Here is a 51,833-nt window from a genome sequence, read left to right on the forward strand (position 1 = left end):
AGTTTCCCCTCATACAGCGTTCCATCAAGAGAATGTTAGAATGATTGGTTCAAGATTACAATGACTACGAAGTTTATTGACCTTTTTAAGCGCATTATCATTGCTGATGATGTAGGAATAAAATTCGATGGTTTCGGGCGAAGTCGCATGTATCAACTTGTGGACGTCTCTGTGGACAATCCTCAGGTTATTGAAATTATCGTTTCCTCCTAGGTGTTTAGGAATTACGTGGTGACAGTGGAAATCTAAGATGTCCAGCTTGTCCTTCGTTACCTCGCATTTGAGCTGTGTCATTGAGGCCCTTGAAATTCTGTTATCGTTGAGCTCTGCGCTTTCAAATGGATTGTACATTCTTGCCAACCTGATGATTTCGGCATCCGTATGGCTACTCAATTTCTTGGTGGAGCGAGTCCTACCATGTTGAGTATAATCGCAAATGTCTTGGCTAAAGTTCATTACCTTTTGGTGTTGAATATAACTAATAGGGTAAATGATAACATTGTGAATTTTCCAGGTGCGAGATTTTGAGTTCCCGTAAAACCTTCTGTAGAGAGGTGAAATTTCATCATTATTCGGCGTTTGGTATTTTCCAATTTGCCTGAACTTATGATACATGTGCTTCTTTACAGAGAAAGCGAGGTTTGCGAAATCAAGATTTGAGCAGGTTGCACAACTATAATACTCGTGCCATCCCAGAATCATACTATTGAGTTTGGTGATATGTGCAGATTCGATGTTTTTGGAGATTAAGTTAACTTGGTTCTTAATTTCCATTTTCATTCTCACAAGTGCTTTGTCACAGATATGCGACTTGGCAACATATCCTCCAAAGGTTTTACCCTTCTTAATAGCTTTGATCTTGACTCCCAAGAAATCCGAGTAATTCTTTCTCAAGTTAATTATCTTGGATTTTTCTTCGCTTATATCTAACTTTAATCTGACTTTTAACCAATCTTGGACTGCAATGAAAGTCCTTTTAGCTGTATTGTAGTCTTTGCAGAGTATTTTGAAGTCGTCTGCATATCTCACGATGAATATCTGTTTCAAATTGGACTTTTTCTGTTGGTTGTATCGACTATGATAGTTGATGTAAGTCCTAGTGGTTTGAAATGATTCCCATTGTGAAGATATCCACCAATCAAATTCATTAAGAACAATATTCGAAAGCAGGGGTGACAAGATTCCTCCTTGCGGAGTTCCTTTGCACGGGATTCCTTCTCCTTGAATAGGAGCTTTTAGCATAGCTTTTATTATACTCAGAAGTTTCCTGTCTTGTATGCCAAGGGCATACATCTGTTTAATCAGCTTGTTGTGATTAACATTATCGAAGAACCCTTTGATATCAACGTCGACTGTGTAATAGAATTTCCCTATGTTGATTAATGACATCATCCGAGATATCGCATGTTTGGTGCTTCGATTGGGACGGAAACCATAGCTATGGGGATGAAATCTCGCTTCACAAATAGGCTCGAGTACTTGTTTAATGCACTGTTGAGCTAGTCTGTTAATCATAGTTGGAATGCCCAAAGGTCTTGTCTTGCCATTTGCTTTTGGAATGAAAACTCTTCTGACTGTGTCTGGCTTAAATTGTGTCAACTTTAGCTTAACAGCCTTAATGTAAGAGTCTAAGTCACTGTCCTTTATTTCTTTGATTGTTACCTTGTCTACACCAGCAGTGTTGCTTCCAGTATTGGTTTTTATCGTCCTGTAGGCGAGACGGATGTTCCCGTCACTTACAATGATATCCATTAGGTTCCGAAACGAGATGTTCTGGCTCGATTTTGAGTATAAGTCGTCAAGCACATTGGTCATCTCATAGTAGTCATTGTAACGATATTTATTCATTGCTCTACTGGGACAACTCCTTGTACGGAATTGCTTTCCCTGTCATACCCGAAAAGCAGAGCGAATTTTGAATCAATCAAATAAACATTTCTTGACTTGTGCCTATCCCTCCACAGCTTGTTATCACTGCTTCATCGGTACTGTGGCACTACTCTCACCAGAATAAAGTAGCTTATTTACCTTTGCAGGTTTTCGTCTACAACTGCCCTTGGCTATAAGTTTTATCCATTTGAAGGATGCAGTTTCTGGCTTTCCACGTTCCAAAGAATCCTGTTAACATGATACTTAGGTGCTTCCTTTGAGCCTGTTAGCTTGATATCGTCATATGCTCGATATAGAGACTTTCATAACGCAAAGTTTTACTCATCTCCACTAACGTACCATAAATTGGTACTATTTTATCATCACAGATAAAATAACCACCTGTAGACCCGTACATTCAGAAGTTCGTCAGTGTATATACACATCCTCACCATATACCACAACCACCCGGTTACTCAAAATTGCAGTTCTTAATTCCTGCAATTTTCACCGACTTCACCCCGCTTTAAACAGTTCGATCTATAGCCGATGTTCCTGCTTAGGGGAGTATTAGCGTAAGGGTTTCAGCGCAGCATGAAGGCTTTCATTCCCCTCAAGGATTCTTCAGTTTTCTACTAAACCTTCCCAACTAATATTTCTATTAGAATTTCGGGTTAACGTGTCGCACTGGCATAGTGATCAGAAACTTTTTCCGGATTTACGTATCGCTTATTTCCAACCAATGTACTTATAGGTGCAGGTAATAGAGCAGAAAATTCACTGACTTCTTCCAACTTACGGAGAATCGTAGGGAAAGTAGCTGCTTCATTTTCTGTAACATACTGTGAATCAGATCTCGGGTAACTTACAATCCCACGTTCGTATAGTCCTTGAACAATGTCGCCCACATCTTGAGGTGAGTAACGGTGTCTTTTATTCACCAAAGTTTGTAGTGAAGAAAGATTATGTAACAAGGGAGGTTTAAACTGCTTCTGTTCTTTTATCACATTTCGAATTTCGGCAGGCTTTCCCTGACAGGCTTGAATCAAGTCTAAAGATAGTTTCTCTACAGGTAAATTAAATAAGGAATCCTTATACCACTGACCTCGGTAGAAATTCCCATTCATCTCAAAATCCGCGAAAACTTGCCAGAATGGTTTTGAAACGAAGTTGTCAATTCCAAGCTCCCTTTCTACGATTAGGGAAAGTAAAGGGGTTTGTACACGGCCGGTGGAAAAACTTCCGTCCGCTTTGACACCATTACTTTGGAGCATTAAAGAATATAATCGGGACGTATTCATCCCTACTAGCCAATCGGCACATTGTCTGCTGTAAGCCTCATAATAAAGATTCCTCTTTGTAGCCTCAGGGAGTAAGTTTTGAAAGGCTTGCTCAACTGCGCTTTTGGTAAGGGAAGAAGTCCATAAACGTTTTACGGGCTTCTTATTCCCTGCTTGCCGTAAAATAAGTCGTCCCAGGAGTTCCCCCTCTCTAGCTGGATCGGTTGCTAAAATGACTTCGGTTACCTTTGGATCATTTACAAACCTTTTAATAGTACTGTAAAGCCCAGACTTGGCACGGTCTATTTTATACTTAAAGTTCGAAGGAACAATTGGTAGATCTTGAATGTTCCATTTCTTATATTTTGGATCATATTCATCGGGCTCAGCTAAAGAAATTAAGTGTCCAGAAGCCCAAACAAGAAATCCTCCTTTAGGAAAGGTTGCGCCTGGTAATAGTTCAATGTATCCGCGAGCTTTTTTATGAGGAAAAGGTTTTGCCAGTTCTTCGGCTTGAATCTTCTTCTCCGCAAGGACGACTTTCATGTTCATACCTCCTCTTTTAAAAAATAACAAATGCAAAAAAAGCACAACTATCCCGTTAAAATGGGAAAGAGTGCTTCTCTTTTTTGTGTTTATGGTGTTTAATACTATTATAGCAAAAATCTGATACTATGTCACAGTTTGGTTATCGTATTGAGTTGAGAGATCTACGTACCAGAGAAATAGAAATAAGTGAAAGATAATATACATAGACCATTCCATCCTACTGATATCTAACATTAGTCTTAAAGTCCATTCTCAGTTTCAAGTGTATCAACTAATGCATTGAGTAATCTGATTTCAGCGACAGGATAATCCTGAATTTTCCCCACTCGATTGCCCTCGTTATCTTTATAGGCAATTTTTATATATCGTACTCCATCTTCATTATACTCTGTGACCCAAATTTGCAACCCGTTCTCAGCTTCTCCTGTATGTATCCATTGATCCGTGTTCATGTATTTCAACTCTCCTTTATTTTTATTATATGTTCATTGATTTAACCTTTCTAAATAATTCTGTCTACCTCTCCATTACCATAGGAATTCAATCCTTCTAAATTGCACGCCAAGATCAAAGCTGCAACTTCTTTTTTTACTGTTGGTTCATAATCGAAACCAACATATAATTCATCATTATTCACAACCTTAATTTTCACAATATCTACGCCAATAAGTTATACTCCTCTTCTGTAATGATGCTGAAGTCAAAGTAAAATTGCAGTCGTTCTTTTCAATTTTATTTGGAGCTTGGCTCCATATTTGAAGTAATAAATCAATTTGTTTATCATCTATTATCATGATAGGAGTTCCATTTTGGTTGTATTCAGCTGAGCGCGATTCAAATACCCCACGAGTCATTTCCTTGCGTACCCCATTTTCAAACAGTTCATAATAACAACCATTCTCCCAGTAGAAGACAACCCCGGACAAGCTTATGGGGTATTTAATTGATTGATTCATGTATATTTCTCCTTTTTCGTCATCCCATATTATAGTTTACAGAGCTGTCTGTAGCCAATTTTAAGTTTAGCATTTCATCTTAATGATTTCACAAGACTCACCATTACGTGATTTTTATCTTTTCTCAACTTAAAATCTAAATAAGATCAAAACCCATCCATACGGATTTGTATCTCAAATACTATAACTCCTCGTTAAGCCTCTCATAGTCAATAGAATCTAAAAGGAAGACAATTAAGTCTTTTTGAGCATTAGGTGATTCTTTCATTTTATTTGCATACCGTACAGCTGGGATAACATGCTTACGTATATGTGAGTTAAGATCTGCGCCATAGAAAGTAAACTCAGCCTGCCCCTTTAGTCTATCAGCAAACAATTTCCCATAGGTACCGGTATCTACTTCTAAGAGAGAAAGTAATATAGCTTGAATATTGCTTTCCTTACTAAGGTAATAAAACATGTGTGGCTTTATTTTGAAAAGCCTGCGTAAATATTCACGTATTTCACTATGCTGTATAAGACTCCGATTATTGTAGCCCTCAAACGTAAGCGTGATGGAGCTACGTGCTTTTGATTTTTTTTTCTCCGCTCGTTCAATAATATTAAGATGCCTTTGGATCTGGCCAAGTTTGAGCTCTTCTCTCTTTACGGAAATGGTTATTTTCGTTTTTTCTGATTTATCGATTTCGTTTTCATTTCTTGTCTTTGTACAAGAGGATATAATTTGTTCAATGAATTCTGTTCTATTCATAAAAAACACCTTTCTATTTTAAAGATAAAAAATGCTCTATAAATCTTGGTTCATTTGGTTTAACCCTATTTCAGTTATTAGTATTATTAGTTGGATCATCCCACGGTCACTAAAAAAGGATGAATGGTAGTTACCATCATCCTCCATAAGGGTCAATGGGGTAAAAAAAAGAATAACAAGCTCTATCAAAGTCAGAGCCCGCCCGTCGAAGAGCTGAACGCTTGAATATATATGTAACTTTTTATGCCGATAATGAATGTTAGGTTACCCGGTCCCTTTGTATGTACAATAATGTAAGGGAGTCCGCTTGGAAGTACACTCCACATCTTATGGGTGTATAATTTTAAATCCGCTTTTCGCCAACCTAATACTATGATCTCAGCTATGTTTTAAAATCGGTCCATTGCTTTCCCGAACGAGTTAAGACTAGCGAGGAACATGTTAAACCCTCTTACTTTTGTAATTTGAAATTAGCCAGAATCCGTTAAAACTCACTCCCATTCAGTAATGACCATCAGACCAACGATGATTTTCATAACCATTATCATCTATCATAAACGAATAGGTTTTTTTCGAGAAATAAAACAACTATATTCTGAGAGAAACTATTTATCTTTCATTCAAGTTCGGAAATAGACGGAGCAAACTACGGGTGTAATGCTGAAGGTTTCGTATATAGTTGAGAGCGGACTCACCTTCTTTGGAGATCATGAGTACTCCAAGATCAGTGAGACGATAAATATAATGATGCCTTCGTATGGAGTTCCATCTTCCCTCAACCCAGCCATTACTATGGTCTTCCATTTCATGAGCAAGATCATACATGTATCCTTCTCCACACTGCCAGCTATAACGTTTAGCCATTAATTCGTAAATGTTTACTACTGTCCCTGGTTTATGTTCAGGATCATTCAAGATCGAAAGAAACAAAAAACGGGCCAGATGGCGCACACTGATGAGACGATTGAAATGTTTCAATACACCTTCATCCCAAATGGGTTGCTCTTTGCTCCCAGAACCAGTGATAATATATTCGAAGTAATCAGCAGCTCCCTTCAAACGTCGCAATAAATTCAAGTATGTATTAGTAAAGTCTTCATGTTTTTTTGTTCCAGACTCAGTAACAGCCATGATACGTTTCATCCCTCTAGTCTCGATACAAGATATCCATCCTATTGAAGCCATATCTTGGACAGCTTGATAGATATAGGACTTAGATTTTAGATTGACTGATTCAGTTATAACTGAGTCAAATAATTCTCTTATATATTTCGGACCATTTTGTAGTTCACGAAAAACAATTAAATAAATAACATCTTTCGCACTAAGGCCGATTTTAGCGGGTATCAAGGGAGTCAATGATTTTTGCAAGACAACCCCTCCTAACTTAATTAAATCCTTCTTTTAAACACTTTTAATGCTGAAACAATTGTATTTTAGCAAATGGTCGTCATTCAAGGTTATGCTACAAAAGTTCTATCATAAGTAGTAGGCATTTAAGGAGTTATTTAATCTTTTAATTTTAGCATAGACCACTCTTTAAGGACATATTATCCTACTTCTCCTTATAACTCTACGCAGAATTTCTAAATACAGGCAATCGGATGGATTTTATCTTGGTATCTAGATATCACACAAAATGTATTTTGATTGTCCGTAGAGTGAGGTGTTTTAAAATATGCATATATGGAAACTATCATGTTTAAACGCCTCGCCTTGCAAAAACTAGAAGAGGAACAAGTAGACGTTGTCGTCCGCTTGTTCCTCTTCTAGTTTTGATTCAGATTCAAAAGACCTTAATACCTTTAAAGTTTTATTGTAGATTCGAATGATTACTTGAATTCACTATTTATCTCAGACAAATCGGCAACGATTTTATCTATGTCGATACCATTGGTGAATGCAAGAATATGTCCAATCGGATCATTAATTGGAAATGGAGTACATTCACGACCTTTGTATCGAACCAGCTCCCATTGCTTTGAATCGAAAATACCATGTGGGATTTCTTCTCCGTCACCAAGCCACATTCTAGCTCGATAATCAACTATCATCCTATTCGGCAATTTGATCCATAGATGTGGCTGAATTGTACTCTTCGTCCGAATACTTGTTATGTCTCCAATCATGACAGAATGAGGTATAAAGGCTAAACCGAGTAGGAAGCTTATGACTCGCGTCATCCCATCACATTCTAGGTGACAATGATCCAATTGATTTAGCGCAGTTCTCAATTTTTCGTATTTTTCCATCTTCGCTCTCTTTCTTGTTCAATATCTTGCGATATTATACGTATTACAACAAAGCTCCCGTTCTCTAGAGCTTCTGCATCTACTTCATAGACTGCTTTACCCATTGATATTACCATTCATAGCTCCTTCTTAGTCTGCTGATGACTTAAAAGAAGATTCCCAGCAGTACTTTCAATTTTAGTGCTATATATTTATATAGAATGTTCCTCAACTCAGATTATATTTCTCTATTGATGTTTTCAATTTAGCCTGCATACTCTTAAATAACAAGCGTAGTTGATGTTCAAAATCATCAAAGAAGATTTGGTCAGGAATGTGACTCTGAGATAATTCTTTAATTTTTAGATAATCATTCATGACTATATAAATTCCTTTTTGTTCTTCGGTCAATTTTTTTAGAACGAAGGACAAATTAATACAATCAATTAGTGATTTAATTTCTCTTACTGCAGGCTTAATACTTTGTTTTGTTACCTTTTCTCCTCGATAAGTCTTCGCGAATTCTTGGTTTTCTGTAATTAGTTCCACTATATCCGATTCTTCCATGGCATTTAATTTTTCAATATCCGTCCATTCTTCTGACCAATGAGTCCCTGCACACTGTCTTTCTCCTTCTTCGTCATACCATAATTCCCAATATTTATATCGTTGATTGATTTTAAGCATTACAACTCACCTTCCAATTAATTATAAGCTTCGATTTAAGTAATGTCTTCTAACCACTATTAATTCAAACTAATTTTCTATACTTTTTTTCAAAATAAATAAATCTGTTCACTGTTTGTATAATCATACTTCTTTACCTTTAAGGTGCTTAATTCAGTCTCTTCTGCTGTATTATTGTGGGATGTTTCCTCTATAGGTTTAATAGCCGGTACAAAATCAACAAATAAATCATTAAAGTAAGACTCTATTATCTTAAGAAAAGTTTTATCTGAAGGATAAACTGGAGAGTCATAATTCTCTTTGAGAAATGATGATTCTATTTGCAGACATTTGAAGATATAAAGCTCATACGCACGAGCGAAAATTTCAGTTGGTTGAGAATAGTATTCTCGATTGTATTTTGTCGTTCCAGTCCATACTTCTATAAAAGGGTGTTCCTTTGGTAGGAGTGACACTCTCTCTTCGGTTAGTTTTTCATAAAGTTCAATGACACGAAGAAAATCTAAACCCTCACTCAGCATGCTGTTTCTATCCATCGTGCTATCTATCTGGTGTCCAAGCTCATGAATGTAGGAACTCGGATGTTCAATATCAATAATCGTTGCACGATAAAACGCGTAATGAAGCCCAGCTGCACGATGCTGTCCAAGCTTTCTTATCCTAAAGCTGTAGTCATTTGCTATCGGAATATATATCTTATTTTTTAAAACATTAAATTCTAGCTCCAATGTGTTAAATCGTGTTAAGTCAACTTCATTATCAAGTTCCACTTTACCGTAATGAGTTAAAAAATCATTATTCTCCATAACAGATTTCACTTTTACACTAACATGTTTTTTATTTTGAAATGCCTTGGCGTATGTGGACTGTTCCTCCAGAAGTCGTTCCGTCTTATGTCTAGCGATGGCCATACTCCGAATGAAACGTGGTATTATGATTTCCTTCCCTTGCTTTGTACATAAAATATGAGGAATACCTTCATTTTTCTGAAGAGAAAAATCTTCATAAGAATAATAATTATCTACCAGAGAGGATTCACAACCAATGAAAGGTAGCTTATTCTTATAAATTTCCTGCTTTACCATCCCAGCAAACCGATCGTCTTCAGGAAGAATAGTCATATTCATCGTAATGGATCGTTGAGAATAGTAATCAGCTATTTTGTAGCGAATGTAATCCTCTTGATTTTCTGAAAACTGGATCAAAGTATTTTTCGAGATAGTCTTCGTTAACATCTTTAAGCAATCTGCAAACAAAAAGTGTCCTATTTCTTTGGAATTTCTCTTTAAACCCCAGTGCCTCATATGGTATGTGGGCTTAAGCTGACGGTTTAGGAAAGTATATGCTGCATCCATTTTCCCCTCATAGCTTATGGTTATTTTTGCAGGTTGAAACCTTTCCACAACATTGTCCTTATCTTTCAATTTTGCACCAATACATAGCAGGTTTAGAATTGATTTTTCTGTTTCCGATTCAAACTTTGTTAATAACTCTATTTTTAATTTATGAGGGCCAAAGGATATTTCTTCAATAAACTCAAGTTTTTCTTGAATATTTAAGCCAAAAAAAATACCTTTAACCTTTCTTTGTACGGCTGAATCAAACTTATTCATTTGTTCATTGATATTCTGTCCATGTGTTACAGAAAATTTTACATCAGCTATTAGGTGAGATAGACCATAATAATCAAATTGTTGTTTTAATATCTCATCTTTTTTTAATGTATGAATTCGCTCCATTAGTACATCCCCTATGCATCGTTATAGTAAAAATGACTAAAATCCAGCATCTATGACCATATGCAAAAAGGGATAACAAAAAACACACCTCAAAATGAACTATACCGTTAAGGTATTCCGATCAAAATGATCAGGAAGTTCACTTTGGAAGTGTGTTTTAAATGAGATCTCCAGTGCCGCATGGCTTAGAGTTAGAATTTTAGTCAAGTAATGCTTACATAATAGCATTTTTTGTTGAGGATGTGAATTGTCCATTACCCCTTTGTTTAAATCGTTCTGCTAAAGTAGAAAATTCTTGCCAATCCTCTTCTAAGATTTTGTTTCGCAAAAGTAAATCTTGATTCATTTCCTTCAGGCAGCTGTTCTCTCTGTCCTTCTCTTCCAACGATGCATGTAGATCTCGAAAGAGGGAATGAATCGTACTTAAATCCTGTACATAATCAATTACTGCTTTCAATCTCTCCGGAGATAACACATGTTCCAAGTGATATACTGTCGATAATTCACTCGGACTTTGGATGCTTGATTCCGTATAAAACTGCGGATTTCCTATTTCATGTCCTCCAGGTATAGAAGAGTTCTTCTTTTTACGGGCTTCAATGATCTCATTCTTTAACTTTTTTCGGAGAAAACTATTCCATCTAAAGCTACATGCTCCGCTAGTACGACTTACTAATCGATCCGATGCCTCAGTAAAACCCTTTAACTGTGTTGAACCCCTACTGATATGTTGCAAAATTATATCCGCCAGGATCATGTCTTCAGTATCACTCCATATAGGCTCTCGTTTCCTACTTCCGTTATCACTCACATTTTCCGTCTCCTTTCGATGACTTATACATTTTCTGATAATATCATTCTTACCAACTCAATCTATCTATATACCACACATATTACTCGTCTTTTTTGGGGGATTCAGGAGACTCTTGATCGTAAAAATGATTGTATTAGCCAATACATCACCTTCCCTAAGAAAGCGCCATAATTTTTCTACTGTCGTTATCCATACCTTAATTTTTGAAATTTTCCTACAACCATTTGAAAAATCACAAGGTTTACAAGCCCACCTCTGGCTGTAGCCTGCAGGTCGATCCTGGATAAAATGACAACCGTGGAGATTGTACTGAGAAAGATTGAAGCAGGAAGCTTGTTTTACGCCGAGCTTCCCTTTACCTGGTACACCGATTAGTAGATCAAATTCATTTAAAGAATTTTGACAAAGAAAAATCATGCTCAATGAGTTAGACTTTGAGTGAGGCACTATTGGAAACTTCCCTTTCTACTATTCACTTTTAACAAAATGATAATAAGCCCCGATGAAATAACTCATCATCGGGGCTGAACATGCATGCTGCTATGGCCTTCTTCTCTTTATTGTTGGGGCTTCACTTTGAAGCCAAGCGTGATAATTTCATGCGGCTTTACAGCCTGATGTAACTCATCAGAAGAATCCATTAGTATGCCTTCTCCTTGTTCTTCGAGGATATTACTTTTATAAAAATCGTACTGCTGCGGCCCGGGCTTGATAGTTAATTCGGCTATACTATGACTCATATTGTACCAGCGTAACAGCACATCCCCCGATAGCTCATTCATTTTCATAGAGGAAAAAGAGAGCTCCGCGCTTTTCCAACCAAACGGCGCATAATCTGGAGCAACTGTACCTGCATGAATCCCCGTTTGTTTTACAATCCAAGGAATTTGGTATTGATAGGCTTCTGTATATGCGCCGGACTGAATACCGTCGCCATCATGTGGAATGATCTCCAGACGGGCGGTAAACTCACCTGGGCATTGCGCTTCTGGCGTCGGGAACCATCCCCAATCACCCAGCTCGCCAACTGAGCGAAGCAGCGTTACTGCAATCGTGTTACGTCCATCACGCAGCATTTCATATTCATTCAACCCGAGATTGGCTACGGTCAGACCAGCCTGTTCCCCGCTTACATCCACAAACGCCTGCTGATGCTGTGTGTTGCTTGGGTTTTCCCACTCAGGTGCGGGTTCATTGTCCCGGATTGCAATTTCAAACATGGAGTCCACCCGATGCTCAGCAGAATCTATATCTGTCGGAAACAGAGCGCGAAGTCGGTGATCCTTGGCCTGGTTGTTGAAGGTGGTTTCCATGGAAACACCCCTGCTGTTCCGAGATAAAGAAATGACAGTCCGTATCGTCAGCGGAACGGTCTGTCGGGAGCGCTGAGCCTGGCGGTACGGATAATAAACCAGCTCTCGCTGCTCCTACTCCAGCGTTTCATCCGCAGAGGCCGGTATTTCCCAATGATGGATAATCTCCATGGATGCCAGATAAGGTGTATCTTCAAGCACGCGAATGTCAGCGATCAAATCTTTGGTGGTCAGCGCCTGCTCTCCCTCGGGCTGCCTGAACATATACTCGTTGCCGATATCACCAACATTTTCATATACGCCAAGGTCTTTGTAGCTGCGGCCTGTATGCTTATCCGTCAGGGTAAAAGAGCCGTTATCCGCAATTTCGACGTGAAGCAGATCATTTTCCATACTTCGACTGCCATGAAAAAGCGAAGAGGAGTCCGTCTCAACATTGCTTCTCAGCCAAGCATAGGTTTTTAAGCCTAGCAGGGGCACACGTTCAACCTCAAAGGTAAGGCGAACCCGACGAGACATGTAAGGCTGGCGGAATCGGTCATCCGGCAGATCATAACCGAACTGTAGCCCGAGGTCCTCCACCTTGCATGCCACCGGATACCCTTCACAGTCCACCAGTACGCGCCCGGAAAGATCCACTTTCTTCGCTCGATGGGCGGCCTCCTCAAGCGTGTATCCTTCACGGAAGTACAGACGCACCACTTCCAGTTCTGCCGACACTATACCACTGCGTTCCCAGCCTGACGTATTAAAAATCACGAATGGCAACGCATCTTCTCCAAAGCGACTGAAGCCCGTCGTATCCACTGCTTGCGCAATGACCTCTATGCTTTCATCCACAATGCTCTCGGCTACATGACGGCTCTTATCAAACCGGCTCACCATCTCACGGTGCACCTCGTCCACACTACAGCCGCAAATACTGTCATGCGGATGGTTCTGCATCAGTGTTTTCCAGGCATAGGTGAACAAATGATGAGGATAAGCCTGCCCTAACAGATGCGCGAAGGTCGCAATCGGCTCAGCCACTTTTTCCAGCATCACTTGTCCCAACTGGTTCATCTGTTTCAAATACACCCTGGCAGAAGCCGTATTCACCAGCGTTCCCCAGCCGTCCGTGCGCTGACTGCGAAACTCTCCCTTCACAGACGAGAGTTGCCTTTGGGAAGCCTGTTTCAGAGAGGTCAGATAATCGTTGAAATTGGAATGAACAAACTCGATATCCGGATAAAGCTTCTGTGCCGTACGGATCGCTTCTGGTAAATCAAGCTGTAAAGGCTGATGATCGCATCCGTTCATGAATAGCAGCTCGCCAGTTGAAGCATATTTTTGCGCATCATCCAGTTTACGCTTCCAATAAACCTTGGCTTCCGCCTCATCTACCGGCACCTCATTGCCGTTGGAATACCAGTTGGCGAATAAAATACCCAGTACCTCCGATCCGTCTGGCCCCGTCCATAACAGTTCCGAAAAGGAGGACTCGTAGCCGCTATCCGACACTGTATTGTTAAACCCTGTCGGCTTTACGCCCCTTCCGAAGAAAACATTCGTAATCCCCGACTGTAGCATTAACTGCGGAGTCTGCCCAACCAGACCAAACGTATCGGGTAAGTATCCGATCTTGGACGGATTGCCGTAACGTTCGGCATCGCGGTGTCCGATCTGCATATTCCGTACATTGGCTTCGCCGCTGGTCAGAAAAGCATCCTGCAAAATGTACCAGGGTCCGATAAAAATACGACCATTGCGAATATGCTGCTCCAGCCGTTCCTTATGCTCGGGGCGAACCTGTAGATAATCCTCCAGAATGATCGTCTGCCCGTCCAGGTAGAAACTTCTATAATCCGGGTCCTGCTCCAGTTTGTCCAACAGAGAATCCATCAGGCTAATCAGGCGCATATGGTGCTTCTCATAAGGCAAATACCACTCCCGATCCCAGTGGGTATGAGAAATAATATGTGCTGTCGTCTTGCTGTCTGTGTATGTGCCCGCTTCCCTGCTTCCGGCTTGATTGTTGATTGGTTCATCCCTGTGCTCGCTCATCGTATATCTCCCCACCGTATGTCATGACCTGACATTTGTTCACTGCATCACTTTAATATTCACGTCCTCGGGACGATATACCGCAAGCAACCGTCCTTCGCGATCCACAGCAAACAGGACAGAACGGCTCCTTGGCAGCAGAAAAGCGTAGGATATTCCAGTCTCCTTATCCCGAATACGCACCGGGGTATCCCTGGAAAACTCCGATACGAAAATATACAGGCCCCCGTTCTCGAAGTTGAGTTTACGTCCGTATAGTCCCGGCTGATCGCCACCGTCTATCCACTCCAGCTCTCGCTCCACCCCGGCGGCAGTGAGGGCGTAGCGATATAGCTCAGCAATCGGCTCATCCCTGCCATTCAACTCCAGTGGAAGCGGACTCCAGATCAAGAGCCCCTTGCCAAGCCGCAGGTTCACGACTTCATCACCCATCGCTCCAGCCGCTTCCAGTGACAGTTGTTCCTCCTTAGCCACCTCAGCGATTCGTCGCTGACCGAATGAGACAGGGAAGGTTTGACCCTCCAGACTCAGCACTTCCTCCCGTTGGACATTGCCCAGCGTACGCTGCCCAATAATATCATCGACCCGGTCGCTCACTTTCCAGTAAGGATCAAGGCCCAACGGTCCAGTGACTAGTAAAGTCACACCGAAGGATCGCACCATTTCCAGAAGATGTTCCAGCGATGTACTGTCGAAATTGTGCGCACTAGGGATCATAATCAGTTTCGGTAACTGCCGCTTGAGCGAGTCCAGATGATACTCGGAGACAGAACGAAACGGCTGCTTGAGATCATAGGACATCACCCGGGTAAGCCGCGTTGTGGCACCAAAAGCAAGTGATCGGTTGGAAAAATCATTGGAATACGGAAACACGACAACCGTTTCCTCCAGCTCCCGGTCCGTAAACAGATCACGAATATCATTCATAAAACACCCAAAATCGTAAGACACCTCTGCCTCCGGCTTCTCGGTCCCATCCGCACGTAGCGCCCCGATGTGCGATTCATTGGCATTATCCATGTAAAAATTCGTATTCCAGATCCAGTGAATCGCACCCGCTCCACCAGTCGAAAAGGCATACGCATACTTGCGCTCCAGCATGTCGCGCAGCTCCGCCTCTGAACGCTTGGCTCGACCATCCGGCGTTTCGACATACATAATTCCGGTTTCCTGCACGAGATTCGGTTTGTCTGGTGTTTTGGCAAAAATACCGTCCCACACCAAATGATCATTCAGCCACCATGAATGCACCGTCGTATAATCCACCACCGCCTCATAAAAAAACGGAGATGGCCGCTGCGCGCCCAGTGCCTCGTCCTGACCTACAGTTACCAAATGCCCGGGACAAAGCTCCCGGATTGTAGTCGCCAATTGCTCGGCCCACAGATTGTGCATATCCATCGAAAACAGGCAGTAGTCCAGCCATTTGGCCCCCTTTTTGGCCTGATGCATATCCTGAACACCGAAGTTGATCTCCTCCGGCTCAGGAATCGTGGCAGAAGCAAAACGGTGAAGCTGCTGTGGCGTCATGTTCCACGCTTCCTGCAAAGCCTCAATACTGCCGTGCCGTTGCTTCAACCACGTGCTGAACGCCTCCTGTTCCCATGAGTCCCTCGCAGAACGCGGACCATCCGCGAAAATGCGCGACGGATCAAACATGGAAGGCTCGTTAATCAGATCCCAATCCACATGGGTTGTAGCCGTGTGACGGCTGACAATACTGCGAATGAACCGCTTTTGTGCTTCCACGCTTTGCGGATCGAGATAAGGGTTAACCCCTTCCCATGTTTCCGGTGTAAAAGAAAAGAACGTGAACGTCACCTGCAATCCATGCCTTTTGGCTGTCAGCAAAAAAGCATCAATCGCGCGAAGCGCCTCTTCCGAGGCGTGCCCGTCTATCTGCATCATATTGCGATAAGCCGTCCATACCCCTGTACGAATCCAGTTGATACCCGCTTTGGCCATCTGGGCCATATCCCGGTCCCATACGGCTGCATTGGGCAAAAACAGAAATTTCCGTGCTACATCTGAGGTCATATAGGTCATGCCGACAACAGGCAACGGGCGCCCATCCTTTATAAAATAATCCCGGCTGCGCGTCATGTTCTGTCCTTCGGCCAGCAGCCCGGCATCCTGCCCCCAAAACCCCTGCCTCAACATGCGCACTTCTCCATCCGGTGATTCGGCCCGGCAAATAACTCGATACAACCCGCTTTGGATGGAAAAGGTAAGGGGAATACGTACAAAGCCTTGCTCCCTGCTAACCTCAATCTGCAAACGCTGGCTCCATACCTGCTGGCCGCCGTCATCCAACACTTGTTCCACCGTCAGGTCAAAACTCCATACTTCCTGATCCCTGTGCGTGGCTTTGTCTCGTTGCAACCTTTGGGTTTGAAGCGTCAGTATAGCGCGTTCTCCAGGCTCATAGGCCGCATAGTTCGGCTTGAGAGATAGCTCCGTCGTCCCCTTGGCGCAGAAATTCGCCCATTGGGCAAGCAACCGTTCACCATCCTTTTCCCAAAAGGTATCCGTCAATGGCAAATGAGCAAACATCCAGCGTGCGCTGGCAAACAGACCTCGGGCATGCTCCCATAGCACCACCGGGGCGGCAATGTCCCGTCCGTCCTTACTTACTCCCTTGAGCAAAGGATAAATTCGCGTATTTATCGGCCCGGCAGAGCCCATCTGGTGCGGCAGATCGCTGCTTTTGGTCGTATGTGGAACGAGATTCCACGTATCCGCCACCTGGAACAGAGACTCCTGACCACACAGCACAGGAATATCCTCTGATGCGACCAGGGAAGCCACCTTCGACGCGTCCACTCTCAGCACCTCATGAATATGCAGTTCCTGATGATACGCAGTCTGCTCAGTCTCAATTACCCAGTCTCCATACTCATCAGCAGGATCGCGGACCGGATGCTTAAAGGGTGCTCCCCCGACGTTAAGCAGCCCCCCTCCCCTGTGGAGAAATGCCACGATTTCGGTCCAGGCGGACTTGGGGAAGTACGGTGCATGCAGATTGACAAAGCAGCCGTTGTCCATATGCTTTAGCGTTTCAGCCAGTTCATCGGCTCGTACGACCACCACGTCTGCAACTCCCTGAAATGCCCCGTCTGGCAACAGGCTCCCTATAGCGGGAAAGCCTTGCTCACTGAAAACAACGATGGATGGGTTTACTATGGATTCATTCATAACAAGCCATCCTTCATGGCCTTATACACAAGCTGGGCAAACAGACTGTTGGACCAGGCGAACCATTTTCTCGTAAAAACCGTGGGATCATCGGCATGAAAGCCTTCATGCATATATCCGGTGTCCCCATCTGTCGCTTCCAGCATCCGGATCATTTCCAGCCTCTCTTCTGCGGTCTGGGCCGTTAATCCTTGCATAGACAGGGCCATATGCCAGATGTAACCCGGTAGGGTGTGCGGACTTCCGATGCCTTTGGCCGCCTTGCCTTCAAAGTAAAACGGATTCTCCTGGCTTAAAGCGAAGCGTCTCGTATTTTGATAGATAGGATCGTCCGCCGTCGTATAGCCCAAATACGGAATGGACATTAATCCCGGCGTACCTGCGTCATCCATCAGGCAGTAGTTGCCAAATCCGTCCGTTTCATAAGCATATATAGGCCCGAATACCGGGTGGCGGTAAATGCCGTACAAGTGAATACCGTGCTCCACCTCAGCCTCCAGCTCCTTCAGCTCGTTCAGGAAGTCCATATCACGGAATACCCACTCCGCAAACTCCTGCATCTGCCGCAAAGCAACCACCGCAAACATATTGCCGGGTATATTGTAGTGGAAATCGCAAGCATCATCACTGGAACGGAAGCCCGACCAAATCATCCCCGTATAATTTACAGGCATACCGAGTCCCTGATTGCGCAAGGAATCGGTGGAAATGCCGTTATTACGCGTAAACCGATACGCAGATTGCTCTTGGTGACGCTGCTCCGTTTTGAACACATCCACCATTTTACGCAGAGCCGTCTTGAATTTTGAATCAAAAATATCGGTAAGCTCCGTTTCCTTCCAGTACATATAAGCCAGCCGAATGACAAAGCAAAGCGAGTCGATCTCAAATTTTCGTTCCCACACCCATGGCGACATTTCCGTCTCATCAGCCGCATTCCAGTGCCAGTCATTCGCCGTCTCATTGAACGCATTCGCATACGGGTCTATGAGGACATAATGAATATGGCGCTTGATCAGACCACCAATGATACGCTGTAAATCAGCATCCTCCCTGGCTAACGGCACATAATGAATAACCTGCTCTACGGAATCCCGCAACCAAAGAGCCGGAATATCACCTGTAATGAGAAACGTTGTCCCATCATCCATTAGTTTGGTCGTCGTCTCCAGCGAATTCGGAAAACAGTTTTTAAACAGCTTCAGCAGCTTCGGCCTGTGAGCCAGTGCTTGCTCCGCTTCCTTGAGTACATCCTGAACAGCCTGCGGCATGTCAAGGTCGGGCATCGGTATTTTGGGAAGCCTGAATTGTTCCAATAGCTTTTTCGCTCCTTTGCAAACGTATCGTTTTAATTTCATAAGGTATAAAAGACAACGTGAGACAGCTACCTTCCAGCTCAAGCGGCTGCACGGGTTCCTCCAGCGCATTCGACACGTAGGCTGCGTTGAACGTGTAAGGCCAGGTCAGCTTGATCGTTTCCCGTCCCCCAGAAGATTCGTACAAACGAAGAACCGTCCCCAGCCCATCTTCGGCCGGCTTGATCGTATCCAGCACAACGTGACGGCTATCAAAGTTAATGAACGATCCGCTGCTCGGCAGCACTCCGGTGCTGTGCTTTTGCTGTTGCACAACAGGCATATCATGGTTCAGCTCAGCCGCATGACGCAAGGTATGGGCGCTGCGCCAGTCTGCCACATGCGGATATAGCGAATACGTAAAATCGTGCTCGCCCAGATCGGCATCTTTATCCGGCCATTTGGGTGCACGCAGCAGAGACAGACGGATGGTGCTGTCTTGAATGTCGTAGCCATATTTGCAATCATTGAGCAGACTCACGCCATAGCCGTGCTCGGAAACATCCGCAAATCGGTGTCCACACACTTCATACTGCGCCTGCTCCCAGCTTGTATTCCGATGGGTCGGCCGCTCCAAAGCACCGAAAGGAATTTCATAGGTCGCCTTGTCCGTAACCACATCTACAGGAAAGCCTACCTTTAGCAGCTTGTGCGCTTCATTCCAGCTCACATGCGTCTTGAAATCAATTCGCCGCTCATGATGATAAAAGATCATATCCTGCGTCATTTCAGATTGATGGATTCGCCATCGAAAGCGCAGCACATCCTTCGTTTTTCCCTGGAGCACTAAGCGTTTTTCAAGCAACTCGGCTTCTCCTGCTACCTGTTCCTCATAGCGGTCATCCAAATCCCATGCATCCCACAGCGTCGGACGATCATGGAATAAATGAAAACGATTTGCCCGTTCCCCCGGCTTCACAATTTCACGGTTTGCCGCTTTATCCAGCAGACGAATGATTTCGCCCTGCTCATTAAATTGCACCTTATACAATGCCGTCTCCCAGCGATCCTCCAGCGATCCAGAATTCACAGTTTTTTCGGACTGTCCACTTGTTCCGGCCTGTTCTCGCTCCAGCCAAATCGTTTTGTAGCCCAGTGCAGGAATGTCTGGAATACGCACCGAAATGCCGCCCTCCTCCACATCGGTGTCCAGCCGCTCGGCTTCATCATTAGCGTAGTCATAAGCACACAATCCCTCTGCCGATTCCGCAGCGATATGGATCACGGCACTACGGCTCCAGCCCAGGCTGTTAAACACAAGATACGGCGTTCCTGTCCTCGAGCCTTCCGTGTTCACTTGAGCCGCCAGCGTCGCAATTCCCTGTTGGAGCCCGACATGTCCCCATTCGAAAATTTGCTGATACTCCTTATCCGAAGTGCCGTAAACCTCGGTAATCGCCGAGCCGGGAATAATATCGTGGAACTGATTCAACAAAATCAGCTTCCAGCCCTCATGTAATGCCGAATAGATGTCCTGCGCCTGCTCCGGCTCCAGCTTTGGTAATGCCAGCGTGCTCCACAGCTCTGCCTCGCGGTAGAATCCCTCCGCTTTCCGGTTATTACGTTTGTTGCGGGCGTGGGTCGTGTAGGTTCCCCGATGCAGCTCAAGGTACAAGTCACCATGCCATTGGGGAAGCTTCGGATGCGCCTGATCTATGCCTGCGAAAAACTGCCCCGCCGTGCTGAACCGACTCGCGGGCAGTCCCACCATTAGCGGAGAACGCTCTATATATTCCAGCATTTCACGCGTAACTCCGCCGCCGCCGTCTCCATGTCCATAGAGCAACATGTGCTCAGGATGAGCCGATTTTTCGCGATAGGACTGCCAATGGTCATGTATGTCCTGCGGCCGTGTATTTTCATTCACACCATGATTGAGGTAGGACAACATCGAAGTGCCATCAATGCCCACCCAGTGGAACAAATCGTAAGGAAACACATTCGTATCATTCCAGCCGAGCTTGGTCGTCATAAAATAGTCTATCTTCCCATGCTTTAAAATCTGCGGCAGGGACGCACAGTAGCCGAACGTATCCGGCAGCCATTCGATATGAGAGGTTTTGCCGAATTCCTGTTGGTAAAAACGCTGACCATACAGCATTTGGCGGATGAGTGATTCGCCATTGGGCAGGTTCAAATCAGGCTCTACCCACATCCCCCCGACCAGCTCCCATCGTCCTTCGGCGACTCTCGCTTTGACCCGTTCATACAGCTCTGGATCATTTTCCTTTACAAAAGAGAACAGCAGCGGTTGGCTCTGCGCATATTGATATGCCGGGTATTCGTCCATCAACGTATCCACCGTTGAGAAGGTTCGGCTTGTTTTCCGTACAGTCTCGCGCATCGGCCACAGCCAGGCAATGTCGATGTGCGACTGTCCTACCATGTGCTCCAAACCTTGCGCATTTCCGCCGATCTCCTGAACCTGCCGAATCAGCTCCTTTTCTGTGGCTGAAATCGCACCCCCTTCTCGAATGGCGTCTTCCTCCAGATTCGCAAAGCGATCCATCACCCCATACAGAGCTTCCAGCAAGCGTATTCTGCGGATATCACCCTCAGCCAGCAGTATAGCGGCTTCGCTGACGACGGTAATGGTATACATCAGGCTCTGTACGGGCTTGTTTGGACGTACAAGATAGCTTGTAATGGAAGAAATCGGGGGTTGAATGACAGCCTGCCGATTGAGCGGATCAACGGGTTCGGGTACAGGATCAAACAATTCTATATCCAATTCCGGTGAAGGCCCGATGACCTGCGGATTAAGCGTGACATAGGTATGATTGCGGTCAAGCCCGTGATAGGAAGCACCGTTGACCCGCAGCAATCCTTCTCCCCCGGACTCAAATACCAATCCAAAAGGCTCTCTCAACCACGCTGTCGGTACAACCAACTGCGTTCGAAAAAAATAAGTCGTCCCCTGACTGCTGGGGAATCGCTTGAGGTCCAGTCCTTCCGATAAAGGTGCGGCGTCTTCGTATTGACCTGGTGTTTGGTAAGTGGATTGTGTAATGTTCCAACTCCGCAAATCCAGCTTCTCCAGCCATTGGCATTCCGATAATTCCCGAATCAGGCGTTTGATACGCTCCATTATTCATCCTCCCGTACGATCAACTCGGCACACAGGGTGTCCTTGGAGTGCCTGCCTACTTGAATAGAAAATCGACCTGCCTCAATGACTGGCTGTAGATCACGTCCTATATATTGCAGCTTGTCGGAGCCTATAACAAACTCCACTGAGCGTGTTTCCCCAGGCTTTAATACAACCTTGCAAAAGCCCTTGAGTTCCCTGATTGGACGGGTCACCGAGCTCACCGTGTCCGAGATATACAACTGAACCACCTCAGCCCCTTCCTGTTTGCCCGTGTTGGTTACATCGACTGTAACCGTAACGGATTCACCCACTCGGATCGAATTGGCGCTTAATGTAAACCTTTCATAGCTAAACGTCGTGTAGCTGAGACCGTAGCCAAACGGATAGCGCGGCGCGGCATCGTCCTCCAGATACCGCTTGCCCCTGGAACGCTTGCCATTGTAATATACTGGCAACTGCCCGACATGCTTAGGGATGGAGAGGGTTAATCGTCCGGAAGGATTTACATCCCCAAATAAAATATCCGCGATTGCATGTCCCCCCTCCTGACCGGGATACCATGCTTCCAAAATAGCGTGCGCATGCTCCTCCACCCACGGCTCAGCAATCGGTCGCCCGTTAATATATACGACGACCAGTTCCTTTCCCAGGCTGTAGACTTCCTGCATGAGTTGAAGCTGTACCCCCGCAAGCCCCAACGTCATCCGGTCGATGCCTTCGCCGCATTCCATGTCGTTCCAATCGTGATCCGATACCTTCGAGGCGCCGGTTTTCAGATCAATCGTTCCTTCCCCGAAATCGCGGGCACTGGATCCTCCGACCACCATCACCACTGTATCGGCCTCAGCCGCACATGCCAGTGCATTTTCAAAGCCTTCCCGAGATTCTCCCTTGATCCGGCAGCCAGGTGCGTACAGAACGCTATCCTGATCCTTCCCCAGCTTGCTACGGATGCCATCAAGTACAGTTACCACACGGGCTCTCGGCTGCGGTGATGTATAATCGCCCAGTTGGTTGTAGACCTGATCTGCATTCGGGCCGATGACCGCAATACGCTTGGAGGTTTTCGGCAGGGGAAGCGTTCTATCGACGTTTTTGAGCAGCACAATCCCTTCAGTCGCAAGCTGACGAGCCAACCGAATATGCTCCGCCCGACCAATCACCTGCTCCGCTCGTTCCGCATTCACATACGGTTTGTCAAACAGACCCAGCCTGAATTTTAGCGTGAGCACCCTGCGAACCGCCCGATCCAGCACACTCGTCTCCAGCTTGCCAGCGTGAACCGCCTCGACCAGATGACTTCCGAACATTTCACCAGACACTTCCATATCAATCCCTGCGCGAATCGCCTGCACAGCGGCATCCGATCCATTCTCGGCTACATCGTGTCCACTCGCCAACATTTCAATCGCGCCACAATCCGTAATGATCAGACCGTCAAATCCCCACGCCTGACGAAGAATATCGTCCAATAGCTCAGCATTCACTGTACACGGGACCCCGTCGATTTCGTTATAGGCTGGCATAATAGATTGCACCCCTGCTTCCACCGCTTTTTGGAATGGATACAGATCGACCTCCAAAAGCTCGCGCCAGCCCATATGCACAGGTCCGGCATTACGTCCGCCCTCCGAGCTGCCATAGCCTGCAAAATGCTTTAATGTGGCTGCTACGCTATGTTCGCTGTGCAGGCTTTCCCCCTGAAGCCCCTCCACGGCGGCAACAGCAAATTCGCCGATGAGATAAGGGTCTTCGCCAAAGCATTCCTCCGTGCGTCCCCAGCGCGGATCACGCACCACATCAAGCACGGGTGAGTACGTGACCGCCCCGCCCTGAGCGCGGGTTTCGGTCGCAACCGCGCGGCACATGTCACGATACAGATCGACATTCCACGTGCTGCCGATGGACAGCGGAACCGGAAATACAGTGCCGTCAATTGCCATATGACCATGAGAGCATTCCTCGCCGATCAGAATCGGGATGCCTAGCCGGGAATGCTCCACTGCATATCGCTGGATCAGGTTCACGACCTCCGCCCCCTGCTTGGCAGACAAGCCATTCTCCAAGGTCACCCCAGTCCACGGATCAGCTCGAAGCACTCCGTATAAGGAGCCGACTCCCCCATTTTGCACCTGCTGCTTGAAAGCATGATGCAGGGACAATTCCCCGTCTGTGTGCTCATACACTTGCCAGCCGAAGGGCTGCACAAGCTGACCCGCCTTTTCCTCTATCGTCATCAAACCGATTAAGTGCTCCACCCGTTCTTCAATCGGTTTGCTTTTATCCTTATAAATCAACATGTTCATGCCCTCTCCTTCCCTGTTATTCCTTCACAGCCCCAACCGTAAGTCCCTGCACAAAGTAACGCTGGAAGAAGGGATAAGCGAATATAATAGGCAGCGTCGCCAGTACCACCATCGCCATACGCGAAGTATCCTGCGGAATCGATTGAAGCGCAGCCAGACTCATAGAGCTGTTTTGCGAATTTTGCTGGATGAACTGAATGCTGGATTCAATCCGCATCAGCATGGACTGAAGTGGAACCAGATTGGGATTGTCAATATACAACAGGGCATTAAACCAGTCATTCCAGTAACCAAGTGTGCTGAATAAACCAATAGTCGCAAGTCCGGGCAGAGAGAGCGGAAGCACGATTTTTAAAAATGTGTAAAACTCACCTGCCCCATCTATTTTGGCTGATTCAACGATGGCATCTGGCACGCTGGTGCTATAGAATGTGCGCAGGATCATAATATAAAAGGCATTCATGGCCAGCGGCAATATCAAAGCCCAAATCGTATCCTTGAGCCCGAGCAATTGGGAAACGACCATATAGGTCGGGATCATTCCACCATTAAAAAGCATGGTTAAAATCGCAAAAATGGAAAAGAATCTCCGGTAACGAAAGCTCTTTCGCGAAATGGCGTACGCATATAACGAAATGAGAATGAGACTGATCACCGTACCGATGACCGTTACGGCAATCGTCACCCCATAGGAGCGCAGTAGCGTATCACTGGTGCGAAATATGAAGCGATAAGCCTCCAGACTCCATTGAGCCGGGAGCAGCCGATATCCGTCCCGCGCCAGCGTTTTCTCATCGGTTAGGGAAATAATGACGACGAACAAAAAGGGAAATACACACAGGAACGCGAACACCCCTGCTACCACATTCAGAACAGCATTCCAGCCCCGTGAAATATGATGGAAATCTCGTTTTTTTCTTTTTTTTCCAGAAGCCACAGCCCACACCCCTCTCCTCTTTTTTAGAACAAAGCGCTGTCTTTATCTATTTTTCGTACAACATAATTAGATAAGATGACCAGAACAAAGCCAACCACTGACTGATACAAACCTGCGGCCGTGCTCATCCCGATTTCCCCCGTTGTTTTTAGCCCACGGTATACATAGGTGTCGATGACGTTCGTTACCGAATACAAGGTGCCCGAATCTCTCGGAACCTGATAGAACAAACCAAAATCCGCGTAAAAAATCCGTCCGACTGCAAGCAGCGTCATAATGATAATGATCGGCGAGAGCAAAGGGAGCGTCACATTACGAATTTGCTGCCATTTGCTGGCTCCATCTATCATGGCTGCTTCATACAAGGATTTGTCGATGCCCAAAATCGAAGCCAGATAAACGACACTGTTATAGCCGATCGCCTTCCATAGACTGACTAAAATCAAGATGTACGGCCAATAGGCGGCCTCCGAATACCACTGAATCGGCTCGATGCCAAACCCTGCGAGAATTTGATTCAGCATTCCCCGATCCATGCTCAGAAAGCTGAATGCAAAGTAGCCCACGATGACCCATGACAGGAAATACGGGAGAAACATGCCTGTCTGGTACAGCTTTGCTAATCGTTTATTAATCAGCTCGGAGAGCAGAATAGCCATAGCTACCGAAAAAACAAGTCCGAGAATAATAAAGACCAGGTTATACAAAAGGGTATTTCGCGTGATGACATAGGCATCGTTGTTATTGAACAGAAACTTGAAGTTATCCCAGCCCACCCACTTGCTCGTATAAATACTGGCCCAGAATCCTTCCCTGTTAAAACGATATTGCTTGAAGGCAGCCACTGTACCGACCAGCGGCAGGTATGAAAAGAAGAAGAACCAGATAGCGCCGGGCAGCACCATGAACAGCATAACTTTGTTTTTAATCACATTTCTGAAAAATGCGGCCATAGGTATTCCCTCCCAATCTGTAATAGCTAAAATAGCTATTGAAAAAAGACCGGGCGTAACTTACACCCGCCCGATCCTCTCTTATATTTCACGACCCTAAAGTATTATTTGCTGTTTTGTGCCTTCCAGGCATCAAGCTGGGACTGCGCTTCCGCCATCACCTTATCCAGACCAGCCTGCTTGAATTTCTCAGTCACTTTCGGGAGATTCGTTTCCGGGTCCAGCGTGCCTGTCATCAGTGAAGCCCAAAATTGCTCTTTGACGTTCTGAATTGCTGCCATCTCCGTAGATACTTTACTGCTGTCAAAGTTGAAGCTTAGGATTGGAGAATTTTTTCCCTCCGAGTTGAACTTCTTGAATTGCTCCCATTTGTCAGCCGGATCATTCGGATTCAGATACAGTAGCATATTGTTGCCTAGCGAATACGAAGGCATGTCATAGTTTTTGGAATCAGCCAGATTTTCGATATACTGGCCATCTGTTTTTTTGTAATGCACTCCCTCAATACCGGAATCAACCATATTACGTAATACCGGATCTGTATTCAGCAGGTTCAGGAACTGCATCGCCTTTTCGGGGTTTGCCGAGTTAGCCGAGATCGCCATAATGGAGCCCTGTACAGACGTATTAGTCACCATCGGATCGCTCGCAGGGGTGGATATAACCGGATAGCCGTAGCTTGCAGACCATAGATTATCGGCCAGCGGTTGAGTTTGCGCACGATCCAGAAACCAGTTTCCAGACGTTGTTAAATCATTGGTGGAGCCTGTGGTTGCCGCTTCCGGTGATACATACCCGGCCTTGTAGTACTTATGCATCGTCGTCAGCGCCTGCTTCATTTCAGGCGTTTCCAAAATGTTTACGATCTTATAATCCGTGCTATCCATTTTGACAGCCATCGGCAGGTTTTGAATGATATAGTCATATGGAACGTAGGGAACATAGTTTTTGTCCATGCCAAACGCTGTTACGCCGGGCTCGTTTTCTTTAATGGTTTTGAGCAGAGGCTCCAGACTATCCAGCGAACGGACATTTGGAAGGTCCAGCTTGTATTGGGTCAGCAATTTTTTATTGAACCGCCATACCTCTTGCTGCGGAAGCTCCTTGTTGGCAGGAATGCCATAATGATGCCCATCCACCTTGGAGCCTTCCAGAAACGCAGGATCAATCGTCTTTTTAAGATCCTGACCGTACTTGTCAAGCAAGTCGTCCATCTCCATGAATGCGCCCTTTCTAGCATTTTGTACATAATCAAAGCCACCGGAAGCCGTAAATACGATATCCATTGGCTCTCCCGAAGCCACATTCACCTGCATTTTTTGCTGGTAGTCGCCCCAATCGACCATTTTCATTTTGATCGTGGCGTTTATTTTCTTTTGGGTGTACTTGCTAACCTCTTCCATCACCCGATCTACATCTTTTTGAGGTGTACCAATGGTATACCAGATCAGCTCTACCGGCTTTTCCGCTCCCTCATTCGTCGTTTCCCCGCCACCGCTGCTTCCTCCACAAGCACTGAGAATGAGCGTCAACACCATACACATCACCAGAACAAACGAGTAGCTTATTTTGCTTTTACCCATCTATGATCCTCCCTTATGAAATGGACTTTGACCCTGTCGTTTCATTCATTTCTGTTTCAGGATTTTGCAAAATCCTCATTTATGAAGCAACTACGTTAACCTTAACTAATGAAAGCACTTTCAAAAAGAAGATAAACTTAATAAACCAAGGTACAAATTAAAGAAATCCATGTACACCTGGTATTTATCCCAATCCCTTATAGTCTGTCGGGGAAATACCCACATATTTTCTGAACTGCTTATAAAAATATCCCGTCTCCCAATATCCTACGTTCCGCGCAATTTCATGCACTTTGAGATTCGTGTTTTTAAGCTGCTCCTTGGCCTTATTAATTCGGTACTGATTGATATATTCAGCAAAGGTTTCACCCGTTTCCTTATGAAACAACTGACCGAGATAAACGGGATGAAGATGGTACTGGAATCCTAATACTTTTAATGATAGCTCCTTGGCATAATGAACATGGATATAGGACAGCACCTGACTTACGATGGGGTTTTTCATATCTTGCAGCAATGAATTCACCGTCTCTGCCGCCACATCCTGAAGCGCACTCACCAGCTCTGCCAATGTGGTACAGCATTTTATCTGGTGAAGCCCCTGCTGAAACCGTTCCGACTCATTGGAATGCTTGATGCTCTCCAGCTCCATCTTGAACCGGATCACCAACTCCAGCGCCATATTCCGCAGTTCATCCGGGGTAACACTTTCAAGATGCTGGATTTGCTCAATATCACTCTGAATCCGTGCGGTAAGCGCATCCAGGTCTCTTGCTATAATTAGCTTCGCATAATCCTTCCAGTCGATGGAACAAGTCTCGCCAGCGTTGCCCTCGCCCTCTTCCAGCATCGTATAGTCAATAATCCGGCGGTCACCATATATCATGAAATATTCCAGTGATTTTTTTGCTTCATTGTAGCTGCGTGGAGCAGCAGCAAGCGAACCGGCACTGCCTATCCCGATATAAACCGTTTCTTCCCCGTCCGTCGACCACTGAACAGTAAATTCTTCCAGCAGCATCATCAAGTCCTGTCTGCCCTCATCATGGTTCGATAATGCAGCAATGATTACACTATCCGCATCAACATCGCGAAACAACGTTAAATCGGGCTGGTGCTGAATGTACTGCCTTAACCGTTTATGCATTCCTGCCGAATCCCTCTCGGTCCGCAACACGGCTACCCCCATGAAGGGGATATTTAACGAAAAACCTACCAATTCGGCACGCTCCTGAAATTCTGTAGGCGCAATCTGCCCTGTCAGCCAACGGTACAACGTATTTTCCTTGAGAACCTGTACCCCGAACGTCTCATATCGTTGATCCAATCGGGACCTGTCCAGCTTCTCCGTTGTATTGTATAAAGTGGACTCCAGTTCCTCCACATTAATCGGCTTCAGAAGATAATTTTCGATGCCGAGCTTCATGCCTTCCTTCAAGTAATCAAATTCATTAAATCCGCTCAAAATAATCACCTTCAAGTCAGCATGCAGCTTTCTCGCCTCATGAATCAGACTGAGACCATTCATCGTTGGCATGGAGATGTCCGTAATCAGTACGTCCACGGGTCTGGAGGCCAGCGCTTCCATCGCCAAGTATCCATTTTCCGCATGTCCGACAATTTCTAGTCCAAAATAGGTCCAATCCACAATATCGTATAATCCCTCAATGATAAAAGGCTCATCGTCGACAATAAATACTTTATACATATATGGCATCCATCCCTTCCCTGTTGGGGCATCGTACCCGAATCGTCGTTCCCTCACCAATGAGGCTCTCCAGTTCAATACCGTAATCGGCTCCGTGCAAAAACCGAAGTCGGGTGTGCACACTGCGTAGTCCAAACATTTGTCCGTTTTCTTCCGGACGCTCCAGTTCCGCTAGAATCTCTTTCAAACGCTCCCCTTCAATGCCCTTTCCATTGTCGCGGATCTCAACCAGCAGAACCTCCCCCGCTTCCCGCACATCAATGGTCAGCACATTATCATTCCGGTCGCTTTGGATACCATGAACAATATAATTCTCAATGATGGGTTGAAGCATCAGCTTCATGACAGAACGGGGATACAGCTCGGGGTCGACCGTAATCGTGTAATCGAACCTTTCCTTGTAGCGTATTCTGAACAACTCAAGATATAATCTGCAAGCCTCCAATTCATCTTTAAGCGTGTATATTTTTTTCTGCTGAACCAGGCTTTTGAACAACACCGATAAGCTGTAAATCATTTCTCCTACATCCTTGGCTCCCTGGGAAATCGCCCGCATGCGGATCACTTCAAGCGTATTATACAAAAAATGGGGATGAATACGTGCCTGCAAGGCCACAAGCTCCGTTTGCTTCTGCTTGATCTCTGCTTTATACACCCGTTCAATATATAGATTAAGTTCGTCCAGCATATCGTTGAAGCTTCGAGAAATTTGTCCCAGCTCATCCTCTTGGGGGTCTTGGATGCGAGCTGTAAGGTCGCCATTTTTCACCTGACGAGTGAATTTAATAATCCGATTCGTTCGTTTTGCAAAATTAATGACGAAGAAGGCAGGGAACAGCACAGCAAACAGAATACAAACGACACTGATTGTCAAAATCGTATTACGGATACCCCGGTACGATTCCGCCATTTCCTCATTAGGGACTGCCCCAATCACGACATACCCTTCGTCTGGAGAAATCAGCTTGTTAATGTACATATTTTGCTTCGCCTGAATGATCCCAACATCGGAGTCCACATCGTCATATAACGATCGGGTCACTTCGACATAAGGGTACGTTTTTCCGTAATAGTTATTTCTTGAATCGAACAGAACCGTTCCATGGGTGGACAGAACGATAATTTCTCCCTTCAGATTGTTCCCGTAGCTGGTAAGTGCATTGGAAATATTCTTGGAATTTAGAAACACCAGAAGCTGACCCGTATTTTTGAGTGTTTGCTTATTGTTAATGGGGACTTGTAACGAATATAACGAGGGGCTCCACTGATCGACCGCCTTCCGAATCCAGTAATTCGGAGCAGAGACACTTTTGCTTTCGGCAGCCATCACATCCGGTACAAAGGAACGCGCCACATGCACCGGGAATTGTTTGAATTGCTTGTTCTCATTGAAAGTGGACAAATATTGCTGGTCGGCACTGTACAAAATCAAATTGCTGATATCTCTATTTTCATCCAGCCAATTTTTAAAATAGGTGAGTACATCTGTTGAATAATCATGACTCTCCATGTACATTTCGTCCATGCGGTGCTGTACATATTCGGAATACGCGTGATCCATAAAAAAGGAAACATTCATCGAGAGCACCTCATTCCGGTACATGTCTCGCACCATGTTCTGGACGGATTCATGCCGGAGATGGATATAGCGATCAACACTTTCCATCGCTGCTTTCTGGGTATCCAGTTCCCGTCGAACAATGGATTGCGAAATGGATACATACGTGACATATGCAATCGTAATAATCGACAAAATGGCAATACAGGAGAACAACAGTAGTATCCTCAGGAACATGTTATTTTTAAAATAAGCTATGTATCTCTTGCCCCTTTTCATGCTATAAACCCTCCAGAATCGTTCATGCGTAAATAAAGTATACCATGTCCTTCGCAGGTAATAAGTAAGCGTATTCATAAAAAGCATGATTTTCTTTAATTTAAACGTCATATCTTTAATTTAGCCTCTATTTAAAAACAATTTTATTGATTATCTTTAGGGGGATAAATACTCGTTAGGGGGATGAGCTATGAAACGCAACAAGGTGCACAAGTTCGCTTTAAAATGGACTGCTCTGGTTTTGACTTCCGTCCTGTTAAGCCAAACACTCTCTCCATCCGTTTATGCAGGCGATACCCTCCCGTATGAAGGAGAAAGCGCCAAAGGGCCGAATCAGCCTTATCAGCATGGGTACGCCAGCTCACATATTTTGGACTGGACTCCTACCCAAGATGTCTATGGAGATATGCTTCGCGCCCGTGTCCCACTGCAACAACGAAACAGCTCCTTTGCAGCCACACAGGCTCACCCTGCTTTAAGCCCTGACACGCAAATGTTTACACTCAGCGGCGATTATGGAAACGCTTTTTTCGATAGCTATTCCTATACCAATAAATTCAGTCAATATTTGTTCAATTACTGGCAATATACCGACTATTACGGCTACTGGCATGGCATGCCTACCGCCCATGTACCCGAAGAGCTGTACGATCCCCAAAAGGATTGGACGGAAAAATGGTTCGAGTTCGGCATACTGAACATTCCAAATCCGGGTTATACGAATGCGGCGCACAAGAACGGCGTTCTCTCCATCGCCTGTATTTTTTTCTCGGATAATGACCGTGGACCGCAAACGTATAAGCAAATGCTCGTGCAGGATGCTCAGGGTGGATTTCCGGTAGCCAAAAAATTGATCGAAATGGCGAAATATTATGGCTATGACGGCTACTTCATCAACCAGGAGGAAGCTTCAAAAGGCGTAGCTACGGAGGACATCCCCCGTTACAAACAGTTTATGAAATACTTGCGGGATCAGGGCATGTATGTGCAATGGTACGACTCCACCATAAACGAAACCGGGAAAATTGCTTATCAAAATGAATTTAATGCCGTGAACAGTCCGTTTGTCAAAGACAAGCAATACGGGCAGGTGTCCGACTCCATTTTTCTGAATTATTGGTGGGACAAAGCGAAGCTGAAAAGCTCCCGCGACCATGCCAAGCAATTGGGTCTGAACCCTCTTAAGACCGTTTTTGCTGGTATTGAGGGCGGGAACGGTGACTTTGGCAGATGGAAGCAAAAATACGATCTTCGTCTGAATATCGGTGATAACGGGCAGCCGATGAACAGTATCGCGACGTTGGGAGCAGATTTCACGCATAATGCGCTGGATGAAGAGTTTGGCGGGCAGGACACCAATCGCAGAGCTGACAATGCGTATCAATGGATGACCTTTATCCGTGACCGTGTCTGGTGGTCCGGTCCGAACCAGAATCCCGTCCATGCACAAAGAAACGCAAGTGCAGATTTGTCTGATGTAAAAGCTTCGGGCGCTAACTGGGACGGTATCGCGGCATATATCGCTGAACGTTCTGTCATCCGTGGTTCCCATTTTAACACCAGCTTCAATACTGGACATGGCTTGCAGTATGTGGTGAACGGAGTTGTTTCCAATCCGAAGGAATGGTCCAACATCAATATTCAAGATATCCTGGTGACTTGGCAATGGTGGCTCGATACCCAAGGTAAACCGCTCTCGGTTGACTACGACTATGGCCCGAATTATACCAAAGGGACTCGGTTTACCTATCAGCCTGTGGGCGCTTATCAGGGCGGCAGCTCCCTCGTCGTTAACGGAGAGCTGGATTCGGATAACTTTTTACGCCTGTATAAAACGGATCTGTCGGTAAACAAGAATTCAAACTTGTCCATCACGTACAACAAGCCTTCCTCTGATGACAGCTCGGTTCTGAGTATCAGACTGATCTTTAAGGATATCCCCGATAAAGTCGTAAAAGTCAGCGTCCCCAACTCTGGTAAACAAACTACAGGCTGGGTTAGCCGTAGTATAGACTTGAGTGCCTATCAGGGAAAAACGATTGCAGCTTTCGGTTTATCTTTTGATAACGCGAATAAAACAATCAAAAACTATCAGATGAATATCGGCCAAATCAAGATAACAGACGGTTCTGTCCTGAAACCAGCCGCACCGACAGGATTCAAAATCACCAAGGCACTGACCGATACGAACGAAATGATCGTAGCCTGGGACCTTAAGGATTACTCCAAAGTTAAACAATACAATCTGTATGAGAACGGCTCCTATATCGGGGGAATTTATGACTCAACCTATTATATTAAGTCCCTAAACCATAAATCCGGTGAATTAACGCTCACCGCAATCGGAGCAGATGGAACGGAAAGCGAACCGGCTCGATTAGATTATGATCTGAATGCCGCTGTCAGTCACATTAATGTGGAAACCAAAGGAAACGGTGAGGCTACGATAATGTGGAAAAATCCCTCTGAAGCGGACGGAACGGTCAAATTGACCTTGACCACCGACTATACGGACACCGCATTCCATAAAACCATTACTGCAGACAGCGGAGCTGAAACGGCTACGTTTACCGATCTACCCACAAACGGCGATAGCTACACATTACGTATCGCCATCGGCAATCATACACCTGTAGCATACACCGGGCATCTCGCAGACACGACTATAGAGCCTTACGCAAAAGAGAATGTAACGGTCACTGGATCAACGTATACGCTTGCTCTACCAACCTCGAAGGATTGGCATTATTTATATGTATACGAAAACGATGTACCCAAGCAATTTGGCGTGACTTATGTGTCGAAAAAGTTTCCTTACATTGTACGGGGAAGAACAAAGCTAAGTGAATTAACCTTTACCCCCACTTCCCGCACCAGCTCGCTAAAGATCGTGATTAAGGATTATGCCGGCAATAAGGCTACAACATATGTAAGATAACTTTGTGCAAGATTTCGAAGGTTCTCATTGTTTATCGGCTATCCGCCTAAGTACAAAACAGTCCCAAAATGCCAACGATTCAAAAGGGCGTTGTTTATTATAGTTACAGCGTTCCGGGTGGCACCACGTTCCCGGACTATTGATAAAGCCGGTGAAAAACTCGTCTGGGTGAAGCAACCGGAGACATGGCGAAGCAAATGTTCTTCTCTATTCCAGAAGTAGAACAACTATAAAGGAAATGTCAGAATTAACTCACAATATGTGTTCTTAGATAGCCGAAAAACCCACTCACTTCGAGATGTGGGTTTCTTCACGTAAGTGAGGTTTCATCTATAGGATAGTAGCTTGGCTTGACCATGAGAATTAGTAGGTTTGCCTTTTTTACTATCTTCCAAAATGTCATGTCACCACCTTCCAGTAGTTTCGGAGAGTAAGGACATAGGAAGGCCTATCAATTCGAAGCTTAGTGTCGTTAGCCTTGCTTTGTACCGTCAGACTTGGCCAAAGAAAAATGCTGTGAATAATCCTCTTGCATCCTGAGCACAGTTGTAGCTCTGTCTTTCGTGTAAACAAACTGTTTCGATGTGCTTGAATTCATTTTTTCTCAAACTCTTGAACTTGTTTTAATCTATCTTCCATGTCAAATACCTCTCATTTGACTTTTGATAACTGTCTTTTTTGTAACAGTTTAGTTCGTCGCATCATAAAACATTACATTTGCTGGTATTTTGAAGAAATCAGAAATGTTTTTCTGAATTTGTATATCAGGTAAAAATTTATTGTGAATGTATTTTCTTATCGTTGAGTGGGTTAAATTTAGCTCTTTCGCTAAGTCATTAAGGGAAATATCGTACACAATCATTAGACCATGTAGAATTTTGTTTTTAGCCGCAGATAAAGCAACTACCCTTTTATAATACTTAGATTGGTTTTGAACACATATAATTGGACTTCTGTTTACTATCTCTTCATTAAACAAAATGTGATGAGGATAATTTAAAACAGCGCACACTTTGCCCATATTATGTTCATTTGGTACAATACCATCCATAACCCAAGCAATCACTGCTCTTGGAGACACACCGACTTTATTTGCCAGTTCGGATAGTTTTATATCTTTTGACAACAATATTGCGTACAAGACTCGATTCCTAATCTGTTTTTTTGCTTTTCGAAACCTACTTTTCTTTACACCTTTGCTTAAATACTTCGCGGGGTTTACCTTTTGATATTTTTCAAAGTACGACATATCACGATTAACAAGATTCATTAATAAACCTCCAAGACTTCCACCGATATTTGACGTGATTTTATGATTCTCTAATAAATAATTAACTATTAACTGTACCACCGTAAAGAATTTGATCTTGCACTACTTCACATTCGCACCATATGTAAAGTCCGCTTACCACTGTTACGAAGATAAGCTCATTAGAGAAAACAGTCCCATCATTGGTTGACCTAATAATATGAAAACCACCGGGAATACGTTTGAGAGCCTAGCTATCTGGTGGTTTTTCATACCTGTAGTATCGGATATGTTACTGAATGTAATACCAATTAAAAATATGTTCCTTTAGCGACCGGAATGGCTTTAAAAGAATCCTTTGCCATGTAACTTGTTGATATTGAGTAGTGCCTTCCATTTTGGACATAAATATGCTTTTCCATCGCCGCATAAAGGGGAGTAATGCAGGGAACCAAAAAAATAGCATCACAACTAAAAAATATGCAAGACCAATTGGGGAATTTAATATGAGGCTCCAATAATCGCTCTGATTATCAAGCTCTAAAATTTTTGCTAAAGCAAACCAAAGTATTCCTAAGATCAGGCCGATAAAAGCATAGAGAAAAATGATGAAACCAAGAAAAGACAGTAGAAACATGGTGATCGCTCCTGATATCAAGCATTGTTGTTTTTCTTTAAACGCTGTAATGCATCCTTTTCAAGATATATAATATCTCCACATATCTCAGTCCATCCTACCGCGTAGCCCTCTTCACATACACTACAATTAAAAGAAAAAATCAAATCTTCCGGATCATGCTCATCCTTAATAACTTCTAACTCCATGACCTTGCCACAGCATGTTCGCAGCTTCATATATTACCCTCTATCTATAGTATAATTTTAATTTTTTCGAAATAAAAGATAAACTCTAATTTTTTACACGATGACAATGTGGAGGAAATGATGCTGGTCTGGGAACAACGGCCCCTTGTTGCCGGATTCCTATCTTAATAATGAGCTCAATGTGATTTTCACCTTGTTAATTGCACCTGTCAATATTGTGATACCAAGGAATATACGATTTTAAGTATGTGGAATATATCAGGATTGTAATACTTTTCTCTTTAAAAATTTCTTACTTCTAAAAATATTTGTCTTTACTGTATTCAGTTCCATAGAAAGATTTTTTGCAATTTCTTTCATTGAGTAGTCAGAAAAGAATCTTAAGACAAATACATCTCTGTAGGAGAGTGGCATCTCTTCAACTATATTTAAAATACCTATGTGTTCTTCTTTTTCAATAATAAGTTGTTCAGGAAGCTTTCCTTCATCAACAATTGTGTCCCTAAAGCTTGAATTATCTTCACCTATCGGTACATCCAAGGATAAGGATGGTTTTCCACTTTTTTTACGAAAACGATCTATACATAAATTTTTGACGATCGCTTTCATCCACGTACTCAATCTACAAGAGAAATTGAAATTTTGAATGTTAAGATAAATACGAGTAAAAGCCTCTTGAACAATATCTTCAGCATCCTCATGATTATTCATATATTTAAGTGCATGGCGATAGAGCATTGCATGGTATTCAATATAAAATTGAGTAAAAGCTTGCTGATCTCCTGAGAGTAATTTATCAATTTCTTCAAGTGAAATATTAGAATTCATTTTTCCTCCAATTAAATTCTATCTCCTTTTTATTATATCAGAGTATTTATTGTTCGAGAAAAGGTCCATTTAAAATGAGAGACCATCAAATGACCGTCATATTTATAGCGGTTTATTCCCAGGTTAAGTTTGTACATAAGAATATACTAACGAGAATATTAAATCATTCATCATGCAACGGTTTAATAATTCCACAACATGCGTAAGCCAATTTGGTATTTACAACAATTTCTACCCCCCGTTCTCTGGCCAACACAAGTATGTGTTTCAGATCAGTATTCTCCTTGTCGTTTACAATAATTTTCCATGGAACTCTTCGTAAGAGCACTCTTGTAGTTTCTCCGACACCTGGCTTTATCAGATTTATATCCCTAATGTTAAACTCCTTTTGAATCGCCTGAAGGTCTTTAGTTCCTTTCCATGTATCTGATCGCTGATCAGGACATTCTAGGTAACCTAGTGCTAAACGTGAAGACTCTTCTGTAACACTGTAAAAGTAGGCACATATAGTTTCTACAAAAAGCTGAGAAAGGTCATCTTTTCCCCAATCCTTATAAAACTTTACACCATGAAACTCATGATTTTCGATGAGATCATTTCTAATTACTGTTCTGCTCAGAAGACCCGAAACCGTTGAGTTTAAACAAGAACTAGGAATAACAAAATCCTTTCGAGTTCCAAAAGTATTTACGCATTCGCCGGGGTCTGCCAAGACAGCAAGATCATGCGACAAAGAGGTTTTATATTGTTGATTGAATTCTAGAACCGACTTTATCAATACCTGTCTAATAGCGCCTTTTCCTGTCCACCCATCTACAAACTGAATTTCATGGTCAGGATGTTGCTGAAGCATATATATCAGTGCATTTTCGTCTATTCCCTTACCTCGAATAATTGAAATACTATAATGTGGCAGATCCACACTATGCACCATCTTTAGATATCGCTTTATTAAGATCCCAATCGGTGTGCCTGCTCTAGCTAATGATGCAAGAACCGTTATTGATCCATGTTCTCGAAAGATTAGCTCCGCTACTGTTGCAACAGCACTAGCAACTTGACGAGCGTTATCCCTTAACAATTTGTGAAACAGCTGTATGTATTCGTTGGACGGCTTATACTCAATCGGCAGCATTTCTGAATAATGCCTTCCATTTTGTATTGCCTCCTCTCGATCCTCTGTTCCTATCTCCAGATTGAATTCTGACAGATCCTTCAATAAAAACGTGACATCTTCAGGAGGGTAGCTCCCCAATATAGTTGGTCTTTGGATTTGTTTCATCATCGTGCTTAACATGAAATGTTCTCCTTTATTTATAAAATCGACGTTATGACAGCAATGCTTATACGCTCGAATTTGATTTTCGCCATCTGTATCAAACCTGGATTAGACATCTAGCCTGATCATCAAGCAGTGATGTAAAGTCCATATTATCATTCAAAACTCCATATACTTTTGCTCGAATTAATATTTTATATGCCCAATTTAAATGAGGCTTTATCTCATTCATTTTGTTACGAAATTCGCTTCTAACAACACCATGTAAACCATTGTTATGATGGATTATTGAATTGGCATCTACGTATTCTTCACGAGTAACTGTATACAATGACTGAACCAAATCTATATGAGTTGGATGAATAATAGTTTTCCCAATAATCCCATTTTCCTTGTCGAGTAACACTTCTCTTATAAGTCCATCCTCATACCTACTAATCATTTGTAATTTTGGTCTTTTACCCGGGTTTATCATTGTTTCTTCAAAGGAGCTATCTTTAAGCTGTGAATTAAATACTCTTACAGTTGAAGAAAAATACTCCCATACAGGTCCAGAAATAACATAGTTATCAACTGCCCGGCCAAAGAGATTAATAATGTCTGACATACAATCACGAATAATTGAAATATCATAGATCGTCATATCTGGACTTCTTCGAAGACCAAACCTACTAGAAAAGTCAGTTGCTCCTATCCGAATATTTAGAACTAAATCCTTATTTTTATCGAGAACATTTTTAATATTGATAAGTGCATCCAGTCGAGTTTCCTTGTATAATACATCAGCCGTTTCAAGTATTGGTAGTCCGTACAATGTTGGATGTGATATGGGCTTTGACTTGTTATATAACCGAAGGATTTCAAAGTATTTAACTCCTTCTAATACATTGAACTTTGGAAGAATGAATCCAGTAATTAAGATAACTTCACCAGCAATTTTTTCGATGACCCTTTTTAATTGTTCGGGATTCCTAACTCGAATAAAGAAGAGTGGTAATTGCAGAGTTGAAAGGAGTCCTTCATTTAAATGTCTCGCGATTTGAGTTAGAGTCAAACATAATGTCTCTTCAGCTTTTATAACTTGTTGGTCACCAATTGCATCTTCCAGGTCTAGAACAATAGACTGGAGACCTTTATGTTTTTGGGAACAGAGATCATTAACGACAAATGGTCTTGTTGCCGGCATATAAAGCGCGGCTCCAACACCATATGCAAGAACTTCCTTCGGGGAATGATTCTCAAACTCTTCCGGTTCTATATAGAAAATTGACTCCTTTTTAGATAATGATAAATGATGAAATAATTTCACCGCCTGTCCTCCTTATTCACAAAAAATATTTTTCTTTGAAACCAAACCTCCTTTTGAGGTTCAGCTCTTATCTGCATTTGTTGCTGCCTTGGAACGAATCATACTCAAGACAATAGTTCCAAAGAAAAGACCAAACAATAGGATGAAAAATACAAGCTGTGGAATATGAATGCCAAAAACACCAACTACCATTTTAGAGGAGATAATCAAAATAATGATAAAGGCTGTCTTTTCTAATGCTGGATATTTGTGTATTAGTTTGATAAATAATTGTGCAATACTTCGCATCATCAAAATCCCCAGAATACCGCCTAAATAAAGAACCCACACTTGTTTTGAGACACCAAATGCTGCTATCACGCTATCAATGCTAAATGCAATATCCATTCCCTCAACGGCCAAAACGGTTCCCCAAAAGCTACGTTGTTTTCCTTGAACTTTACCACCATCATCATTAAAGAACAGGTTCTTGATGGATATATAAGCAAGATATGCAGCACCCAGTAAGGTAACTGCGGTCATTGATACTAAATAATTCCCGATACCGATAGCAACGAATCTAAAAAGGTACGCACCAATTAGTCCATAGAAAAGTGCTTTTTTTCGCTGTTTCTCTGGTAAGTGCCTGACCATAACTGCTAGTACTAATGCATTATCCGCTGAAAGGAGACCTTCAAGGAGAACAAGCGATAGAATGTTTCCCCATGCTTCAGAGGTAGAAAGCGTATCTAATATTCCTTGCCATGAGAAAAAACCCGAAAAATTATTTAATACCCCTTGCCATATTACATAAATAATATCCATAATAACCCCCTGTATTACGCTTTAGTTTTCAAAAAATAGATTTAAATACACTCAATTTAAAAATTTTGTTGGGTGCACTACCTATTTTAGAAGACAATGCACCCTAAATGCTTTCGCTCCAAGCTAGTTACTTGGCATCCAAACCATAATTTTTGCAAAGTGCAACCAGTCCTCCCGAGAAGCCGCTACCAACCGCATGAAATTTCCATTCACCTTCATGCCTGTACAACTCACAAACAATAACGGCAGTTTCAGTAGAGAAATTTTCCCCAAGATCAAAACGGATTAATTCATTGTTATCATTTTCATCTACGACCCTTACGTAAGCATTTGATACTTGGCCGAAGTTCTGCGAACGACTGACATAATCATGAATAGTAACGGTGATGGCAATTCGATGGATATGTGGTTGAACCTTACTAAAGTCAATAATGATCTGTTCATCGTCGCCGTCCCCGTCCCCGTCCCGATTATCACCGGTGTGTATAACAGACTCTGCTGGATCAGATAATTTGTTGTAGAATATAAAATCATTTTCTCCTTTTGCTTTATTGTCACTGTGGAGAAGGAAAGCTGAAGCATCCAAATCGAAAGAATGACCACCAGAATATATATTAGTATCCCAACCAAGACCGATAATCGCCTTTACCAGACTTGGATTACTTTTAGTCAAATCAATTCTTTGCCCTTTAGTGAGACTGATTATTGCCATAACATTTCCTCCTTAGTTTCCATGAAAAGAGCCGCACTAAAGCGGCTCTTTTTGATATGATAGACTGTGTCACTGATTACAGGGGTACACCATAGTCCTGACAAAGACCTTTGAGTCCATCGCTATAGCCAGAACCGATTGCGTTGAACTTCCATTCATCACCGTTACGGTAGAGCTCTCCGCCAATTACTGCAGTTTCTACAGAAAAGTCTTCACCAAGGTCAAATTTGATGAGCTCCTCATTATTTGCAGCATTCAGAACTCGTACGTAAGCATTAGAAACTTGGCCAAAGTTTTGATTACGTTCATTTGCATCATGAATCGTAATTGTGAAAGCAACCTTGTGAGTATGCGCCGGCACGTTAGCTAGATCAATTGTAATCGTTTCATCATCCCCGTCCCCATCGCCGGTAAGGTTGTCACCGGTATGTACGACGGACCCGTTTTCATTTTTGGGATTGTTGTAAAAGACAAAATCCCTTTCTGGATTAATGACTTTTCCTTCATTATTAAGACAGAAAACAGATGCATCCAGATCGAAGTCTTGTCCACCATCATATTTATTCGTGTCCCAGCCAAGACCGACAATGACGTTAGCCAAGTCTGGATTAGTTTTAGTAAGGTCAACTTTTTGACCTTTAGATAAACTGATAGCCATAAATTAACACATCCTTTCGGTTTCGAAAAATTCAGGAATAAATACGTCCAACAAGTTGTTTAATATTTGTATCAACCGTACCTTCACCAGTAGCTGAAAACTTCCATTCACCATTGTGACGGTAAATTTCCCCTAAAACAATCGCAGTCATATTGGAATAGTCATTCGTCAGATCGTAGCGAATAAGTTCATTACCAATCATCTTACCCGGATCAAATGCACGGATATAGGCATTTTTAACATTTCCAAAGTGCTGTTTACGCTCTTCACATTTATAAATGTTAACGATGAAAGCAATTCGATGCACATCATTGGGAACATTTTTCAGATCCATATGGATTTGTTCATCATCGCCATCACCAGTGCCTGTCAGATTGTCTCCTGAATGTACAACCGATCCACAAGGACTTTTTTTATTTCCAAAGTACACAAGATTAGCATTTTTCGTAAGTTTCCCTGTTTCGTCTAACAAAACAGCAGAAGCATCGCAATCTATGTTACTAGAGAAAAAGCCTGATTTAACAGGGTCCCATCCTAGACCAATCGTAACTTTAGTCAAGTCAGGGTGACTTTTCGTTAAGTCTACTTTGTGACCTTTTTTAAGACTGATAGACATATGTATTACACCTCCCTTCATTACAATGAATTCTATTAATGAAAAAGTATAATCACGAAATCGCGGATGACCACAACCCCTACAATCAATATAATGATGCCTATAGAGACCATACCTTTTGTACACCAACGACTTTGTGTTTGAAGATTATGTATCTCTTTATCTGGATCTTTCACAATCATTTCTCCGGATTGGATCATGTGTATCGCAGCATCTTTTATACTTCTTGAATTAACTAAATATACAAGTACAATAAACAACATCAGAAGAACAATTAATCCATCAAACATGGGTATTATCTCCTATAACTATATTCAACTATTTGTTAGTCATTTCAATTGGTATGATGCTCTATTCGCTTATGCATGGATAATCTGATTGAGATTAAACTTACTTAAATTAACTCCATTTTCTTTCAGTCGATTTTGAATAAGGCTTCCTTCAACATTGCTAAAATATTGAAGACGCACATAATCGACAACATCTGAAGTGATATTCTCACGATTTTGTTTTGAAAGTTCTCGATCCATCCCATACGTATAAATAATTTGATTGACCATGTATTTACTGATGTGCACTCCATTTTCTTTCAATCGGCTTTGGATAAGACTGCGATCTACATTTTTAAAATATTCAGAGCGGACAAAGTCAACGATCTCAGGATTAATGTTCATAACATCATTAGATGCCTCTGATGATAAACGATCTTGCCTCTTCCGTCGGTAAGCTACGACCTCCACATCTGATGCAACAATAAAATTTCCATTGACAGGTGAGTAAATACCATTACCTTTTCTTTGTACGATATCGTACATTACCATACGGTTCAGTACTGAATGCACAGCTGAATAAGTTCGGTTTAATTGTGCAGCAATGTCCAGTGTAATCTCTACTCCACCTCGCAAAACATTTAGTATATCCATCTCTATTGCTCTAATTTTTATTTGTTTTTCCATGATTCTTATACCCCATTCCATTTTTTTTTGATATGCTTCGTAGTTCACTTGTTTGTACTCGACTTCTAACAGTTATCTGGTGGTTATTTGGTTTAGCCACTTTTATCTCAATAGTCACATAACGGCTATATTTACGAGCAATTTTTACGACACCCTTCTGCTTAAATTTTGTAACCACTACATCCCCGACTTCCATAGTTACCCCCTAAGCTTTTCTGTTCAGAAGCAAAAAAAGGCAAAAAGCACCCCTTATGCAAGTTTTTCTCTTGCGTAAGAGGTGCTTCCTCAGAAAAATCATTTATTTTTTAATTCTTAATATAATTTGTAACTTTTCTTGTATATTTATAAATTAACCTATGACTTTCGTAATGTCAATGGTTTTTTTTATAGGTCTACAGACAGGTTTATCAAACCACAATATATTTGATACAATAAAGGAAATCAATAGAACTATCAAGTGGGAGCACCACGAACTTGTCCGTAAAGGTCATTTTCGTGGTGCTTTTCTTTTGTGGAGGTGTTAAATTTTTGAATAAAGTCTCTTGTATTCTGTGGAGCTTTAATATAGTACTAGTCGTTCTATTCGCAATTGAAATAATAAATGGTCTGAAAGATCCCTTCGCATTTCAAGTTTCTTTTTTAATTTTCGGCACTATTCTAATAGCAATTCAAATATATTTTAACTTTTGCCGATCTAGCACTGCAATTAACGAAATATTAAAGAAAGACCTTATATCTAAAAATACTATATCCACCCTTTTTACAATGATCGAAGTTAGAGACGGATATACAGGATATCATTCCTCTAATGTTGCCAAGTACGCCTATCAAGTCGCAAAAAGTATGAAGCTTTCAAATGAAGCCTGTAAAAATATATATATTGGGTGCAAGTTGCACGACCTGGGCAAGATCTATATTCCTGAAGGAATATTAAATAAACCGGGGCAACTATCAGAGGAAGAATTTTTATTACTGAAGGAACACCCTTTAAGAGGATATCAGGTTGTTTCTCAAATACCTGTATTTGAAAACACTTGTGTTCCTGACATCGTTCTTTATCATCACGAGAGGGTTGATGGTAAGGGATATCCTAAAGGGTTATCGAAGGAAGAGATTCCAATCGAAGCAAGGATCGTAGCCGTATGTGACGCATATGACGCAATGACTACATCGCGAAGTTATCGTAATGCAATGGCCCCAGAACAAGCTATTGATATAATAAAAAATAATATTGGTACACAGTTCGACCCAACCGTCACTGACCATTTTTTAGAATGCTTTCATATTGTAAATTCAAAAAAAAACAATAGCACAATACCATCAACATCATTAAGAAAAACTTCTTAGCTTTTTAAGTATAGGTCTATTAACTCAACTTAAGCTGACAGCTCGATTCTTAAATGAACTTAATTCTTAGTTTAATGTTTTAATATTCAAAGTTTCATTAAGTTAAGTTAAGTTAACTCAATTAACTTTTTATTAATTTGATCCTCGTGGTTTCCTATTGACAAATAAGAATAAAAAAAGTTCAAATATATCTCAAGTAAAAAGCTGACCGCAGATTAATCCTACGGCCAGCCTTTTACTTGAGATATATTTAGCTTTCATCATTTATATGGTAACTTTCCTAAAAATCAAGTTAGTTTACAATCCAAACATCAGCTGCTCCAATTGCGCAACAGACACTAACTATAACTTTTGCAATATCCGGTTTCCCTTTAAACTTAGAAATAGACTTGATAGCTTCCACTTTTCCAATCATCGGATCAAAGTCATAGTTGTCGACATAATGATTAAATCGAACAATTACGGATGAAATTTCAAATATTTTTAGTTCTTCGCTTCGACCAATGTATCCAGTCATTTTTTGTTTTTCCTGGCTATCGATAGAACCATCAGCTGCTGCAACAATTGCACAACCTGCAACTACCGCGTCAAGAAAATTCTTGTTTTTAAACTTTGTAACTTGATCCTTTAGACCCTGCTTTAACATTAAGACTTTTTGTGTAAATGTACTCATTTATTAATCCCCCTAAAAATTATATACATGGATAGAACCATCAGTAAGCCCAGCATTTAAACTAAACTGATAATCTAGAATAACCTCTCCATCTACTGGGATATCTCGTTTCGAGAGCTTCTTCCTAACTAAATCAACAAGAAACTCTTTTTCCTTTTCCGTCAACAAATAACCATCAAAACGAATTGGTTTAGTTTCACTCAATTTCCCTGATTGTATTATGAAATGCCTTGATGCATTAGAGTATGAGGGAGATTGAGAAATCATTTCGTTAAGGGCTGCAATTGCTTGCTTCATTTTTACATTGCCCTCTTTCTTTAAATTATATGATGAGACCCTTCTGCTTAGCCAATAAAAGCCAATCAGGAAATTCATTCAATAACCGATCATACAACTCATTATCAGTAATTTCAGAGAGATCATTTATACTAAAAAAATTTGCATTATCAATGAAGCGATCTTCAAGAATATCCAACTCATCAAGAAACAAAAAATTACTTCTACCGATACCCACAAACTGGATAAATAGGCCTAAATGTGATGCAGTTCGAATGATTTTTTTGGTCTCTTCTGGATCATGGCAATCCCCGTCAGTAATAAACATAGCAAAGCAAGGTAAGTCAGGCCTGATGTTTCTAACATTGTAGAACTTACGCCCGAAGCCAAGAAACCCTTTTTTGATAATTGTTGTTTCTGGAAAATAGAAATCTACAACTCGTTTTAACACCCCGGCATACTTAGTCCCCCCCTCAAGTTGATGTTTATTTAATATCTCGCGATCTACAAATTCAAAAAAGTTTTTCTGTTCAATTTCCCCAAGATAATAATCGTTTTTACCAAAAGCAAAAATGTCCGCAGCTCCATTGTCATCAAAGTTCATGGCCAGTGCGAGCAGCCGTTGAAAAGCCTGTTGTATTTTTCCAGAGTGAAGCTGAATATCCATTGATTGAGAGATATCTATAATTACACTGACTTTCGCCTTTTGTTCTCCTAATCCCCTTTTTGCTAAACTAATGGATGCTTTCTTACTTAAATTAATTAACTCAATCTGCGCTTTTTCTAAGTTAATCACCCTTGAACCTCCTCATTGTGGTTATTTAAAATTCAAGCTTTAAACAAGGCTACATTTTCCTATCGAATTATTTGACAAAAAAAATGCACAACTAAACCCATAAGGGTTGAGTTGTGCGTGCTTCGCAACTTTTGGAGTCATTCAATTAGTAATAATTAAATACATTTACAATTAGAATTTTAGTTAAAATCCAATGACTATCAGATACTTTATCTATAGAAATGGGTATATTGATTAGAAACAAACACTATAAATTGTGCAGCCTTTTTCTCTAAATCATAATTGCACTACCATAATACCACCAATTAGGAATAAAGTCATTTCATTTTTTTTACATTTTTAATATTTCCGGTATGTATTTCTAACAAAAATTCGACAATAACTACCTTCCTCTTTTTTCAATCAATAAATTAACTTCCCTGAGATCCTTTTGAGAAAGCCTTTTATAAGGTTTATAATCTAGCCCTTCTTGTTGGAGAACTTTATCAATAATGAAATAACGATCAAATTTATAAATTAGTACCTGAGGATTCTTATGAGAAACATCAAGCAAGCTATTCTTATAAGGTGTTGCCCACGCCAAATAACAGTACCCAATAAACAGATAAGTATTTATTAATAAGAGTCCAAAACCTAGCAAGAAGTAAGTCTTTACAGTTAGAGTTGGATGATTGGTTGATATAAGTAAGCTAAGCTGAAAAATTGTTAACATTAAAAATATTGATTCTAAAAGTATGAGACTCCAAAACCAATACTTTGAAGGTCTACGAAAATGCATTCTGGATCTCCACTTCCTCTGCTCTCCAATCAAAACGGTCAATAGCTGAATGAAAAGCAGCATCATTGATGTGTAGAGAAACTATTTGTTCTAGTTCAACTAAAGTTTTTTTTGCTAGTAGTTTCTCCTTTGGAGTTCCATAATTTATCATAGCAAGTACACATATATACTTATGAATTAACACACCCGATTCGAGTTGGTTTATTCCCTGAATGTCGGGAAATTCATTATTGCAATTCATTATTGACACCTCTTTCAAGAAAAAAATTCGACCTGTTCTTTGAGTTTGAAAAACAAACGAATTCAAAGTTCAGCACCCAATAAATTCAATTAACAAACGAAAAATCGACCCTTTAACTTTCAGCTTGAATCATGCTTCTTGAATGACTTATTCTTTAATTCCAGCATTGTGAGTTTAGGAACATACTCAGTTCTGTATCCTCCGCAATTTAAGTAATTCATCGTACCTTAGCACGTTTGAATCCTCTTACTTGTAATTTCGTTAAACATATTTTAAATATCGTTCTTCCAACCATTGTACATATGATTTTCTCGAATTACTTTCCTTAAAATCCAAAAACGGTTTCATATTTTCGATTAAGACAAAAAACTCTTCCTCTTTCTCTCCAATATAAAACTTAACGATCTTATCTTTTGGATAATATAAGGTTTCGCTCCATTTAAGTGATTCATCATTTCTCTTGCCAACCCATATAGGAGTTTCAATGGATTTATTATATCCTTCAAATTCAGAGAAATCGAATTCACAACCAAAACATTCATCCTCGCCTCTCCACATTGAAACCAATCTGGCTCTCATTCCCGGATCAAAACTTTCATAATTTTGTGCACCCTCAGTAAATTCAACGACAGGTTTGATTCCATTTTTACATATTTCGTAAAAATCTAGGCCGCACGATACCATCTTATTTTCTCCTTTTATCAAAAGTTTCAAAAAAATTGTTCCCTCAATCAATTGAATCACGTCAGCAGAAACCCACATCAATTAACGTTAAAACTAAGTATAAGTGTTTATTCTGCTTGCTTGTTCGTTTGGCAGAGGAAGGTCTTTTTCATACAATAAGTTATACAAATCTTTCTTTTCAATTATTGATTTTATCACTTCTTAAATGTTAATCATAGAGTGAACACATTACTTTTATTTTAAAGCTAAAAGATGAAGCCAATCTTTAAAAATGAAAAACAAAAAGAATCTGAAGAATACAATAAGGCTGTCTTCAGATCCTTGGTATCTATAAAAACTAAAAACGTACTGACTACAAGCAGTTCTTTATATTAGGATTTAGGATGACTTGCGACCCGATAAAATCGTCAAAATATACTCCTGTATTAGGCTCACCTTTGTCCCATTTCTCATAAAGCAATGGATTTATTGCTAATTTAATGTCATCGCTATTTAGGTTGAAATCTGAATCTAAATCAGTATTGAAAACAATTTTATTTCTAAATTGCTTCTCCGGTGCAGGATACATCATCTCAGATGATAAGAGAAGCCCCAAAGTGGTTTCATAGGAGAGATAACGAAGTATATTAAATGAAACAGAAACAATTTCTGTAACCAAAGGATTTAGAGTAACTTCCAAAAGCTCTCTGGGTATATCGACTGCCAGCACCATTTGTTGCGGTTCATCTAACTTCCCAACCATAGCCCAGAAACTCCATACAGCTCTCAAAAAGGAGAGTGCTCTAATGGTTAGGTCTTCGCTTTCTTCAAGGTAATAGACCGTTCCGTTCTCTTTGGACTTAAACCAGGGAACCCTACATAGCTTTTCAAGTTCATGCTTTAATTCGTTCTTTAAAGCATGGCTCTCTTCTAAGTTCTCAATTGTTCTTATATACCCGTTTAATGGTCCTTCCATATGCCACTTATATGATGTTGGAGGCATCAAATCACTACGAGTCACCCCTTTTGAAAAAGCAATTAGATTAAAATAAGCACTAGAGAAAAATCTTCGATTGTTGATAAAAACATCTCTATCCTCATATAATTCTGATGGGTCAGGCATTTTTTCGGACCAAAGAATTGCGTCACTGTCGAATCGCACCCCCAGCACCTTGTCAGAAGTTGTTATTCGATAAACGGCCTCTCTATCCTGGGTTTGAATCTCTGAAATCAAACGTTCAACAAAAGACAACCTTGGGCTTTTGGTAGCAGATCCAACAACAATTATTGTAGAATGTTCTTCTTCATGCCAAGGCCAAAATACTTCTGCGGCCGTTTCAACATCTTCTCCTAAAATAATGGGCTTATATGTTAGATTTTCATTCATGTTATGCCTCCTAAAAATAAAGAAGCACGCGCTAAAACAGGCTTATTAAGCCTTGTAATAGCGGTGCTTCCGCATAGTTTTATTCATTATAACTCTACAGATATCATTTGACCATAGAAGTAGCTTTTCCTGAAACCTTCATATCATCATAATCTGTCACACGATTTTTCCCATTTTGCTTGGAATAATACATGGCTTTATCTGCCATGTGAACTAAATGTTCATAAGTGACTGTAGGTTCACTTTTGGCGTAGCCTATACTTAGGGTTACAATTGTTTCAGAATGTACTCTTGCTCTAATGTGCTCAGTTAGAGTATTGATATCTATATCGCTTGCTTCAAGATTTACATATGCAACTATTTCTTCACCACCGTACCGAGCTGCAATACCATAGGAACTAACTTCTTCTTGTACGATACCCGCTACTTTTATTAATATTTCGTCTCCTTTATTATGTCCTTCAGAGTCATTTAATTTTTTGAAATTGTCGATGTCACAAAAAATTGCATATATGATATTGCCCGGCTTGTTAAGATCTGTCTGCAGCTGTTTGTGATATTGCTTTTTATTAAAAATACCCGTGAGGGGATCAGTGACAGATGCAAAATACGAATTCATAAGTAAACGGCTCAATCGATCTTGTAATGTAGCAAATATCATAATCAGTATAAGAGGTAGTAAGAGATTGGATATGACCCACATATCTGTTGATTTAGTTAAAATCGCTAATATGTTTAGGATAGCTTGAAGAGGCAGAAACAATAAAATTATAGTAGTTTTGATTGCTGCTTTTAGATTCACTTTAAGCTGATTTAAAAGTAAGAGTGAGATTATTATTATTATTACGTTTGAAAATATCAAGAAATCTAGAATCACAAAAATTAGATAAATCATAACTAACGTGTATAATGTTATCTTTTCAGATCTCTTTTGCATCCATTGAACTTGAGTCAAGAGAACAATAAAAAGCACTATACTTGTAAGAGAGATCTTCTGAAATAATTCCCCTTCAATTGTTAAGCCAAATACATATGCTAGAATTGATATGAGCTGCGATACCGTCAATACAAGAGCGCATACTGTAATTGGCAAATATCGTTTTCTTCTCGCTAAATATAAATGGTGAGTAACATAAAGCAAAATAAGAGTTAATGGTAAAGAGATGAAAACAGTGCCTGCTGAAAAATTAACTCCAAATAGATCTCTAAACATAAAAGCCTTCCTTCCCCATCAAAAAAGCACCACTAAGCCGATGTTCTCAGCTTAGTGGTGCTTCCACTTGGATTACGTATTTTATTAAATACATTGTACCAGATTCCTATTCATGTAGCTATATACTCATGGAATCTTTCTTTGTTATTCCTTTACTTGGACAAGTGGTAAATAAAAAGAAAAACGCGACTTGTTTACAGCAACGGATACTTGATGCAGTCAGTTTTCATTATTTTAATTCCCAAATCAATGGGTTACATTCGATTTAAAATCATCATAACTTGATAAGTTACCGTGGTAATACGCTACGTCTCCGTCCGGTGCGGCAAATCTATGACCATATTTATCGTTGATGATATTACTGAAGCCTTCCATTTGCCATTGATTGTCCAGTGGTGTAGATTCGCCAGGTAAACGATAGTACCTAAGGTATGGCTTGTCTTCTCCGTTACGATACGTTTCAATTTGGAAGTTCACTACGATATATCCATTTTTAAGCCAAATCGGTGAGCTGTCCTTCAGGCCATTGTGCGTCCGACCATATTCCATAATGTTATAACCAGATGGCACGACATAAGGAGATGCCGGCAAACTAAATTCACCGTACCATTGCTGTTCGGCTGATACTGTGCGATTGACATTTACCCCTTCAGGGATGTTATCGACTGGTCCGATCATCGTTCGCACGCGCTGGGTGAGATCCAACCAGCTATAACCACCAATCAGACTTGGTTTGCTGGCTTCAAGGACAAAGTGCTGGAAACCGTAGCTCTTCACAAAATTAGCCGTGTTGTTGATATCCGTTTTGGATATATTCCGCATCGGATCATTCAATTTGATCGTGCGCTGCACGGTATCCTGATTGGAGCCGATCTTCACGAAATACTGCCTCTTCGTCTGATTGTGGTAATACAAGTCCACACGCTGCCGGTTCGTACCGTCCTTATTCACGAAATAGAAGGTCGGCACAATCTTGACGTGATCGCCAGCCGAAGCCATATTGCCCTTGGTCTTAAAATCAAATTATTGGAATAGGTAAGGGTTTGATATGATCTCCGCCTTTTCCCCTCCTCCACACCGTGCATGCA

General features: G+C 41.9%; 43 protein-coding genes and 1 pseudogene. 2 read left to right on the forward strand and 42 right to left on the reverse strand.

Features of this window, described 5'->3' with window-relative positions; all coding sequences use genetic code 11:
• Window positions 1-24 precede the first annotated feature (24 nt).
• The 20 genes and pseudogenes from ltrA to QD47_RS20735 form a co-directional block, all read right to left on the reverse strand.
• Window positions 25-1,815: a group II intron reverse transcriptase/maturase gene (gene ltrA, locus QD47_RS20635; RefSeq protein WP_235332317.1), complete on the reverse strand. Its 1,791-nt coding sequence runs from the start codon at window positions 1,813-1,815 to the stop codon at window positions 25-27.
• A gap of 728 nt (window positions 1,816-2,543) precedes the next feature.
• Window positions 2,544-3,695, reverse strand: coding sequence for a DNA topoisomerase (locus QD47_RS20640; protein WP_052646832.1), 1,152 nt, complete (start codon window positions 3,693-3,695; stop codon window positions 2,544-2,546).
• A gap of 242 nt (window positions 3,696-3,937) precedes the next feature.
• The gene (locus tag QD47_RS20645; protein ID WP_044647897.1) at window positions 3,938-4,150 is read right to left on the reverse strand and encodes a hypothetical protein; all 213 of its coding nucleotides are present in this window, start codon (window positions 4,148-4,150) and stop codon (window positions 3,938-3,940) included.
• Between the two features lie 189 nt (window positions 4,151-4,339).
• Window positions 4,340-4,654 (reverse strand): hypothetical protein, encoded by a 315-nt coding sequence (locus QD47_RS20650; RefSeq protein WP_044647898.1) that lies wholly within the window; start codon window positions 4,652-4,654, stop codon window positions 4,340-4,342.
• A 181-nt stretch (window positions 4,655-4,835) separates the two neighbouring features.
• Window positions 4,836-5,405 (reverse strand): hypothetical protein, encoded by a 570-nt coding sequence (locus QD47_RS20655; protein ID WP_044647899.1) that lies wholly within the window; start codon window positions 5,403-5,405, stop codon window positions 4,836-4,838.
• A 609-nt stretch (window positions 5,406-6,014) separates the two neighbouring features.
• On the reverse strand, window positions 6,015-6,776 hold the full coding sequence (locus QD47_RS20660; RefSeq protein WP_044647900.1) for a hypothetical protein: 762 nt from the start codon (window positions 6,774-6,776) through the stop codon (window positions 6,015-6,017).
• Window positions 6,777-7,237: 461 nt separating this feature from the next.
• The gene (locus QD47_RS30155; RefSeq protein ID WP_052646834.1) at window positions 7,238-7,657 is read right to left on the reverse strand and encodes a hypothetical protein; all 420 of its coding nucleotides are present in this window, start codon (window positions 7,655-7,657) and stop codon (window positions 7,238-7,240) included.
• Between the two features lie 207 nt (window positions 7,658-7,864).
• Window positions 7,865-8,323 (reverse strand): hypothetical protein, encoded by a 459-nt coding sequence (locus QD47_RS20670; RefSeq protein ID WP_044647901.1) that lies wholly within the window; start codon window positions 8,321-8,323, stop codon window positions 7,865-7,867.
• 89 nt (window positions 8,324-8,412) lie between these two features.
• Complete coding sequence (locus QD47_RS20675; protein WP_044647902.1) at window positions 8,413-10,062, reverse strand: LPD1 domain-containing protein; 1,650 nt, start codon at window positions 10,060-10,062, stop codon at window positions 8,413-8,415.
• A 214-nt stretch (window positions 10,063-10,276) separates the two neighbouring features.
• Complete coding sequence (locus tag QD47_RS20680; RefSeq protein WP_044647903.1) at window positions 10,277-10,873, reverse strand: hypothetical protein; 597 nt, start codon at window positions 10,871-10,873, stop codon at window positions 10,277-10,279.
• Between the two features lie 560 nt (window positions 10,874-11,433).
• Window positions 11,434-14,232: pseudogene (locus QD47_RS20690) on the reverse strand (alpha-mannosidase).
• A gap of 39 nt (window positions 14,233-14,271) precedes the next feature.
• Window positions 14,272-17,427, reverse strand: coding sequence for a beta-galactosidase (locus QD47_RS20695; protein ID WP_044647905.1), 3,156 nt, complete (start codon window positions 17,425-17,427; stop codon window positions 14,272-14,274).
• On the reverse strand, window positions 17,424-18,743 hold the full coding sequence (locus tag QD47_RS20700; RefSeq protein WP_044647906.1) for a glycoside hydrolase family 125 protein: 1,320 nt from the start codon (window positions 18,741-18,743) through the stop codon (window positions 17,424-17,426). Before QD47_RS20700 ends, QD47_RS20695 begins: the two co-directional genes overlap by 4 nt.
• Window positions 18,700-21,870 carry an alpha-mannosidase gene (locus tag QD47_RS20705; RefSeq protein ID WP_044647907.1) on the reverse strand — a complete coding sequence of 1,057 codons (3,171 nt, stop codon included), beginning with the start codon at window positions 21,868-21,870 and terminating at the stop codon, window positions 18,700-18,702. Before QD47_RS20705 ends, QD47_RS20700 begins: the two co-directional genes overlap by 44 nt.
• Window positions 21,870-24,173 (reverse strand): glycoside hydrolase family 3 N-terminal domain-containing protein, encoded by a 2,304-nt coding sequence (locus QD47_RS20710; RefSeq protein WP_044647908.1) that lies wholly within the window; start codon window positions 24,171-24,173, stop codon window positions 21,870-21,872. The genes QD47_RS20705 and QD47_RS20710 overlap by 1 nt, the downstream gene beginning before the upstream one ends.
• A 22-nt stretch (window positions 24,174-24,195) precedes the next feature.
• Window positions 24,196-25,116 (reverse strand): carbohydrate ABC transporter permease, encoded by a 921-nt coding sequence (locus QD47_RS20715; RefSeq protein ID WP_044647933.1) that lies wholly within the window; start codon window positions 25,114-25,116, stop codon window positions 24,196-24,198.
• A 23-nt stretch (window positions 25,117-25,139) separates the two neighbouring features.
• A complete protein-coding gene (locus QD47_RS20720; protein WP_044647909.1) occupies window positions 25,140-26,069 on the reverse strand; it encodes an ABC transporter permease in 930 nt (309 codons plus the stop codon).
• Between the two features lie 104 nt (window positions 26,070-26,173).
• A complete protein-coding gene (locus QD47_RS20725) occupies window positions 26,174-27,652 on the reverse strand; it encodes an ABC transporter substrate-binding protein (RefSeq protein WP_044647910.1) in 1,479 nt (492 codons plus the stop codon).
• A gap of 184 nt (window positions 27,653-27,836) precedes the next feature.
• On the reverse strand, window positions 27,837-29,360 hold the full coding sequence (locus QD47_RS20730; RefSeq protein WP_044647934.1) for a response regulator transcription factor: 1,524 nt from the start codon (window positions 29,358-29,360) through the stop codon (window positions 27,837-27,839).
• Window positions 29,353-31,197: a sensor histidine kinase gene (locus QD47_RS20735; protein ID WP_044647911.1), complete on the reverse strand. Its 1,845-nt coding sequence runs from the start codon at window positions 31,195-31,197 to the stop codon at window positions 29,353-29,355. Before QD47_RS20735 ends, QD47_RS20730 begins: the two co-directional genes overlap by 8 nt.
• 190 nt (window positions 31,198-31,387) lie before the next feature.
• On the opposite strand from QD47_RS20735, the gene QD47_RS20740 reads away from it, so the two are divergent.
• Window positions 31,388-34,135, forward strand: a complete 2,748-nt coding sequence (locus tag QD47_RS20740; protein WP_044647912.1) for an endo-beta-N-acetylglucosaminidase — start codon at window positions 31,388-31,390, stop codon at window positions 34,133-34,135.
• Between the two features lie 688 nt (window positions 34,136-34,823).
• On the opposite strand, the gene QD47_RS20745 is transcribed toward QD47_RS20740, so the two are convergent.
• The 13 genes from QD47_RS20745 to QD47_RS20805 form a co-directional block, all read right to left on the reverse strand.
• Window positions 34,824-35,405 carry a helix-turn-helix transcriptional regulator gene (locus tag QD47_RS20745; RefSeq protein WP_044647913.1) on the reverse strand — a complete coding sequence of 194 codons (582 nt, stop codon included), beginning with the start codon at window positions 35,403-35,405 and terminating at the stop codon, window positions 34,824-34,826.
• A gap of 271 nt (window positions 35,406-35,676) precedes the next feature.
• Window positions 35,677-36,021: a hypothetical protein gene (locus QD47_RS20750; RefSeq protein WP_044647914.1), complete on the reverse strand. Its 345-nt coding sequence runs from the start codon at window positions 36,019-36,021 to the stop codon at window positions 35,677-35,679.
• A 17-nt stretch (window positions 36,022-36,038) separates the two neighbouring features.
• Window positions 36,039-36,239, reverse strand: coding sequence for a hypothetical protein (locus QD47_RS20755; protein ID WP_044647915.1), 201 nt, complete (start codon window positions 36,237-36,239; stop codon window positions 36,039-36,041).
• Window positions 36,240-36,467: 228 nt separating this feature from the next.
• On the reverse strand, window positions 36,468-37,037 hold the full coding sequence (locus tag QD47_RS20760) for an RNA polymerase sigma factor (RefSeq protein WP_044647916.1): 570 nt from the start codon (window positions 37,035-37,037) through the stop codon (window positions 36,468-36,470).
• Between the two features lie 163 nt (window positions 37,038-37,200).
• Window positions 37,201-38,334 carry a cysteine protease StiP family protein gene (locus QD47_RS20765; RefSeq protein WP_044647917.1) on the reverse strand — a complete coding sequence of 378 codons (1,134 nt, stop codon included), beginning with the start codon at window positions 38,332-38,334 and terminating at the stop codon, window positions 37,201-37,203.
• A gap of 79 nt (window positions 38,335-38,413) precedes the next feature.
• Complete coding sequence (locus QD47_RS20770; protein WP_082067256.1) at window positions 38,414-39,625, reverse strand: HpcH/HpaI aldolase/citrate lyase family protein; 1,212 nt, start codon at window positions 39,623-39,625, stop codon at window positions 38,414-38,416.
• 60 nt (window positions 39,626-39,685) lie between these two features.
• A complete protein-coding gene (locus QD47_RS20775) occupies window positions 39,686-40,429 on the reverse strand; it encodes a DUF475 domain-containing protein (RefSeq protein ID WP_412177990.1) in 744 nt (247 codons plus the stop codon).
• Between the two features lie 127 nt (window positions 40,430-40,556).
• Complete coding sequence (locus tag QD47_RS20780; protein WP_044647918.1) at window positions 40,557-41,141, reverse strand: TerD family protein; 585 nt, start codon at window positions 41,139-41,141, stop codon at window positions 40,557-40,559.
• 76 nt (window positions 41,142-41,217) lie between these two features.
• A complete protein-coding gene (locus QD47_RS20785; protein WP_044647919.1) occupies window positions 41,218-41,799 on the reverse strand; it encodes a TerD family protein in 582 nt (193 codons plus the stop codon).
• Window positions 41,800-41,830: 31 nt separating this feature from the next.
• Window positions 41,831-42,415: a TerD family protein gene (locus QD47_RS20790; protein WP_044647920.1), complete on the reverse strand. Its 585-nt coding sequence runs from the start codon at window positions 42,413-42,415 to the stop codon at window positions 41,831-41,833.
• A gap of 35 nt (window positions 42,416-42,450) precedes the next feature.
• Window positions 42,451-42,705 (reverse strand): hypothetical protein, encoded by a 255-nt coding sequence (locus tag QD47_RS20795; RefSeq protein ID WP_044647921.1) that lies wholly within the window; start codon window positions 42,703-42,705, stop codon window positions 42,451-42,453.
• A 69-nt stretch (window positions 42,706-42,774) separates the two neighbouring features.
• Window positions 42,775-43,371, reverse strand: coding sequence for a hypothetical protein (locus QD47_RS20800; RefSeq protein WP_044647922.1), 597 nt, complete (start codon window positions 43,369-43,371; stop codon window positions 42,775-42,777).
• Window positions 43,349-43,567 carry a hypothetical protein gene (locus QD47_RS20805; RefSeq protein WP_044647923.1) on the reverse strand — a complete coding sequence of 73 codons (219 nt, stop codon included), beginning with the start codon at window positions 43,565-43,567 and terminating at the stop codon, window positions 43,349-43,351. The genes QD47_RS20800 and QD47_RS20805 overlap by 23 nt, the downstream gene beginning before the upstream one ends.
• Window positions 43,568-43,899: 332 nt before the next feature.
• Between QD47_RS20805 and QD47_RS20810 the strand changes: the two genes are divergently transcribed.
• Window positions 43,900-44,718 (forward strand): HD-GYP domain-containing protein, encoded by an 819-nt coding sequence (locus QD47_RS20810; protein ID WP_052646836.1) that lies wholly within the window; start codon window positions 43,900-43,902, stop codon window positions 44,716-44,718.
• 292 nt (window positions 44,719-45,010) lie between these two features.
• Here the strand turns inward: QD47_RS20810 and QD47_RS20815 are convergent, their stop codons facing one another.
• From QD47_RS20815 to QD47_RS20855, 9 genes are all read right to left on the reverse strand, one after another.
• Window positions 45,011-45,391: a tellurite resistance TerB family protein gene (locus QD47_RS20815; protein ID WP_052646838.1), complete on the reverse strand. Its 381-nt coding sequence runs from the start codon at window positions 45,389-45,391 to the stop codon at window positions 45,011-45,013.
• Between the two features lie 12 nt (window positions 45,392-45,403).
• Window positions 45,404-45,688, reverse strand: coding sequence for a hypothetical protein (locus QD47_RS20820; protein ID WP_044647924.1), 285 nt, complete (start codon window positions 45,686-45,688; stop codon window positions 45,404-45,406).
• A 25-nt stretch (window positions 45,689-45,713) separates the two neighbouring features.
• Window positions 45,714-46,463, reverse strand: a complete 750-nt coding sequence (locus QD47_RS20825) for a VWA domain-containing protein (protein WP_044647925.1) — start codon at window positions 46,461-46,463, stop codon at window positions 45,714-45,716.
• 382 nt (window positions 46,464-46,845) lie between these two features.
• The gene (locus tag QD47_RS20830) at window positions 46,846-47,241 is read right to left on the reverse strand and encodes a hypothetical protein (RefSeq protein ID WP_044647926.1); all 396 of its coding nucleotides are present in this window, start codon (window positions 47,239-47,241) and stop codon (window positions 46,846-46,848) included.
• Window positions 47,228-47,482, reverse strand: coding sequence for a hypothetical protein (locus tag QD47_RS20835; RefSeq protein WP_044647927.1), 255 nt, complete (start codon window positions 47,480-47,482; stop codon window positions 47,228-47,230). Before QD47_RS20835 ends, QD47_RS20830 begins: the two co-directional genes overlap by 14 nt.
• A gap of 261 nt (window positions 47,483-47,743) precedes the next feature.
• On the reverse strand, window positions 47,744-48,226 hold the full coding sequence (locus QD47_RS20840; RefSeq protein ID WP_152643838.1) for a hypothetical protein: 483 nt from the start codon (window positions 48,224-48,226) through the stop codon (window positions 47,744-47,746).
• A gap of 292 nt (window positions 48,227-48,518) precedes the next feature.
• Window positions 48,519-49,532 carry a hypothetical protein gene (locus QD47_RS20845; protein ID WP_044647929.1) on the reverse strand — a complete coding sequence of 338 codons (1,014 nt, stop codon included), beginning with the start codon at window positions 49,530-49,532 and terminating at the stop codon, window positions 48,519-48,521.
• A gap of 103 nt (window positions 49,533-49,635) precedes the next feature.
• Window positions 49,636-50,745, reverse strand: coding sequence for a GGDEF domain-containing protein (locus tag QD47_RS30160; protein WP_052646840.1), 1,110 nt, complete (start codon window positions 50,743-50,745; stop codon window positions 49,636-49,638).
• 246 nt (window positions 50,746-50,991) lie between these two features.
• On the reverse strand, window positions 50,992-51,744 hold the full coding sequence (locus tag QD47_RS20855) for a hypothetical protein (RefSeq protein ID WP_044647930.1): 753 nt from the start codon (window positions 51,742-51,744) through the stop codon (window positions 50,992-50,994).
• Between the last annotated feature and the right edge of the window lie 89 nt (window positions 51,745-51,833).

This window comes from Paenibacillus terrae (assembly GCF_000943545.1).
Classification (GTDB): Bacteria; Bacillota; Bacilli; order Paenibacillales; family Paenibacillaceae; genus Paenibacillus; species Paenibacillus terrae_A.

What these genes read in the sequence shown, in the direction of transcription:
- ltrA (WP_235332317.1), bottom strand. Translation starts at nt 1,815, where the DNA reads ATGACCAATGTGCTTGACGACTTATACTCAAAATCGAGCCAGAACATC.
- QD47_RS20640 (WP_052646832.1), bottom strand. Translation starts at nt 3,695, where the DNA reads ATGAAAGTCGTCCTTGCGGAGAAGAAGATTCAAGCCGAAGAACTGGCA.
- QD47_RS20645 (WP_044647897.1), bottom strand. Translation starts at nt 4,150, where the DNA reads ATGAACACGGATCAATGGATACATACAGGAGAAGCTGAGAACGGGTTG.
- QD47_RS20650 (WP_044647898.1), bottom strand. Translation starts at nt 4,654, where the DNA reads ATGAATCAATCAATTAAATACCCCATAAGCTTGTCCGGGGTTGTCTTC.
- QD47_RS20655 (WP_044647899.1), bottom strand. Translation starts at nt 5,405, where the DNA reads ATGAATAGAACAGAATTCATTGAACAAATTATATCCTCTTGTACAAAG.
- QD47_RS30155 (WP_052646834.1), bottom strand. Translation starts at nt 7,657, where the DNA reads ATGGAAAAATACGAAAAATTGAGAACTGCGCTAAATCAATTGGATCAT.
- QD47_RS20670 (WP_044647901.1), bottom strand. Translation starts at nt 8,323, where the DNA reads ATGCTTAAAATCAATCAACGATATAAATATTGGGAATTATGGTATGAC.
- QD47_RS20675 (WP_044647902.1), bottom strand. Translation starts at nt 10,062, where the DNA reads ATGGAGCGAATTCATACATTAAAAAAAGATGAGATATTAAAACAACAA.
- QD47_RS20695 (WP_044647905.1), bottom strand. Translation starts at nt 17,427, where the DNA reads ATGAATGAATCCATAGTAAACCCATCCATCGTTGTTTTCAGTGAGCAA.
- QD47_RS20705 (WP_044647907.1), bottom strand. Translation starts at nt 21,870, where the DNA reads ATGGAGCGTATCAAACGCCTGATTCGGGAATTATCGGAATGCCAATGG.
- QD47_RS20710 (WP_044647908.1), bottom strand. Translation starts at nt 24,173, where the DNA reads ATGTTGATTTATAAGGATAAAAGCAAACCGATTGAAGAACGGGTGGAG.
- QD47_RS20720 (WP_044647909.1), bottom strand. Translation starts at nt 26,069, where the DNA reads ATGGCCGCATTTTTCAGAAATGTGATTAAAAACAAAGTTATGCTGTTC.
- QD47_RS20725 (WP_044647910.1), bottom strand. Translation starts at nt 27,652, where the DNA reads ATGGGTAAAAGCAAAATAAGCTACTCGTTTGTTCTGGTGATGTGTATG.
- QD47_RS20730 (WP_044647934.1), bottom strand. Translation starts at nt 29,360, where the DNA reads ATGTATAAAGTATTTATTGTCGACGATGAGCCTTTTATCATTGAGGGA.
- QD47_RS20735 (WP_044647911.1), bottom strand. Translation starts at nt 31,197, where the DNA reads ATGAAAAGGGGCAAGAGATACATAGCTTATTTTAAAAATAACATGTTC.
- QD47_RS20740 (WP_044647912.1), top strand. Translation starts at nt 31,388, where the DNA reads ATGAAACGCAACAAGGTGCACAAGTTCGCTTTAAAATGGACTGCTCTG.
- QD47_RS20745 (WP_044647913.1), bottom strand. Translation starts at nt 35,405, where the DNA reads ATGAATCTTGTTAATCGTGATATGTCGTACTTTGAAAAATATCAAAAG.
- QD47_RS20750 (WP_044647914.1), bottom strand. Translation starts at nt 36,021, where the DNA reads ATGTTTCTACTGTCTTTTCTTGGTTTCATCATTTTTCTCTATGCTTTT.
- QD47_RS20755 (WP_044647915.1), bottom strand. Translation starts at nt 36,239, where the DNA reads ATGAAGCTGCGAACATGCTGTGGCAAGGTCATGGAGTTAGAAGTTATT.
- QD47_RS20760 (WP_044647916.1), bottom strand. Translation starts at nt 37,037, where the DNA reads ATGAATTCTAATATTTCACTTGAAGAAATTGATAAATTACTCTCAGGA.
- QD47_RS20765 (WP_044647917.1), bottom strand. Translation starts at nt 38,334, where the DNA reads ATGTTAAGCACGATGATGAAACAAATCCAAAGACCAACTATATTGGGG.
- QD47_RS20775 (WP_412177990.1), bottom strand. Translation starts at nt 40,429, where the DNA reads ATGGATATTATTTATGTAATATGGCAAGGGGTATTAAATAATTTTTCG.
- QD47_RS20780 (WP_044647918.1), bottom strand. Translation starts at nt 41,141, where the DNA reads ATGGCAATAATCAGTCTCACTAAAGGGCAAAGAATTGATTTGACTAAA.
- QD47_RS20785 (WP_044647919.1), bottom strand. Translation starts at nt 41,799, where the DNA reads ATGGCTATCAGTTTATCTAAAGGTCAAAAAGTTGACCTTACTAAAACT.
- QD47_RS20790 (WP_044647920.1), bottom strand. Translation starts at nt 42,415, where the DNA reads ATGTCTATCAGTCTTAAAAAAGGTCACAAAGTAGACTTAACGAAAAGT.
- QD47_RS20795 (WP_044647921.1), bottom strand. Translation starts at nt 42,705, where the DNA reads ATGTTTGATGGATTAATTGTTCTTCTGATGTTGTTTATTGTACTTGTA.
- QD47_RS20800 (WP_044647922.1), bottom strand. Translation starts at nt 43,371, where the DNA reads ATGGAAAAACAAATAAAAATTAGAGCAATAGAGATGGATATACTAAAT.
- QD47_RS20805 (WP_044647923.1), bottom strand. Translation starts at nt 43,567, where the DNA reads ATGGAAGTCGGGGATGTAGTGGTTACAAAATTTAAGCAGAAGGGTGTC.
- QD47_RS20815 (WP_052646838.1), bottom strand. Translation starts at nt 45,391, where the DNA reads ATGAGTACATTTACACAAAAAGTCTTAATGTTAAAGCAGGGTCTAAAG.
- QD47_RS20820 (WP_044647924.1), bottom strand. Translation starts at nt 45,688, where the DNA reads ATGAAGCAAGCAATTGCAGCCCTTAACGAAATGATTTCTCAATCTCCC.
- QD47_RS20830 (WP_044647926.1), bottom strand. Translation starts at nt 47,241, where the DNA reads ATGCATTTTCGTAGACCTTCAAAGTATTGGTTTTGGAGTCTCATACTT.
- QD47_RS20835 (WP_044647927.1), bottom strand. Translation starts at nt 47,482, where the DNA reads ATGAATTGCAATAATGAATTTCCCGACATTCAGGGAATAAACCAACTC.
- QD47_RS20845 (WP_044647929.1), bottom strand. Translation starts at nt 49,532, where the DNA reads ATGAATGAAAATCTAACATATAAGCCCATTATTTTAGGAGAAGATGTT.
- QD47_RS30160 (WP_052646840.1), bottom strand. Translation starts at nt 50,745, where the DNA reads ATGTTTAGAGATCTATTTGGAGTTAATTTTTCAGCAGGCACTGTTTTC.
- QD47_RS20855 (WP_044647930.1), bottom strand. Translation starts at nt 51,744, where the DNA reads ATGGCTTCGGCTGGCGATCACGTCAAGATTGTGCCGACCTTCTATTTC.